Origin of the sequence: Pseudomonas turukhanskensis (assembly GCF_027922365.1) — a bacterium.
GTDB lineage: Bacteria > Pseudomonadota > Gammaproteobacteria > Pseudomonadales > Pseudomonadaceae > Aquipseudomonas > Aquipseudomonas turukhanskensis.
The window spans coordinates 170921-228591 of record NZ_BSFN01000008.1 but is presented as its reverse complement, the minus strand read 5'-3'; the positions used below and the strand labels follow the sequence as shown (position 1 = coordinate 228591).

44 protein-coding genes and 2 tRNA genes (1 of these 46 cut by a window edge) are annotated in these 57671 nt (G+C 60.0%); 34 read left to right on the top strand and 12 right to left on the bottom strand.

Going from position 1 to position 57671, the window contains the following annotated elements; all coding sequences use genetic code 11:
- Nucleotides 1-141: 141 nt before the first annotated feature.
- The 7 genes from PKE98_RS15645 to PKE98_RS15615 all read right to left on the bottom strand — a co-directional run bounded on the left by PKE98_RS15645 (nt 142) and on the right by PKE98_RS15615 (nt 22165).
- Nucleotides 142-16908, bottom strand: coding sequence for an SPM autocatalytic domain-containing protein (locus PKE98_RS15645; RefSeq protein ID WP_271196235.1), 16767 nt, complete (start codon nt 16906-16908; stop codon nt 142-144).
- 345 nt (nt 16909-17253) lie between these two features.
- Nucleotides 17254-18024, bottom strand: a complete 771-nt coding sequence (gene hisF, locus PKE98_RS15640) for an imidazole glycerol phosphate synthase subunit HisF (RefSeq protein WP_271196234.1) — start codon at nt 18022-18024, stop codon at nt 17254-17256.
- Between the two features lie 10 nt (nt 18025-18034).
- Nucleotides 18035-18772: a 1-(5-phosphoribosyl)-5-[(5-phosphoribosylamino)methylideneamino]imidazole-4-carboxamide isomerase gene (gene hisA, locus PKE98_RS15635; protein WP_271196233.1), complete on the bottom strand. Its 738-nt coding sequence runs from the start codon at nt 18770-18772 to the stop codon at nt 18035-18037.
- A 39-nt stretch (nt 18773-18811) separates the two neighbouring features.
- Nucleotides 18812-19069 (bottom strand): DUF2164 domain-containing protein, encoded by a 258-nt coding sequence (locus tag PKE98_RS15630; protein WP_271196232.1) that lies wholly within the window; start codon nt 19067-19069, stop codon nt 18812-18814.
- On the bottom strand, nt 19069-19707 hold the full coding sequence (gene hisH, locus PKE98_RS15625) for an imidazole glycerol phosphate synthase subunit HisH (protein ID WP_271196231.1): 639 nt from the start codon (nt 19705-19707) through the stop codon (nt 19069-19071). The genes PKE98_RS15630 and hisH overlap by 1 nt, the downstream gene beginning before the upstream one ends.
- Nucleotides 19707-20300: an imidazoleglycerol-phosphate dehydratase HisB gene (gene hisB / locus PKE98_RS15620; RefSeq protein ID WP_108096430.1), complete on the bottom strand. Its 594-nt coding sequence runs from the start codon at nt 20298-20300 to the stop codon at nt 19707-19709. Before hisB ends, hisH begins: the two co-directional genes overlap by 1 nt.
- A 209-nt stretch (nt 20301-20509) precedes the next feature.
- A complete protein-coding gene (locus PKE98_RS15615; protein ID WP_271196230.1) occupies nt 20510-22165 on the bottom strand; it encodes an OFA family MFS transporter in 1656 nt (551 codons plus the stop codon).
- Between the two features lie 165 nt (nt 22166-22330).
- Here PKE98_RS15615 and PKE98_RS15610 point away from each other — a divergent pair, with 165 nt between their 5' ends.
- From PKE98_RS15610 to PKE98_RS15530, 17 genes are all read left to right on the top strand, one after another.
- Complete coding sequence (locus PKE98_RS15610) at nt 22331-22729, top strand: acetyl-CoA sensor PanZ family protein (protein WP_271196254.1); 399 nt, start codon at nt 22331-22333, stop codon at nt 22727-22729.
- 152 nt (nt 22730-22881) lie between these two features.
- Complete coding sequence (locus PKE98_RS15605; RefSeq protein WP_271196229.1) at nt 22882-25110, top strand: AsmA family protein; 2229 nt, start codon at nt 22882-22884, stop codon at nt 25108-25110.
- Complete coding sequence (mutY, locus tag PKE98_RS15600) at nt 25107-26174, top strand: A/G-specific adenine glycosylase (protein WP_271196228.1); 1068 nt, start codon at nt 25107-25109, stop codon at nt 26172-26174. Before PKE98_RS15605 ends, mutY begins: the two co-directional genes overlap by 4 nt.
- On the top strand, nt 26171-26458 hold the full coding sequence (locus PKE98_RS15595) for an oxidative damage protection protein (RefSeq protein ID WP_271196227.1): 288 nt from the start codon (nt 26171-26173) through the stop codon (nt 26456-26458). The genes mutY and PKE98_RS15595 overlap by 4 nt, the downstream gene beginning before the upstream one ends.
- Before the next feature lie 77 nt (nt 26459-26535).
- Nucleotides 26536-26611, top strand: a tRNA-Phe gene (locus tag PKE98_RS15590).
- Between the two features lie 174 nt (nt 26612-26785).
- Complete coding sequence (locus PKE98_RS15585) at nt 26786-28009, top strand: tyrosine-type recombinase/integrase (protein ID WP_271196226.1); 1224 nt, start codon at nt 26786-26788, stop codon at nt 28007-28009.
- Nucleotides 28010-28110: 101 nt separating this feature from the next.
- The gene (locus PKE98_RS15580; protein WP_271196225.1) at nt 28111-29028 is read left to right on the top strand and encodes a hypothetical protein; all 918 of its coding nucleotides are present in this window, start codon (nt 28111-28113) and stop codon (nt 29026-29028) included.
- Nucleotides 29029-29152: 124 nt separating this feature from the next.
- Nucleotides 29153-29386: a helix-turn-helix transcriptional regulator gene (locus PKE98_RS15575; protein ID WP_271196224.1), complete on the top strand. Its 234-nt coding sequence runs from the start codon at nt 29153-29155 to the stop codon at nt 29384-29386.
- Nucleotides 29383-29622 carry a hypothetical protein gene (locus PKE98_RS15570; protein WP_271196223.1) on the top strand — a complete coding sequence of 80 codons (240 nt, stop codon included), beginning with the start codon at nt 29383-29385 and terminating at the stop codon, nt 29620-29622. Before PKE98_RS15575 ends, PKE98_RS15570 begins: the two co-directional genes overlap by 4 nt.
- Nucleotides 29623-29900: 278 nt before the next feature.
- Complete coding sequence (locus tag PKE98_RS15565) at nt 29901-30146, top strand: hypothetical protein (protein ID WP_271196222.1); 246 nt, start codon at nt 29901-29903, stop codon at nt 30144-30146.
- On the top strand, nt 30143-30367 hold the full coding sequence (locus PKE98_RS15560; RefSeq protein ID WP_271196221.1) for a hypothetical protein: 225 nt from the start codon (nt 30143-30145) through the stop codon (nt 30365-30367). Before PKE98_RS15565 ends, PKE98_RS15560 begins: the two co-directional genes overlap by 4 nt.
- Nucleotides 30364-30618, top strand: coding sequence for a hypothetical protein (locus tag PKE98_RS15555; protein ID WP_271196220.1), 255 nt, complete (start codon nt 30364-30366; stop codon nt 30616-30618). Before PKE98_RS15560 ends, PKE98_RS15555 begins: the two co-directional genes overlap by 4 nt.
- A 2-nt stretch (nt 30619-30620) precedes the next feature.
- Complete coding sequence (locus tag PKE98_RS15550) at nt 30621-31031, top strand: CHC2 zinc finger domain-containing protein (RefSeq protein WP_271196219.1); 411 nt, start codon at nt 30621-30623, stop codon at nt 31029-31031.
- Nucleotides 31028-32266: an AAA family ATPase gene (locus PKE98_RS15545; protein WP_271196218.1), complete on the top strand. Its 1239-nt coding sequence runs from the start codon at nt 31028-31030 to the stop codon at nt 32264-32266. The genes PKE98_RS15550 and PKE98_RS15545 overlap by 4 nt, the downstream gene beginning before the upstream one ends.
- Nucleotides 32263-32556, top strand: a complete 294-nt coding sequence (locus tag PKE98_RS15540; protein WP_271196217.1) for a hypothetical protein — start codon at nt 32263-32265, stop codon at nt 32554-32556. The genes PKE98_RS15545 and PKE98_RS15540 overlap by 4 nt, the downstream gene beginning before the upstream one ends.
- Nucleotides 32557-32694: 138 nt before the next feature.
- Nucleotides 32695-33366: an HK97 family phage prohead protease gene (locus tag PKE98_RS15535; protein ID WP_271196216.1), complete on the top strand. Its 672-nt coding sequence runs from the start codon at nt 32695-32697 to the stop codon at nt 33364-33366.
- Nucleotides 33367-33375: 9 nt separating this feature from the next.
- Nucleotides 33376-34518 (top strand): phage major capsid protein, encoded by a 1143-nt coding sequence (locus PKE98_RS15530; RefSeq protein WP_271196215.1) that lies wholly within the window; start codon nt 33376-33378, stop codon nt 34516-34518.
- A 1457-nt stretch (nt 34519-35975) separates the two neighbouring features.
- Here PKE98_RS15530 and PKE98_RS15525 read toward each other — a convergent pair.
- Entirely contained in the window at nt 35976-36998 is a 1023-nt protein-coding gene (locus PKE98_RS15525; protein WP_271196214.1) for a PDDEXK nuclease domain-containing protein, read from the bottom strand.
- Nucleotides 36999-37616: 618 nt separating this feature from the next.
- Here PKE98_RS15525 and PKE98_RS15520 point away from each other — a divergent pair.
- The 7 genes from PKE98_RS15520 (at nt 37617) to PKE98_RS15490 (ending at nt 45657) form a co-directional block, all read left to right on the top strand.
- Nucleotides 37617-38750 (top strand): transporter substrate-binding protein, encoded by a 1134-nt coding sequence (locus PKE98_RS15520; protein WP_271196213.1) that lies wholly within the window; start codon nt 37617-37619, stop codon nt 38748-38750.
- Entirely contained in the window at nt 38747-39340 is a 594-nt protein-coding gene (locus PKE98_RS15515; RefSeq protein ID WP_271196212.1) for an ANTAR domain-containing response regulator, read from the top strand. Before PKE98_RS15520 ends, PKE98_RS15515 begins: the two co-directional genes overlap by 4 nt.
- Nucleotides 39337-40185: an ABC transporter permease gene (locus PKE98_RS15510; RefSeq protein ID WP_271196211.1), complete on the top strand. Its 849-nt coding sequence runs from the start codon at nt 39337-39339 to the stop codon at nt 40183-40185. Before PKE98_RS15515 ends, PKE98_RS15510 begins: the two co-directional genes overlap by 4 nt.
- Nucleotides 40186-41112 (top strand): ABC transporter permease, encoded by a 927-nt coding sequence (locus PKE98_RS15505; protein WP_271196210.1) that lies wholly within the window; start codon nt 40186-40188, stop codon nt 41110-41112.
- A 39-nt stretch (nt 41113-41151) separates the two neighbouring features.
- The gene (locus PKE98_RS15500) at nt 41152-42774 is read left to right on the top strand and encodes an ABC transporter substrate-binding protein (RefSeq protein WP_271196209.1); all 1623 of its coding nucleotides are present in this window, start codon (nt 41152-41154) and stop codon (nt 42772-42774) included.
- A gap of 208 nt (nt 42775-42982) precedes the next feature.
- Nucleotides 42983-43930, top strand: a complete 948-nt coding sequence (locus PKE98_RS15495) for an acetamidase/formamidase family protein (protein ID WP_271196208.1) — start codon at nt 42983-42985, stop codon at nt 43928-43930.
- Entirely contained in the window at nt 43927-45657 is a 1731-nt protein-coding gene (locus tag PKE98_RS15490) for an ABC transporter ATP-binding protein (protein WP_271196207.1), read from the top strand. The genes PKE98_RS15495 and PKE98_RS15490 overlap by 4 nt, the downstream gene beginning before the upstream one ends.
- 400 nt (nt 45658-46057) lie before the next feature.
- Here the strand turns inward: PKE98_RS15490 and PKE98_RS15485 are convergent, their stop codons facing one another.
- Nucleotides 46058-46927: a helix-turn-helix transcriptional regulator gene (locus PKE98_RS15485; RefSeq protein WP_271196206.1), complete on the bottom strand. Its 870-nt coding sequence runs from the start codon at nt 46925-46927 to the stop codon at nt 46058-46060.
- A gap of 340 nt (nt 46928-47267) precedes the next feature.
- Here PKE98_RS15485 and PKE98_RS15480 point away from each other — a divergent pair, with 340 nt between their 5' ends.
- From PKE98_RS15480 to trfA, 10 genes are all read left to right on the top strand, one after another.
- Nucleotides 47268-48041: an ABC transporter ATP-binding protein gene (locus PKE98_RS15480; protein WP_271196205.1), complete on the top strand. Its 774-nt coding sequence runs from the start codon at nt 47268-47270 to the stop codon at nt 48039-48041.
- A 16-nt stretch (nt 48042-48057) separates the two neighbouring features.
- A complete protein-coding gene (locus PKE98_RS15475) occupies nt 48058-48810 on the top strand; it encodes an ABC transporter substrate-binding protein (protein WP_271196204.1) in 753 nt (250 codons plus the stop codon).
- A gap of 176 nt (nt 48811-48986) precedes the next feature.
- On the top strand, nt 48987-49679 hold the full coding sequence (locus tag PKE98_RS15470) for an ABC transporter permease (protein ID WP_271196203.1): 693 nt from the start codon (nt 48987-48989) through the stop codon (nt 49677-49679).
- A complete protein-coding gene (locus tag PKE98_RS15465; protein WP_271196202.1) occupies nt 49679-50368 on the top strand; it encodes an ABC transporter permease in 690 nt (229 codons plus the stop codon). Before PKE98_RS15470 ends, PKE98_RS15465 begins: the two co-directional genes overlap by 1 nt.
- Before the next feature lie 56 nt (nt 50369-50424).
- Nucleotides 50425-51642 (top strand): methyltransferase, encoded by a 1218-nt coding sequence (locus tag PKE98_RS15460; RefSeq protein ID WP_271196201.1) that lies wholly within the window; start codon nt 50425-50427, stop codon nt 51640-51642.
- A 293-nt stretch (nt 51643-51935) separates the two neighbouring features.
- A tRNA-Thr gene (locus PKE98_RS15455) sits at nt 51936-52011 on the top strand.
- 167 nt (nt 52012-52178) lie between these two features.
- Nucleotides 52179-53354: a tyrosine-type recombinase/integrase gene (locus PKE98_RS15450; protein WP_507763568.1), complete on the top strand. Its 1176-nt coding sequence runs from the start codon at nt 52179-52181 to the stop codon at nt 53352-53354.
- On the top strand, nt 53347-54096 hold the full coding sequence (locus PKE98_RS15445; protein ID WP_271196199.1) for a hypothetical protein: 750 nt from the start codon (nt 53347-53349) through the stop codon (nt 54094-54096). Before PKE98_RS15450 ends, PKE98_RS15445 begins: the two co-directional genes overlap by 8 nt.
- Nucleotides 54097-54203: 107 nt before the next feature.
- A complete protein-coding gene (locus PKE98_RS15440; RefSeq protein WP_271196198.1) occupies nt 54204-54419 on the top strand; it encodes a helix-turn-helix transcriptional regulator in 216 nt (71 codons plus the stop codon).
- A gap of 6 nt (nt 54420-54425) precedes the next feature.
- The gene (trfA, locus tag PKE98_RS27165) at nt 54426-55331 is read left to right on the top strand and encodes a plasmid replication initiator TrfA (RefSeq protein ID WP_373877870.1); all 906 of its coding nucleotides are present in this window, start codon (nt 54426-54428) and stop codon (nt 55329-55331) included.
- A gap of 189 nt (nt 55332-55520) precedes the next feature.
- Here the strand turns inward: trfA and PKE98_RS15435 are convergent, their stop codons facing one another.
- The 3 genes from PKE98_RS15435 to PKE98_RS15430 form a co-directional block, all read right to left on the bottom strand.
- Nucleotides 55521-56603 (bottom strand): type II toxin-antitoxin system HipA family toxin, encoded by a 1083-nt coding sequence (locus PKE98_RS15435; RefSeq protein ID WP_373877869.1) that lies wholly within the window; start codon nt 56601-56603, stop codon nt 55521-55523.
- 142 nt (nt 56604-56745) lie between these two features.
- Complete coding sequence (locus tag PKE98_RS27160) at nt 56746-57057, bottom strand: helix-turn-helix domain-containing protein (protein WP_373877871.1); 312 nt, start codon at nt 57055-57057, stop codon at nt 56746-56748.
- Nucleotides 57058-57126: 69 nt separating this feature from the next.
- A protein-coding gene (locus PKE98_RS15430; RefSeq protein WP_271196196.1) for an HAD family hydrolase crosses the window boundary here: on the bottom strand, nt 57127-57671 show its 3' portion. 181 nt of this gene lie beyond the right edge of the window; 545 of the gene's 726 nt are visible here — the last part of the coding sequence; its start codon lies off the right edge, out of view; its stop codon occupies nt 57127-57129.

The window sequence follows — 57671 nt, the reverse complement described above, 5'->3', positions numbered from 1 at the left end:
GGCCGTTAGCAAAGCAGCATCTAGGTCGGGGCTTTCAAGCGGGTTTACAGGCATGCACAGGCCTTATCGGAAAAGGGCAACGGCAGACGTGCCAATCCCGGTGCCGCTCACGCGACGCCGGGATTGGCATTTGCCCGCTTCTTAAGAGAAGAAGCTGGTGTGCACGTTGCTGGCAACCAACAGTTGAACATCACCGTCGTTGTACACGTCGTAGCTGGCGCCGTCGACCTGCACACTTCCGGCAGCTGTCCACTGATCAGCGGAGCCGGCAATCTGCACGCTGTCGTTTGCATCACCGTTAACGATCAACTGCACCGGGTGCGACGCTCCGAGGTGGGTATCAACCAAGCCCACCTGGCCAAACTGGCTGATGCTCTCGGCGTCGACCTTCAGCGTGTTGGCATGACCATCGGCAACACCCAGATCGATGCGGCTCAAGCTGTGCTCACTGACCGTCTGCGGATTCACCGCCGTCAGGTCAATGGTCTGATCGCCGCTGCCAGCATTGCGGAACCAGGCATCGACGATGCTGTGTACGCCGCCGTCAGTGGTTTCATAGCTGCCGCTCAAACCGATCCAGTTGCCGTTATTCATATCGCTGGTGTTCGCTGCATCCAGGTTGATGCTGGCAATGCCGAGCGACGACAGGCTGAACAACTCGCCGCCCTGGCTTTGCCCGTCCTGGTTCGCATCGACCCAGACGCGCAAGGCGGCAAAGTCGGTGTCGCTGGCGTCAATCCGGCCATCACCGTTGCTATCGAGTGCGGCCAGGGCGGCGAAACCGTCCTTGGCCTTGCTGCCGTCGGCTTGGGTGGTTGCGGTACCAAACAGCTCGCTGCCGTTGTTGATCGTGCCGTCGCCGTTACGATCAAGCGCCAGCAAACCATCGCCCTTGCCGACCCAACCGGTGGTGTCGAGATCGCCATCACCGTCGATGTCAAAGCGGGTATTGGCAGCCCAGTGCAGGGTATTCACACCGTCGCCATTGAGGTCCAGCACCAGCGGCGAAGTGGCCAACACAGCCTGTTGCTCGGCGGTCATCGCGGCGATCTGCGAACCGGTAAAGGCGCCCATATGCACGGAGTCGAGTGTCGACAACTGGTCGGTAGTCAACGCGGCGATGTCCGCCACGTCGATGGCCACCAGTTGGGCGGTCGTCAACGCTGCGAAGTGGGCCGAGGAGATCGCCCCAATCTGCGCGGAGGTCATCGCCACAATGTCGGCAGTCTCGATGGCCGCTACCTGGGCCGAGGTCAGTGCCGCCACCTGGGTAGTAGTCAGCGCCTTGATCTGCGAAGTGGTCAGCGCCACGACCTGATCGGTGCTGAGCGCGGCAACCTGAACAGTTGTCAGCGAAGCCAGATCGGTGTTTTGCATCGCCTGAATCTGCGCGGTGCTCAAGGCCTGCAGGTCAACGACTTCCAGCGCGGCCACCTGCTCGGTGGTCAGACCGTAGATCTGTGCGGCGGTAAGAGCCCGCACCTGAGCAGTGGTCAACGCTTGAATCTGATCGGTGCTGAGCGAGGCCAGATCGGAGATTTGCACCGCCTGAATCTGGGTGGTGCTCATGGCCGCCAGGTCAACCAGTTCCATGGCGTGGAACTGCTCAGTCGTCAGCGCTACAACCTGCGCGGTGGTCAGCGCATGCACTTGCTCAGTGGTCAGCGCCTGGATCTGTGCGGTAGTAAGCGCCGCCAGGTCACCACCTTGGATGGCCTGGATTTGCTGGGTGCTCAGGCTAGCCAGATCGCCCACTTCAAGAGCCACGAACTGCTCGCTGGTCATGGCGACAATCTGTGCAGTCGTCAGCGCCTGCACCTGAGGCACAGTAAGTGCCACCACCTGGTCGGTGGTCAGCGCGGCGACATTGGCCCCTTTCAACGCTTCGATCTGCGAAGCCGTCAGCGCCTGCAGTTGCACGGTGCTGAGCGAGGACACCTGTTCGGTGGTCAACTTGCCCACTTGCTCGGTAGTCAGCGCCTCGACTTGCGTGGTGGTCAGCGCCGCCATCTGCAACGTGGTCAACAGTGCCAGATCGGTGGCATCCATGGCCTGAATCTGCGCGGTAGTCAGCGCCTTCAGGTCAGCGGTTTCCATGGCCTGCACTTGCGAGCTGGTCAAGGCCTTGATCTGCGCACCGGTCAGCACCTGGAACTGGTCGCTGGTCAGCGCCTGGATCTGCGCCGTGGTCATGGCGGCGAGGTCGCGGGTTTCCACGGCCTGCAATTGCGCTGTGGTCAAGGCCACCACTTGCGCGGTGGTCAGTGCCGCCGCCTGGGCTGTGGTCAGACCGGCAATGCTGGCTGCCGACAGCGCGGCCAGATCAGCGGTTTCCAGTTTTACCAATTGGGCAGTGCTCAGTGCCGCCAATTGCGCGGAGCTGATCGCAGCCGCCTGCTCGGTGGTCAAAGCAACAACCTGGGCGGTGGTAAGAGCGGCAATGTCGTCTGTTTCCAGCGCAACGATCTGCGCCGTGCTGAGTTCCACCAGATCGGCGGTTTCCAGCGCAGCCACCTGGGTGCTGGTGAGGGCCACGATTTGCGCGGTGCTCAGTGCCTTAACCTGATCGGTGGTCAACGCAACAACCTGCGCCGTGGTCAGCGCCGCGATGTCGTTGGTGCTCAACGCCGCCAGTTGCTGGGTAAGCAGGGCGGCCACTTGCGCGGTCGTCAGCGCCGCTGCCTGCTCGGCGGTGAGGCCTACCAGCGTGGCCGTGGTCAGCGCCACCAGATCGGCTGTCTCAAGCTTGGCAATCTGCGCGGTTGTCAGTGCACCCAGTTGAACCGAGGTCAGCGCTGCCACTTGCTCGGTGGTCAACGCCACGACTTGCGCCGTGGTCAGCTGTGCCAAGTCACGGGTTTGAATGGCGGCGATCTGCGCTGTGGTAAAGGCAGCGAGGTCGGCGGTTTCAATCCACGGGAACTGCTCGGTGCTCAGCGCAACAATCTGCGCGGTGGTCAACGCAGCCACCTGTTCGGTGGTCAGGCTGGCAATCTGAGCCGAATTCAACAATGCCAGGTCACGGGTTTCCAGCGCACGAATCTGTGCGGTGGTCATGGCTGCCAGGTCGGCAGTCTCCAGTGCCTGCACCTGGGCTGTGGTGAGCGCGACAACCTGAGCGGTAGTCAGTGCATTCACTTGCGCCGTGGTCAAGGCCACCACTTGCGCGGTGGTCAACCCGGCCAGATCGCCCGATTCGATCGCACGAATCTGGCTGGTGCTGAGCAATGCCAGGTCAGCGGTTTCCATCTGCGCCAGTTGCGCCTTGGTCATCGCCTGGATCTGCTCGGCGGTCAGCACTTTCACTTGATCGCTGGTCAGGGCAATAACCTGGGCACCGGTCAGCGCGGCCACATCGGCGGCCTCCATGCTTGCCACCTGATCGGTGGTCAGCGCTTGCAGGTCGACAATTTCCAGCGCCGCCACCTGGGCGGTGGTCAGCGCTGCAATCTGGTCGAAGCTGAGTGCGCGCACTTGTGCGGTGGTCAAGGCCACGACCTGATCGGTGGTCAGCGCAGCAACCTGGGCCAATTGCAGCCCGGACAGCTGGGCAGTCGTGAGCACTGCCACATCAGCAGTTTCCATCGCACGGATCTGTGCGGTGGTCAGCGAGCCGATGCGGTTCTGGTCAATGGCTGCTACTTGCGCCGTGCTCAGTTGTGGAATGGCAGTGGTGGACAGAGCCGCCAGCGCCGAGCCTTCCAGCGCCGCAATCTGCGAAGTGGTCAGTGCTTGCACTTGCGCCACGGTCAAGGCGCCGGCCTGAGCCGTGGACAGCAGCTGGATCTGGTTAACGGTCAGTGCAGCAATATCCGCCGTTTCCATCAGCGCGATCTGCGCCGTGCTCAACGCGCCGATCTGCGACACATCCAGCGCTTTGACCTGGAGGGTGGTCAAGGCGATCAGTTGCGCCGAGCTCAGTGCCTGGATATTGGCAACGCCCAGGCGAGCGATCTGCACCGCCGACAGGTTAACGAACTGAGCGGTGCTCAGCGCGGCTGTCTGCGCGGTGGTCAATGCCGCCACCTGATCCTCGCTCAGCGCGGCGATGTCGGCGTTGGTCAACACCTCGATCTGTGCGGTGGTGAGCTTGGCGATCTGCGCTTCGGAGAAGCCGTTGGTGAGCTGCGTCGGGGTGAGCGCAACAATCTGCGCCGTGGTCAGGGCCTGCACCTGGGCACTGGTCAGTGCGGTCAGTTGCGTGTCGGTCAGCGCAGCAATATCAAGGGTGCTCAACGCTTTGATCTGCGCGGTGCTCAATGCCGTGATCTGCGCGGTGTTCAGCACAGCGATCTGGGTGCTGGTCAGCGCCGCGATCTGCTCATTGCTCAACGCACGCAGGTCTTCGGTTTCGATCGCCTCAACTTGCGTACCGGTCAGTGCGGCCAGGTCCTGGGTTTCCATGGCGCGGAACTGTGCCGTGGTCAGGGCGCGAATCTGCGCGTCGGTCAGAGCAGACACTTGCGCGGTGCTCAAACCTTGCAGCTGCGCCACGCTCAGGGAGGCAATCTGCTCGGTGCTGAGGCCCGCAATGCGCGCTGCACTCAGGGCGGCCAGGTCGGCCACTTCCAGCGAACGCAGCTGGGCGGTGGTCAGTGCTGCCAGTTGTGCGCCCGTCAGGGCCGCAGCCTGGGCCGTGGTCAGGGCCACCAGTTGAGCGTTGCTCAGGCTGGTGAAATCGCCCACTTCCAGCGCGGCAATTTGTGCGGTGGTCAGGATAGCGACCTGCGCGGTGGTCAAGGCAACCACTTGCTCGGTCGTCAGCGCTTGCACCTGAGTGGTGGTCAGGGCGGCCAGATCATCGGTTTCCAGAATGTGGATTTGACGGGTAGTCAATGCCGCAATCTGCGCGGTGGTCATGGAGGCAACATCAGCCGTGGCGAGGAATTCCAGGTCTACCGAGCTAAGGGCATCCGGGCTCAACGCAGCCAACTGCTCACCACTCAACGCCGCGTTTTGCGCCGTGCTGAGGGCATTGGCTTGCGCATCGCTGAGTTCGGCCAGTTGCTCTGGCGTCAAGGAAGCGAAGTCGGCCACTTCCATGGCGACGATCTGCGCCGTGGTCAAGGCCGCGACTTGTGCCAGCGTCAGGTTGGCCACTTGCGCAGTGGTCAAGCCGACGACTGCGGCGGTAGACAGCGAAGCGAAGTCCGCCGTCTGCATGGCCGCTATCTGGTCGGGGGTCAATGCTGCCACCTGGGCGGCTGTCAGCGAGGCTGCCTGAGCCGTGGTCAAGGCCACCAGTTGCACGTCGGACAACGCGGCAACATCGGCCGCTTCCATCGCGGCGACCTGGGCAGTGGTCAGCGCGGCTACCTGACCGACCGACAACTGTTCAACCTGGGACGTGGTCAGTGCCACTACTTGCGCGGTGGTCAGAGCCGCGACCTGGGCCGTGGTCAATGCCGCTACCTGGCCTGCGGTCAGGGCGGCGATGTCGGCGGTTTCCAGCGCGCGAATCTGCGTGGAGCTCAGTTTCGCCAGATCAACCGCTTCCAACGAAGCCACCTGGGCAGTGCTCAGCGCCACGATCTGGGCGGTGGTCAGCGCAGCTGCTTGCAGCGTGGTCAGTGCGGCCACTTGCTCGGTGCTCAGGGCCGCAATATCGGCGGTCTCCAGTGCACGTACCTGGGCGCTGGTCAACGCGCTGATCTGATCGGCCGTCAAGGCACGCACCTGGTCGGTGCTCAGGGCAACGATCTGAGTACTGCTCAACGCCGCCAGGTCGACGGTTTCCAACGCTTGTACCTGCGCGGTGGTCAGCGCGGCGACTTGCTCGGTGGTCAGTGCGCCCGCTTGCAAGGTCGTCAATGCCGCCACTTGCGAGGCTGTCAGAGCGGCCACATCGGCGGTCGGCAGCACACGAATCTGTGCTGTGGTCATACCGGCCAGATCGGCCGTTTCCAGCGCGGCGACCTGAGCGGTGGTCAGTGCAACCACCTGGGCGGTGCTCAAGCCAGCGACCTGGGCGCCCGTCAGCGCCACCACCTGAGCAGTGCTCAAGGCGTTGATGCTGGCGGTCGACAAGGCATGCACCTGCGCCGTGCTCAGCGCGCCGATCTGCTCGACGCTAAGGGCACGCACCTGGGCAGTGCTGAGTACTTGCAATTGGGCATTGGTGAGGGCCGAGAGGTCGGCGGTTTCCAGGGCCGCAATCTGCGAAGTGGTCAGCGCCTGCACTTGCGCGGTGCTTAGCTTGCCTACCTGCGCAGTCGTCAAGGCTGCCACTTGCTCGGCCGTAAGCGCGGCGAGGTCGGCGGTTTCCAGAGCGATCAATTGGCTGCTGGTCAGCACGGCAATATCGGCGGCTTCCAGCGCCGACACCTGCGCGGTGGTCAGGGCGATTATCTGCGCCGAGGTCAACGCCTGCACCTGAGCAGTGGTCAATGCGGCCAGTTGGTCGCTGGTCAGCAGGGCGAAGTCAGCCGTTTCCAGCGCACGGATCTGCGTGGTGCTCAGCGCGGCTACCTGTGCCTGGGTCAAGGCTTGCACCTGAGCACCGGTGAGCGCGGCCACCTGGGCATCGCTCAAGGCGCGGATGTCAGCGATCTCCAGCACTTCGATCTGCGCGGTGGTCAGGTTCGCCAGTTGCGCGGTGGTCAGCGCCGCTACCTGAGCGGAACTCATCGCGACAACTTGATCAACCGACAATGCGGCCAGATCTGCCGTTTCCATGGCGGCGATCTGGGCAGTGGTCAGCGCGGCCACTTGTGCGTTGCTGAGCGCACCGATCTGCGCAGTGGTCAGGCTCGGAATGATCAGCGTACCGATTGCCGCCAAGTCCGCGGTTTCCAGTGCGGCGATCTGATCAAGGGTCAGGTTGGTCAGTTGAGCAGCAGTCAGTGCCGAGGCTTGCGCGGTCGTCAGCGCTATTACCTGGGCAGCTGTCAGCGCAGCGAGGTCAGCGGTTTCCAGCGCCTGGATCTGGTTGCTGGTCAGCGACGCGATCTGCGAGGTTGTCAGGGCTTCGACCTGCGCCGTGGTCAGGGCCACCAACTGAGCGGTGGTCAGCGCCTGGATCTGGTCAGACTTCATCTTGCTCAGTTGAGTCGCACTGAGTGCAGCCAGGTCGGCCGTCTCGATGGCTTTGACTTGCGCAGCCGTCAACGAACGCAGTTGCACACTGCTCAATGCCGCCAGTTGGGCCGAGCTTAGCGCCACAATCTGCGCGGTGCCCAGGGCCACCAGGTCGGCCGTTTCCATTGCTGCAACCTGCGTTGGCGCCAGGGCTGCGATCTGCGCGGTAGTCAGCGCGGCCACTTGGTCAGAACGCAGGCCAACCAGTTGGTCAGCGGTCAACGCGGTCAGGTCGGCGGCATCCAGCGCACGGATTTGTGCCGTGCTCAGGGCTGCCAGGTCGATGGTACGCATCGCTGCCAACTGGTCGCTGGTCAGCGCGGCAATCTGCGCGGTGGTCAGCGCCGCCGCCTGAGCAGTTGTCAGCGCTGCGATTTGTACAGCTTGCAGCGCGGCGATATCCGCCGTTTCCATCTTGCTGATCTGGCTCGCTGTCAGTGCCGCCACATCGGCGGTTTCAAGAGCGGCCACTTGCTCGGTGGTCAGCGCGCGCAGCTGTGCACTGTTGAGGGCTTGAATCTGCGCAGTGGTCAGCGCTTCGATCTGCTCGGTGGTGAGCGCCGCCACGTCTGCGGTTTCCAGCGCCACGATCTGTGCGGTGGTCAGTGCCTGCAGGTCATCCAGCGCCAGCGCGCGAACCTGCGCGGTGGTCAGTGCGACGAGCTGCGCCGTGGTCAGTGCCTGAACCTGAGCGGTGGTCAAGGCCACCAACTGTTCAGCGCTGAAGGCCGTCAGGTCAGCGGTTTCGATCACACGAACCTGAGCGGTATGCAGCGCCGACACCTGGGCCGGGCTGAGCGCCTGCAGCTGACTGGAGGTCAGAGCAATGATCTGCTCGGTGGTCAGGGCGCGCAGGTCGTTGGTTTCCAGCGCAGCAATCTGCCCGGTGGTGAGGCTGGCCACTTGTGCGGTGGTCAGCGCCTGCACCTGAGCGGTGCTCAAGCCAATGATCTGCCCTTCGGTCAGCGCCGTCAGGTCGGCGGTTTCCAGCGCGCGAATTTGCGCGCTGCTCAATGCCGCCAGGTCTGCCAATTCCAGCGCAGCCACCTGGGCGCTGGTCAACGCCACAATCTGCCCGGTGCTAAGCGCGGCCACCTGGCCGGCAGTCAGACTGGCAATCTGTTCTGGGCTCAGTGCCGCCAAGTCAGCAGTTTCCAGCGCTTTGACCTGGTTGATGGTCAGCGCCGGGATTTGCTCCAGCGTCAGTGCCTGCATCTGTGCAGTGGTCAGCGCGACGATCTGCGCTGTGGTCAGGTTGACCAGGTCAGCCGTTTGCAGAGACGCAATCTGGCTAGTCGGCAAACTGGCGATTTGCGCGGTGGTCAGCGCCGTCGGCTGCGAGCCACTGAGCGCGAGCACTTGCTCCTGGCTGAGAGCGGCCAAATCGGCAGTTTCCAGCGCCGCAATCTGGGTGCTGGTCAGCTTGATGATCTGTGCGGTGGTCAGCGCCTGAATCTGGGCGGTGGTCAACGCAACGATCTGCGCGGTGGTCAGGGCCCGCAGGTCGGCACTTTCCAGTGCAGAAATCTGCGTTTGGGTAAGGCTGGCGACCTGCGCGGTGCTCAAGGCCACCACCTGGGCGGTAGTCAGGGCTTGTACCTGGGCGGTGGTCAAGGCTTGCAGATCGGCCGTTTCAATGGCGCGGATCTGCGCAGTGGCCAGGGACTTGACCTGCGTATCGGTGAGCGCGGCAATCTGATGGCTACCCAATGCGGCCACCTGCAAGGTGCTCAGTGCCGCCAGTTGTGTGGTGCTCAAGCCGACAATCTGAGCGCCGGTCAGGGCGGCCAGGTCTTCGGTCTGCAAGGCTTGCAACTGGGCGCTTGTCAGGCCCGCCAGGTCGGCCACTTCAATGGCTTCAATCTGGGCGGTGGTCAGCGCAACAACCTGTGCGGTGCTCAGCGCACCAATCTGGTTCTGGGTCAGCGCTGCGACTTGCTCGGTGCTCATTGCCGCCAGGTCGGCCGTTTCCAGTGCGCGTACTTGCGCGGTGGTCAGCGCACCCACCTGATCGACGGTCAGGGCTTGTACCTGGCCACTGGTGAGGGCAACGATTTGCGCGGTGCTCAGGGCTTCCACTTGCGCGGTCAACAGGGCCGCGATGCGGTCACTGGCCAGCGAGGCCAGATCAGCGGTTTCCATCGCTTTGATCTGCGCAGTCTGCAACGCCTGCACTTGATCGATGGTCAGCGCCGCCGCTTGCGCGGTGGTCAGCGCAACGATCTGCGCAGTGGTCAAGGCAGCCACATCACCGGCTTCCAGCCCGACCACCTGAGCGGTGGTCAGTGCGGCAATTTGTGCAGCCTTCAACGCAGCCACTTGCAAGGTGCTGAGCAATGCCAGCTGGTCGGTGGTCAAGGCCACCAGGTCCTCGGTTTCCAGGGCGGCAATCTGATTGGTCAACAGCGCCCTGATCTGGTCTTCGGTGAGCGCACGCGCTTGCGCGGTGGTCAGCGCCGCCACCTGGGCGGTGGTCAATGCAGCAATCTGCGCAGAGTTCAGGCCAACGAACTGAGCCGTGCTCAGCGCCGCCACGTCCTCGGTTTCCAAGGCTTTGATCTGGGCAGTGCTCAGGGCTTCCAGCTGCCCTTGGGTCAGCGACTGAATCTGTTCGGTGGTCAGGGCCGCCACGCGGGTATTGCTCAAGACCGCGATATCGGCGGCCTCCAGCGCTTGAACCTGTGCGGTGCTGAGAGCGGCGACCTGCACCACGGTCAGCGCAGCCACTTGGGTGCTCGACAGGCCGACGATCTGCGCGGCGCTCAAGCCCTCAAGCCCAGCGGTGCTCAGTGCGGCCACCTGGGCCACGGTCAAGGCAGCAACCTGATCAACCGACAACGCGGCGATCTGATCCGACGACAGTGCAGCAACGCTGGCGGTGGCCAGCTTGGCCACGTCAACACTTTCCATGGCCGCCAGTTGGCTCGGGCTCAAAGCGGCAATCTGGGCAGCGGTCAAGCCACGAACTTGCGCCTGAGTCAGGGCGACGATCTGCTCCGTGCTCAGCACCGCCATGTCGTCAGTGCTCAAGGCAGAGAGCTGGTCAGAGGTCAGCGCCGCGATTTGCGCGGTGTTGAACGCACTTACCTGGGTAGTGGTAAGGCCAGCGATGGTAGCCGAAGACAATGCGGTGAGGTCCGCCACTTCAAAGGCCGCAATCTGCGCGGTATCCAGCACAGCGATCTGGGCGGAAGTCAGCGCCGGAACCTGGTTTTCAGTCAACGCCGCAATCTGTGCGGTGGTCAGCGCCTGCACCTGCTCAGTACTCAGCCCAGCAATGGCCGCACTCGACAGTGCTGCCAAGTCTTGAACTTCCAGCGCCTGAATTTGCGTGGTGGTCAGGGCAGCCAGTTGCGCGGATTTGAGCGCGCCAACCTGGTCTTCGGTCAGGGCAGCAATCTGCTGCGTGGTCAGCGCCAGAATATCTGCGGTTTCCAGTACGGCCACCTGGGCCGAACTCAGGCTTGCAACCTGTTCAGTGCTCAGGGCTTTCACCTGGTCGCTGGTGAGCGCCACGATCTGCGCAGTACCGAGCAGCGTCAGCTCTTCGGCATTCACCGCCTGAATCTGCTCGGTGGTCAAGCTGGCCACTTGCGCGGTGGTCAGCGCCGCCAGCTGGGTGCCCGTCAGGGCCTGTACCTGATCAGTGGTCAGGGCAGCAGTCTGCTCCGTGCTCAAGCCACGGATAGCGGTGGTGGAAAGCTGTTGCAGGTCGTCGGTTTCGATCGCCTGGATCTGATCAGTGCCCAGTGCAGCCAATTGCGCTGAACTGAGTGCAGCCACCTGAACGTCGGTCAGGGCCACGATCTGCGCGGTAGTCATGGCGCCCACATCGCTGGCGTCCAATGCGGCCACTTGCGCGGTGCTCAGCGCGGCCACCTGGTCGGTAGTCAGGGCATTTACCTGAGCGCTGTCCAGCGCCTTGATGCTGGCAGTGGTGAGAACGCCAATGTCCTCGAGCTCCAGCGCGGCCACCTGATCGGAAGTCAGCGCGGCAATTTGCGTGGTGCTCAAACTGGCAACCTGAGACGAGGTCAGCGCCAGAATCTGATCGGTCGTCAGCGCGCGCAGGTCAGCACTTTCCAATGCACGCAGTTGTGCAGTGGTCAGCACCTCAATCTGTTCGGCCGACAGGGCAGCCACCTGGTCGCTGGTCAACGCCACTACTTGCGCGGTGGTGAGCGCACGCACCTGGTCACTGCCCAGTGCCATCAGTTGTTCCTGGCCCAACACGGCCACGTCTACAGTATCCAGCGCGGCGATCTGCTGCGTGGACAGCGCGCCGATCTGGCTGCTGGTCAGCGCGGCAACCTGATCGGAGCTGAGCGCCTTGATGGCCGCCGTCGACAATTTCACCAGATCAACAGCCTCGATGGCTGCTACCTGCTCGGTACCCAGCAAGCCGATTTGCGCCGTGCTCAGCGCCACCAGTTGAGCGCTGCTCAGGGCAACAATCTGTTCCGGGCTCAGCGCTTGCAATTGGCTGCTGAGCAAGGCGGCGATATTAGCGGAGGACAACGCCGCCAGATCGGCCGGTTCCAGCACGGCCAATTGGTTGACCGTCAGCGCGCGAACCTGCGCCGAGGTCAATGCAGCGACTTGCGCCGTGCTCAGGGCGACCAGTTGGTCTTCGTTGAGGGCCACGATTTGCGCGGTGCTCAGCGCTTTGATACTGGCGGTGCTCAAGGCCACGACATCATCGGTTTCCAGCGCAGAAATCTGCGTGGTAGTCAGGCTGGCCAGTTGCGCGGTGCTCAGGGCACCTACTTGCGAGGCAGTCAGGGCGGCAATCTGCTCGTTGCTCAATACGCGCAGGTCTGCCGTGTCCATCGCACTCAGCTGCGCCGAGCTCAAGGCGGCCAATTGAGCGGTGGTCAATTCGGCCACCTGAGCCGAGGTCAACGCCTTGATCGCCAGGGTCGACAGCTTGACCAGGTCTTCGGTTTGCAGTGCAGCGACCTGTTCAGGGGTCAGGCCGGCCACCTGGGCGGTGCTCAGGGCGGTCATTTGCAGGGTAGTCAGCGCAGCAATCTGGTCGGCATCCATCGATGCCAGGTCTGCGGTTTGCAACGCCTTGATTTGCGCCACGGTCAACGCGGCTACCTGATCGGTGGTCAGTGCCGCAACCTGGGTATTGGTCAAGGCGACGATAGCGGCGGTCGACAGCGCTACCAGGTCCTGGGTTTCCAGGGCGGCGATCTGGCTGGTCAGCAGTTTGGAAACCTGGTCGGTCGTCAGCGCTGCAACCTGGGCCGAGCTTAAGCTGGCAATCTGCTCGGTCGAGAGCTGGCGCAGGTCGGCAGTTTCAATGGCGCGAATCTGCTCGCTGCTCAGCGCGGCCAATTGCTCGGTTTTCAAGGCAACAAAATGGGCGCTGGTGAGGGCAGCAATGTCTGCCGCTTCCAGAGCGCGCACCTGGGCGGTGTTCAGGGCCGCCAATTGGGCGGTGCCCAGTGCTTTGACGTCATCAGTACCCAGGGCAACAATTTGAGCGGTGGTCAGCGCGGCCACTTGCGCACTGTCCAACGCCGCGATTTGCTTGCTGCTCATGGCCCCGATTTGCGCCACGGTCAGCATCCGCACCTGGCCGGTAGACAGCTCTGCCACCTGGCTGGTGCTCAGGGCCGCTACGTCAGCGGTTTCAAGTGCAGCAATAAGCGAGGTGCCCAACGCCGCCAGTTGGTCGGCACTCAACACCTGCATTTGAGCGGTGGTCAGCGCTTTGACTTGTGCGCTGTTAAGGGCTTCGACCTGGGCGGTGGTGAGCGCGCTAACCTGGTCTGTACGCAAGGCGGCGATCTGACCGACGCTCAGTTTTCCTACCGCATCCACATCCAGTGCCGCCAGATCAGCGGCCTCAAGCGAACGAATCTGCGCGGTGCTGAGGGCCGCCACTTGAGCAGAGCTCAGCGCAGCAGCCTGCTCGGTGGACAGCGCAACCAGTTGCGCCGTGGTCAAGACCTTAACATCTGCGACCTCGATGGCAGCTACCTGACCAGTAGTCAGCGCGGCGACTTGGGCGGTCGTCAGTTTGCTCACCTGAGCGGTGGTCAACCCGCTGATCACACTGGCGGACAAGGACGGCACGTCTTCGGTTTCGAACGCGCGAATTTGCGCAGAAGACATAGCCGCCACTTGTGCAGAGCTCAGCGCCGCGATATGTGAAGTGCTCCAGGCAGCAATCTGCGCGGTGGTCAGCGTTTTGACCTGGGCAGGCGTCAACGAGCCGATGGTGCGGGCAACTTCCTGCTCTTCGCTCAAGTCCGACGAAAGTGCGGCGATCTGCGCGGTAGTCATCGCCACCAATTGCGGGATGGTCAGCGCGGCGACCTGGGAGGCGGTCAAAGCGCCAACTTGCTGAGAAGTCAGTGCCAGTAAGTCAACGGTTTCGATGGCACGGATCTGGTTAGTGCTCAGCGCCTGCACTTGAGGAACGGTGAGCGCGCCGATCTGCTTGCTGCTCATGGCAGCGATAGCGGCAGTCGACAATGCCGCCAGATCTCGCGTTTCAATCGATACAACCTGGGCGGTAGTCAAAGCGCCAACCTGAGCGCTGCTCAGGGCTGCGGCTTGAGCCACGGTCAGGGCCTCGACTTGCGCCGTGGTCAACCCGGCCATTTGCGCAGTGGTCAGCCCTTTGACGGCGGCAGTGGTCAGTACCGCCAGGTCTTCGGTTTCCAAGCCCTGCAATTGGTTGACGGCCAGCGCACCGAGCTGCGCAGAGCTGAGCGCGGCGGCCTGGGCCTGGGTCAGCGCGGTAACTTGCACAGTGGACAATGCTTTGAGGTCAGCCGCGTCGATTGCGGCAACCTGGGCAGTGGTCAGGGCAGCGATCTGATCGCTGGACAAGGCCCCAACCTGGGCGAAACTCAGGGCTTTGATGCTGGCGCTGGACAACACCGCGACATCAGCGTCCAGAGCCCGGATCTGGGCCGTGCTCAATCCGGCAATCTGAGCTGCCGAAATGGCAGCAACCTGTGTCGAACTCAGCAGCGAGATATCCAGCGCCTTGACGTCAGCGACCTCGAAGCTGGCGATTTGGGCAGTGGTAAGGGCATGCATTTGGCTGTTGGTCAGCGCGCCAACCTGCGCAGAGGTCAGGCCCGCGATGGCCGCACTCGACAAGGCGGCTACGTCCGCGTCTGTCAGCGCGGTCAGTTGCTCGGTGCTCAACGCCGCGATCTGTGGGGCTTTCAGTGCCGCCGCCTGGGCAGTGGTCAGCACGGCCACCTGATCAGTACTCAAGGCACGCACTTGGGCCGTAGTGAGGCCGGCGATGGTGGCCGAAGCAATGGTCGGCAAATCGACCACTTCAATGGCCTGGATCTGCGCAGTTGTCAGAGCAGCGATCTGCGCTGGAGTCAGTGCGCCAATCTGCGACGGGCTCAGCGCAGCAATGCTGGCAGTGCTGAGGGCGGCTACGTCGACCGCATCCATAGCCCGGATCTGGGCCGATGTCAGCGCGGTGATCTGGTCGGCCGTCAAGTTCTGCACTTGAGCAGCGGTCAGGCCCTTGATAGCGGCAACATTAATGGCCGCAAAATCCTGGGTTTCGAGCACTGCGATATTGGCCGGCAGCAACGCACCAACCTGCGCCGACGTCAGCGCAGCAGCCTGCGCGGTAGTCAACGCTTCCAACTGGTCGGTATTGAGCGCACGCACCTGAACGGTGCTCATCCCCGCGATGGCGGCGGTGGACAACGCCGCGAGTTCCGCCGGGTCAATGGCGGCGATCTGGGCCGCAGTGAGGCCCTGGAATTGCAGTGCCGTCAGCGCACCGATCTGACTGGCACTCATGGCAGCGATTTGCGCCGCAGTAAGCACTTTGACGTCGGCGACCGATAGCAGAGAGACCTGCGAGGGGGTCAGCACCTGAATCTGATCGGTGGTCAGCGCCTGCGCCTGAGCAGTGGTCAGGGCGATGATATTGGCCGGCAACACAGCCGAGATGTCGCTACCCAGCGCCTGGATCTGCGAGGTAGTGAGTGCAGCCAGCTGGGTAACCTTCAATACTGCCACCTGGGCGGTGGTCAGCGCGGCTACCTGGTCTGTAGTCAGCTTGGTCATCTGCGTCGCAGACAGCGAGCCGACAGCCCCAACGCTCAAGGACGGCACATCGGCCACTTCGATAGCCTGAAGCTGGGCGGTACCCAGGGCAGCCACCTGAGTAGCCGTCAGCGCACCCACCTGGTCGCTGGTCAGGGCAACCACTTGCGCAGTGCCGAGGCTTTTAAGGTCAGTGGTTTCCAAACGCTGAATCTGCGCCGTGGTAAACGCCTGGACCTGCGCGGTGCTCAGCGCCTGGATCTGCGCAGGAGTGAAGCCGGGGATGCTGGCAGTGGACAGCGCAGCGAGGTCGGCAACGTCCAATGCCTGAACTTGGGCAATGGTCAGGCCGGCCAGTTGGGTAGCGCTCAATTTGCTGAACTGCAGCGTGGTCAAGGCATCGATTTGCGCGGTGCTGAGGCTGGACAACTGGTTGGCAGTCAAAAACGCGACGGCGGCAGTGGACAGCGAAGCGATATCAGCCGCCTCAATGGCAGCCAGCTTGGCAGTGGGCAGCGCGGCAACCTGGGCGCCGGTCAGGGCGCCAACCTGCGAACCGTCCAGCGCGACAATTTGCGCGGTGGTCAATGCAGCAACGTCCACCGCGTCCATTGCAGCAATCTGCGCGGTAGTCAGGGCGGCAACCTGGGCAGTGCTCAGCGAAGAAACCTGGGCGGTGGTCAGGGCTTTGATCGCGGCGCTGCTGAGGCCAACTAGATCGCCAGCGTCTATAGCGGTGATCTGGGCAGTAGTGAGGCTTGGGATCTGGGTAACGGTCAGCGCTTGAACCTGCGCGCCTGTCAGCGCCGTCACCTGGGCGGCGGTCAATGCGGCCACCTGGTTCGTGCCCAGCGCCTGAATAACCGCCGTGCTCAGCGAGGAAATGTCTGCAGCATCAATAGCGGCGATACGGTCGGCAGGCAGCGCCTTGACTTGCGCAGTGGTCAGCGCACCGATCTGCCCGGCGTCCAGAGCCTGAACCTGCGCGGTGGTCATTGCCGCGATGTCGACAGTATCCAAGGCGCGCAGTTGCAGGGTACTCAGACCCGCGACCTGATCAGTGGTAAGCGCGGCCACCTGGGACGCCGTCAACGCCTTCACCGCAGCAGTGCCGATAAGTGCCAGGTCTGAGGCATCGATTGCCGAAACCTGATTAGCCGTCAGGCTCGGGATCTGCGCGGTGGTTAGCGCCTGAACCTGGGTGCCCGTCAGCGCGGTAACTTGCGCAGCAGTCAAAGCCGCAACCTGAGTACCAGTAAGCGCCTGGATCGCCGTGGTGCTGAGCGATGCAACGTCCGCCGCATCAATAGCCGCAATGCGATCAGCGGCCATGGCCTTGACCTGATTAGCAGAAAGCACGCCGATCTGAGCGGCGCTGAGTGCCTGGACCTGGGCAGTGCCAAGGGCACCGACGTCCGCGACCTCCATGCTTTGCACTTGGGTCGTGGTCAGCGCCTGAATCTGATCAGTGGTAAGGGCTGCAACCTGGGAGGTGGTCAGACCGACAATTTGCCCGGTGGACAGGGCTGCCGTCTGGGTGGCATCGAATGCGGCGATCTGGGCCGAGCCCATGGCGGCGAGGTCTACCACCTCGATGGCGCGCACCTGGCCAACATCGAAAGCCTGAATGCTGTCGGTAGACAGCACCTTGATCTGAGTGACAGTAAACGCAGCCAACTGTGCGGTACTTAACCCGGCGATATCGTCCGTGGTAAGCGTCGAAATGACGGTAGTAGACAAGGCAGCAACTTGAGTAGTGGTCAAACCGGTAAAGATGCTGCTCATCGTATTTGTACCTACACAGGTGAATCGCCACAGCCTTTGCCGTCATGGCAGGCCGCTGCGAAGAAGAGAATTCCGTTTGCAAAGTGACGGCAAATATCTTGAAACCTTGAGGGCTCAAGAGATTGTTTTTAGTACTTGCCGCCGAGCGGTCAAATCTTTGACAACGCTTTTATGCCACGCAGCTTAGCATGCTGGCAGAAAGCCATTTTAGCTATAACCATTCGGCTGGCAAATCGGACAAACAAAGGAGGGATTAAAAGGAGTAAAGGCGCGTAATTAGTGGTTTGCAATACCGCTGGGCGTCTCGACGGCAGGGTGCATTGCGCCCCCCCACCGCCCACTTGATCAACGCACCACAATGCCCCGGCTTGCCATATAAGCCTTTGCCTCTGGCACGGTGAATTCGCCAAAGTGGAAAATACTGGCCGCCAATACTGCCGAGGCCTTGCCTTCGAGAATACCGTCCGCCAGGTGCTGCAGATTGCCCACACCGCCAGAGGCGATGACCGGTATGCCCACGGTTTCGCTGATGGCGCGGGTAACGCCCAGGTCAAAACCGTTTTTCATGCCGTCCTGGTCCATGCTGGTCAGCAGGATTTCCCCGGCACCGAGGTCTTCCATTTTTTTCGCCCACAACACGGCGTCGAGCCCTGTGGGTTTACGCCCGCCGTGGGTGAAGATTTCCCAGCGCGGGGTTTCGCCCGGCAGCGAGACCTTCTTGGCATCGATAGCCACCACGATGCACTGCGCGCCAAACCGCGAGGCGGCTTCGCCAACGAACTCGGGGTTGAACACGGCAGCAGTGTTGATCGACACCTTGTCGGCACCGGCGTTGAGCAGGTTGCGGATGTCCTGCACGGTGCGCACACCGCCGCCGACGGTCAGCGGAATAAATACCTGACTGGCCATGCGCTCCACCGTATGCAGGGTGGTGTCGCGGCCATCGACGCTGGCGGTGATGTCGAGAAACGTAATTTCATCGGCACCCTGCTCGTCATAGCGGCGAGCGATTTCCACCGGGTCACCGGCATCACGGATGTTCTCGAATTTGACACCCTTGACCACGCGGCCATTGTCGACGTCCAGGCAAGGGATGATGCGTTTGGCCAGCGCCATGGGTCAGTCCTCAGCCGTTGTAGGCGTCGCAGTAAGCCTGAGCTTCAGCAACGTCCAGAGTACCTTCGTAAATCGCCCGGCCGGTGATGGCGCCGATAATGCCGGGCGCTTTAGCGTCCAGCAGCGCCTTGATATCGCCCAGGTTGTGAATGCCGCCAGAAGCGATCACCGGAATCCTGGTGGCCGCCGCCAGCGCAGCGGTGAAGGGCACGTTGCAGCCTTGCATCATGCCGTCTTTGGCGATGTCGGTATAAACGATGGCAGACACACCGTCGGCCTCAAACCGCTTGGCCAGGTCGATTACCTGCACGGTGCTGACTTCGGCCCAGCCGTCGGTCGCGACGAAACCGTCTTTTGCGTCCAGGCCCACGATCACTTTGCCCGGGAAGGCCTTGCAGGCCTCAGCTACGAACTCAGGCTGCTTGACGGCCTTGGTGCCGATGATCACGTAGCTCACGCCAGCTTTGACGTAGTGCTCGATGGTCTCCAGCGAACGGATGCCGCCGCCGATCTGGATCGGCAGGTGCGGGTAGCGCTTGGCGATGGCGGTCACCACCTCGCCATTGACCGGCTGGCCTTCGAAGGCGCCGTTGAGGTCGACCAGATGCAGACGGCGGCAGCCGCCCTCAACCCATTTCGCGGCCATGCTCACCGGGTCATCGGAGAACACCGTGGAATCTTCCATGCGGCCCTGGCGCAAGCGCACGCAGGCACCGTCTTTAAGGTCGATAGCGGGGATAATCAGCATCGGTTGAACCTGCTCAAGTCTTGGAATTCGGGAAAAGGGTCAGCTCTTTTCGAGTGCCCACAAGTCGCTTTCGATGCTCATGAACCTGTCAGCCAGGTGCGCCTGCACATCGGCAATTGCCTTGTTGTAAAACAGCGGAGCCACTTCGCGGGTAAAGACCTCGAGCACTTCCTGGGCCTCAAACGAGCCCAGCTCCAGCTCGAAGCGGTCTTCCAGAAAGCGCTTGAGCACGGCCACTGCGGCAGTTTCCTGCGCGGGCTCGAGGCTCAGGCTCGGTGCCTTTGGCTTACGGCTCATTACCAGCGCCCATCCCAGGCGGCGAAGTTCTGCAGCAGCTGCAGGCCGTGGGTGTGGCTTTTTTCCGGGTGGAACTGCACGGCAAAGCGCGAGCCGTCGGCCAGGGCAGCGGCGAAGTCGACACCGTAGTGCCCCCGGCCGGCGATCTGCCGGGCATTGGCCGCTTCTATATAGAAGCTGTGCACAAAGTAGAAACGCGCCAGATCCGGAATGCTGTGCCACAGCGGGTGGTCGAGGGTTTGCGCCACTTCGTTCCAGCCCATGTGCGGCACTTTCAGGGCTTCGCCCTCTTCCACCAGGTCTTTGCCAAAGAAACGCACTTGGCCTGGGAATTGGCCGATGCAATCGACGCCGCCGTTTTCTTCGCTGCGGTCGAGCAAGGCTTGCATGCCGACGCAGATGCCGAGGAAGGGACGATCCTGGCTGACTTCACGCACCAGGCTATCAAAGCCCAGGCGACGAATTTCAGCCATGCAATCGCGAATTGCACCGACGCCCGGGAACACCACGCGGTCGGCTTCGCGAATCACATTAGCGTCGCTGGTGATCTGCACCCGGCCGGCACCTACGTGCTCAAGGGCCTTGGCCACCGAGTGCAGGTTGCCCATGCCGTAGTCAATGACTGCAACCGTTTGCATTACAGGCAACCCTTGGTCGACGGCATCTGCCCGGCCATACGCTCATCCAGCGTTACCGCCATGCGCAGAGCACGGCCGAACGCCTTGAACACGGTTTCGATCTGGTGGTGGGTGTTGTAGCCACGCAGGTTGTCGATATGCAGGCTCACCAAGGCATGGTTTACAAAGCCCTGGAAAAACTCCTGAAACAGGTCGACATCGAAGCCGCCCACGGTGGCGCGGGTATAGGGCACATGCATTTGCAGGCCCGGGCGCCCGGAGAAGTCGATGACCACGCGCGACAGCGCTTCGTCCAACGGCACATAGGAATGGCCGTAACGCACGATGCCTTTCTTGTCGCCAATTGCTTTGGCAAAGGCCTGGCCGAGGGTGATACCGACGTCTTCCACCATGTGGTGGTCGTCGATATGCAGATCGCCTTCGGCTTCGATATCCAGGTCGATCAGCCCGTGGCGGGCAATCTGGTCGAGCATGTGCTCAAGAAAAGGCACACCAATGGCAAAGCGTGCTTTGCCGGTGCCATCCAGATTGATAGACGCTTTGATCTGGGTTTCCAGAGTGTTGCGTTCGACGGTCGCCGTACGTTCGGCCATCACCAGCTCCACGAAATCATTGTGCAAAAGGGCGTGCATTATAGGCCGGCTTCCGGGTCGTCGGCCATGCTGCGTTGCGTCCTCGCTTTTAATGCTCATGTACTCCAGTACGCTGCGGGGCGCCTGGCCTGGCTTTAGCTCTGAAAGCCTCGACCGAGAAACAACAAAGCCGACGTTGCGTCGGCTTTGTTTTACAGCGTTTAGCTAGCTCAGCTGAAGAGAACCACCGTCTTCAAGAGGGTTACCCAAATGCCCCATGCCAAAGGAATACCAACCGCTAACCAAGCCACGACCACCAACGGCTTGCTCTTCGGATCAGCCGTCCACTCCAGATCGGCCGCGCTCAGCACGGTGTCATGCCCAATGGCACGCTCAGCCGCCAGCTCCGCCTCGGTCATAAAGTGCTTGGCATTCACTGGCTTCACCAGAGCGTTGCAGATAAAGCCAACCACCAGCATGCCGGCGAGGATGTACAGGGTGATGTCGTACGCATCGGCCTTGGCCACGCCCACGCTCAGTTGGTACTCGCGAATGTAGTTCACCAATACCGGGCCGAGGATGCCGGCGAATGCCCAGGCAGTGAGCAGACGACCGTGAATCGCGCCGACCATCTGCGTACCGAACAGGTCCGCCAAGTAAGCCGGCACCGTGGCGAAACCGCCGCCGTACATGGACAGAATCAGGCAGATGCTGAACACAAACAGCGCCACGCTACCCAGGTGGCCGGTCCACGGCACCATGGCATACAGCACGAAGCCCAGGGCGAAGAACACGAAGTAGGTGGTTTTGCGACCGATCAAGTCAGAGAACGACGACCAGAAGAAACGCCCACCGATGTTGAACAGGCTCAGCAAACCGGTGAAGCCGGCCGCGATGATCGCGATCTGCGCCAGTTGCTCAGGGCTCAGCTCGCCGAAGCTCTGGTGCGTGCCGATCAGACGCCCGGCAAACACTTCCTGCAGCAGCGGCGAAGCCATGCCGATAATGCCGATACCGGCCGACACGTTCAGGCACAACACCGCCCACACCAGCCAGAACTGCGGGGTTTTCCACGCCTTGCTGACGTGTACATGGCCCTTGGTGATCATTTCGTTGTTGACCTTCTTCACCGGCGGCGTCCAGCCCTCAGGCTTCCAGCCGGTTGGCGGCACGCGGTAAGCGAGCGCGCCACCCATCATAAAGATGAAGTAGATAACGGCCATCACCACGAAGGTCTGCCACACGCCAACACTCTCGGCGCTGGCGAAATGGCTCATCAGTTGAGCGGCCAGCGGCGCGCCCACCATGGCGCCACCACCAAAGCCCATAATAGCCATACCGGTGGCCATACCACGCTTGTCCGGGAACCACTTCACCAGCGTCGACACAGGTGAGATATAACCCAGGCCCAGGCCGATACCGCCGATAACCCCGGAGCCCAGCCACATCAGCCAGATCTGGTGGGTATACACACCGAGCGCCGAAATCAGCAGACCGCCGCACCAGAACACGGCCGAAACCACACCCGCCTTACGCGGGCCGGCATGTTCCAGCCAGCCACCGAAAATGGCAGCCGAGCAACCGAGAAATACGAAGAACAAGGTGTACAGCCAGCCCAGCATGGAGATGGGCCAATCGCAATCGGCGGCAAATACTTGCTGGAGGAAGCCAAGATCGGCACCACACGCGACCGGCGCGCTAATACCAATGGCTTTGGACAACGGCAGCCAGAACACGGAAAAACCGTAGGCCATACCGATACACAGGTGGATGGCGAGTGCGGCAGGCGGCACTAGCCAACGGTTGAAGCCGGGAGCGGCAATGATGCGCTCCTTGGACAGAAACGCAGATTTTGCGCCGCCGGCCACTGCAAGGGCGTCACTCATATAGAGGATCTCTCGTTAATTTTTAGTATTGGCAGACAAGGTGAAGCTGTAACGGCGAAAGCATATCGCCCGTGGACGTACGACGACTAGGTTTGCGCGTACCATTTGTTGCCCAACGCACATTTGATTCCGATCAACGTCACTTCAAGAGGCTTTAACTCAGGCATGCCAGTACTTGTAGAAGAAATATTTGAACCCTCAAGTCAGGATTCAAGCGACCTGCAAAAGATTTATCACGACGCGCCGGACTGGTTGATCGCCCCCTTCACCGACCGCGATGCCCTGATAAAAACGGCAATTGCCAAGCGCCAGTTGCTAGCAGGCCGTTTCAATGACCGGCTGCTCGCCGCAGCCATCATCGAAAAGGGTGAAAATCACTGGCGCCTGTCGCATCTGTGCGTACGCACCGTCACCCGCAAACGCGGCGTTGCCCGCCGCCTAGTGGCCGAAGCCCAGCGCCTGGCCAACGAGGCCGGCAAACGCTTGCACCTGGCAGCACCCGCGGGTCATCTGGAAAGCCAGGTACTGGCCGCCAAAATCGGATTGCCGCTCCTCCCCCTCTAACCCCGCCTAGCCGACAGGGCACAGCAGGCGGAACCACCGCCTGCTGTGCCCATCCAATCCTCCAGCCACCCTTACCGCTGGTCGGCGTTATACTCCGGCATCAGTTTTTCCAGCCTCTTTCCGCTTTCCATTTCATAAAAAAGGAATCGTCCATGAAATCGTTTGGCAAAATCCTGGGTCTGTTCTCCCTCGGAGTCTTGCTGATCCTCGTGGCGCTGGGCTTTGCCCTCACCCACCTGTTCGATCCCAACGACTATAAAGACGAAATCCGCCAACTCGCCCGCGACAAGGCCAACCTCGAGTTGAACTTGAACGGCGATATCGGCTGGAGCCTGTTCCCCTGGCTTGGCCTGGAACTGCACGACGCCACCCTGGCCAGCGCCACCACCCCCGACCAGCCATTTGCCGACCTGCGCATGATCGGCTTGTCGGTGCGCGTGTTGCCGCTGCTGCGCCGCGAAGTGCAAATGAGCGATATCAAGGTCGACGGCCTCAACCTGACCCTGACCCGCGACGAACAAGGCCGCGGCAACTGGCAAGACATCGGCCGCCCAGCCAAGCCCGCCGCCCCGGGCAGCAACGACCAAGCCGCGGCCACCACGCCGGCGGCCAACGAAAGCACGCCAGACAGCAAACCCTCGCAGCCGCTGAAACTGGACATCGACAGCCTCACCCTGGCCAACACCCGCATCGACTACAAAGACGCCAAGAGCGGCAAGCAATTCACCGCCGAAGGCATTGAGTTATCCACAGGCGCCATTCGCGAAGGCGCCAACATTCCGGTGAAACTCACCGCCTACCTCGGCACCAATCAACCGGTGCTGCGCGCCAAGACCGAAGTGGCCGGCGTGCTGCGCTTCGACCGCACCCTCAAGCGCTATCAGTTCGAAGACCTGAAACTCTCCGGTGAAGCCTCCGGCGAGCCGCTGAACGGCAAAACCCTGACCTTCGCCGCCCAAGGCCAACTTCTGCTCGACCAGGGCGCGCAGATTGCCGAATGGAACGGCCTGAAACTCTCCGCCAACCAACTGCGCGCCCTTGGCGAGCTGAACGTGCGCGAGCTGGATAAAGAACCGCAGCTCACCGGCGGCCTGTCCATTGCCGAATTCAACCTGCGCGAATTCCTCGAAGGCATCGGCCGTGCGTTGCCGCCGATGAGCGACGCCAATGCGCTGAGCAAAGTCGAACTGGTCACCCGCCTGCAAGGCAACGCCAACAGCCTGGCTCTCAACGAGCTGAAACTTAAAGTCGACGAAAGCGCCTTCACCGGCAGCCTGGCCGTCACCGACCTGGCAAAGCAGGCCCTGAGCGTTCAACTCAAGGGCGACAAGCTCAACCTCGATAACTACCTGCCGCCCAAAACCAAGGACGACCAGGCCCAACGCAGCAACCGTCAGAACGAAGTCAGCGGCGTGCTGGCCAGCGCCGGCAAAGACGGCAACAGCGACCTGCCCAACCCGCCAAGCCAACAAGCCTGGAGCGAAGAGCCAGTGCTGCCCATCGACCAACTGCGCAAAGTGACCGCTGACGTAAACATCGGCCTGGGCCTGCTCACCGTCGACAAGCTGCCCATCGAAAACGCCAGCATCAAAGCCAACGGCAAAGACGGCCTGCTGACGCTGGAAAATATCCGCGGCGACCTCTACAACGGCAACTTCAACGCCACCGCCAGCCTCGACGTACGCCCGGCCGTGCCGCTGCTCAAGGCGCAGAAACGCATCAGCCGCGTGCCAGTGGAAAAACTCCTCGCCACTCAGCAGGCCAAACCGCCCGTACGTGGCCTGCTCGACCTCAACGCCGACATCACCACCAGCGGCAACAGCCAGAAAGCCTGGGTAGAAGGCCTGAACGGCAGCGCCAGCTTCGCCCTGAGCGACGGCGCGCTGATCGACGCCAACCTCGAACAGCAACTGTGCAAAGGCATCGCCACCCTCAACCGCAAATCCCTGAGCGGCGAGCCGCGCGGCAAAGACACACCGTTCGAACAACTGGACGGCACCCTGAGCTTTCGCAACGGCGTGGCCAACAACCCGGACATGAAAGTGCGCATCCCCGGCCTGCGCGTGAACGGCAATGGCGATATCGACCTGCGCGTGCTGGGCATGGACTACCGCGTCGGCATCATCATCGACGGCGACAAGAGCGACATGCCCGACCCCGCGTGCCAGGTGAACAAACGCTACGTCGACATCGAATGGCCGCTGCGCTGCCGTGGCCCACTGGAACTGGGCGCCAAAGCCTGCCGCCTGGACAAGGACGGCATGGGCAAGGTGGCCGCCAAACTCGCCGGCGACAAACTCAATGAAAAACTCGAAGAGAAGCTTGGCGACAAAGTCAGCCCAGAACTCAAAGATGCACTCAAGGGCCTGTTCAAACGATGAACCCCGAGCAATTTTCCAGCGCGGTACTCGACTGGTACGACCGCCACGGCCGTAAAGACCTGCCTTGGCAGCACAACATCAGCCCGTACCGCGTATGGGTGTCGGAAATCATGCTGCAGCAGACCCAGGTCAGTACTGTGCTGGGCTACTTCGACCGCTTTATGACCGCGCTGCCGACCATAAAAGCCCTGGCCGAAGCACCGGAAGACGAAGTGCTGCACCTGTGGACGGGCCTGGGCTACTACACCCGCGCCCGCAACCTGCAGAAAACCGCACAGATCGTAATGGCGCAGCACGGCGGCGAATTCCCCCGCGACGTTGAGCAACTCACAGCACTGCCCGGCATTGGCCGCTCCACCGCCGGCGCCATCGCGAGCTTGTCCATGGGCGTGCGCGCGCCGATCCTCGACGGCAACGTCAAACGCGTGCTTGCCCGTTACGTCGCCCAGGAGGGCTACCCCGGCGAGCCGAAGGTTGCCAAACAGCTCTGGGACGTCGCCGAACGCTTTACCCCGCACCAGCGCGTAAACAACTACACCCAAGCGATGATGGACCTGGGCGCCACCCTGTGCACCCGCAGCAAACCCAGTTGCCTGCTCTGCCCGCTGCAAAGCGGCTGCCAGGCCCATATGCTCGGTCTGGAAATCCGCTACCCCATCGCCAAGCCGCGCAAAGCCCTGCCGCAAAAACACACCCTGATGCCCATTCTCGCCAACCGCGACGGCGACATCCTGCTCTACCGCCGCCCGTCCACCGGATTGTGGGGCGGCCTCTGGAGCCTGCCCGAACTCAGCGAGAGCGCAGCGCTGGACACCTTCGCCGCCCAACGCGGCTTAACGCTTGGCAGCCGCCGCGAACTGGCCGGCATCACCCACACCTTCAGCCACTTCCAACTGGCCATCGAACCCTGGCTGATCCAGGTCGAGGGCAACACCCACGGCGTGGCCGAGGCCGACTGGCTCTGGTATAACCTCGCCACCCCGCCCCGCCTGGGGCTGGCGGCACCCGTGAAAAAGCTACTGAAACGCGCCGCCGACGAATTGAAAGCTGGAGAACCGACATGACCCGCACCGTACACTGCCGCAAACACAAACAAGACCTGCCGGGTCTGCTGCGCCCGCCCTACCCAGGCGCCAAAGGCGAAGACATCTACAACAACGTCTCCCAGCAAGCCTGGGACGAATGGCAAAAACACCAGACCCTGCTCATCAACGAGCGGCGCCTGAACATGATGAATGCCGAAGACCGCAAATTCCTCCAGGCCGAGATGGACAAATTCCTCTCCGGCGAGGAATACGCCCAGGCCGAAGGCTACGTAGCGCCTAGTGATTCCGAGAAAAAATCGTAAGCGCCCGGATTAATTAAATATTTTTTAAAAAGCGTGTTGACAGAGGTGCTTCAAATCCGTCTAATAGCGCCCCGTTGGCCCAGGTAGCTCAGTCGGTAGAGCAGGGGATTGAAAATCCCCGTGTCGGCGGTTCGATTCCGTCCCTGGGCACCATTATTCGTTTTCAGGTAGTGCCAAAACCACCCGAAAGCCCCTAAGAAACCCGCCTAGTGCGGGTTTTTTATTGCCTACGATTCCCTACCCTTCCCTTGTAAGCCCGAAGCTTTGGGGGCATCTTTGGGGGCATGGCCGGTTCGGTCACCTTCCATGCCCCCAAAACGGTGCTACATGGCCCTCAAAGTCTCGCCCCTTACCGACTCCGCCCTAAAGGCGGCAAAGCCCAAGGAAAAGCCCTACAAGCTCGCTGACGGCCAAGGGCTTTATCTTGAGGTGATGCCCAACGGTTCGAAACTCTGGCGACTCAAGTACCGGCACTCGGGAAAGGAGAAGCGGCTTTCCTTTGGCGCATACCCGACCGTCCCCCTGCTTAAGGCTCGCCAGCGACGCGATGAGGCCCGGCAGAAACTGTCGGATGGTCTGGACCCAGGCGAGCAGAAGAAAGTCGTCAAACAGGCGATGAAGGCCGAGCAGCTCACATTTGAAACACTGGCCCGCGAGTGGTACGCCTACAACTCTCCACGCTGGGCGGAGAGCACCGCGTACAAAGCCAAGCTCTATTTGGAAAACGACCTGGTGCCCGGCATTGGCTCTCGGCCGGTCGCCAGCATCACCCGACCGGATCTGGTCGACCTGGTGCGCAAGGTCGAAGCTCGAGGCACCCTTAACGCCGCCGGGAAAATACGGCAGTGGTTGCACCAGATATTCCGCTACGGGCTGGCCAAGGGTGTGGTGGAAAACAACCCGGCCACTGATCTGGACGTGGTGGCGGCCCCAGCGAAAGCCGCTCGCCACCACCCACACGTTCCCCTTGCGGAGTTGCCGGAGCTGTTGGAAAAGCTCGAGGCCGGCCGGATAAGCAACCTGACCCGCTGGGCTATCCGCCTGCTGATATTCACGGCCGTTCGCCCGGGCGAGCTGCGCGCTGCCCCCTGGTCCGAGTTCGACCTGGACAAGGCCACCTGGACGATACCCAAAGAGCGAATGAAGGCCCGGCGGCCGCATGTGGTGCCCCTACCCCGCCAGGCGGTGGATATCCTGCAGAAACTCCGCGAAATCACCGGTAGCTATCCGCTGTTGTTCCCTGGGCAACAGAGCAGCGAACGCCCTATGAGCGAGAACACCATCAACAAGGCGCTGCGCCTGATCGGGTACGAAGGGCGACAGACTGGCCATGGCTTCCGCCACCTGTTGAGCACCGAGCTAAATGGCCGCGGATACAACCGGGACTGGATCGAGCGCCAGCTTGCCCATGGTGACTCCGACGAAATCCGAGACACCTACAACCACGCGAACTACCTGGAGCAGCGCCGGGAAATGATGCAGGCCTGGGCAGATTCAATCGACGCCCTGTGCGCTGGGGCTACCGTGGTGAGCATCAAACGAAAGGCATAGAGAATTTTGGCTGGCCTAGCTCGACGGAGCGAAAAGCGGACTTCCCACCCGCCTGACTTGCAGACCTATTCAGTAGCGGGAGCATTTGGGAGGGTGACGTTATGAATGGCGGGATAATAGATGGCATAGACAAAACGCAATTATTGGGGCATCGCAGCACGCAAGATGAATTAGTAGAAAAGCACATCACTGACGTAATTCATCAACATAACACCCTTGGTGAAAGCCTGGTTGAGTTGGAAAACTTCGGCGTCTGGATGATGACACTTCAAGAAGCCGCTGAGCTAATCGCCTGCGATCAATGGGCTGCCGGGAATGTAAACATCCCAGCACTTGATGAATATAGTGGCCACCTACTGTCATACGAGACAATCTCCGAGCTTGTTAATATCACGGAGATATTCCTACCAAAACTGATTAATGCCGTAGAAATAGGTCGCCTTAAAGCCGCGAGAACCCTGCGAGATTTTGATGAGCTCATTGTTCCGGATTTGACATTCGTTGATTACAGCGCGTTATGTGAGTGGCTGACTGGAAGAGGATATACCCCTGGGGAGGCGTTTGAGGAATGGTATGACCGGGCTATTAATATCTCGGACAGACTGGTCGAAGAGGTAATCTGGCTGCGAAGGGCCGCTAGGGATGAACTAAAAGCAATGCCTGTAACGATTGGCTACTCGAGCATTCAGGTGATTGACAACGAAGCAGGCGTCGAGGTGTTAACTAGCCAACTAAAGTCAGCTCTTTTAGAAAATCAGCACTTACGAGAAAGATTGGCTAAAGCTGAGTTAGCTCGACAAGAAACAGCACACAACACATCCAAAAGGTCACATTTGCTGGCCACTGCTGCACTGATAAAACTAATAGAGTCGCCAATTGATCGCCCAAGACCTCAAGGAATGAAACAGTCCGCCATCAAGTCAGCTATTTTGGAGCGCTTTTCTTTTCGTGGCTTGAAGGAGCGCAATCTTGACGAAATATTTTCTGCCGCAAACAAGGCTATAGCAGAAGAGGAATAACCTCGCGCAGCGAGTTATACAATTACCGCAATTGCGGAACGAAAAATCGCAATTGCGGTTACACCTACCGTAATCCGTCCCAGCATGGAGCCATGTTCCCAACGCCACCCAAGGAGGCGACAACATGGCCGCACAAGCCCAAGCCGTACCGCTCGAACAGCCCCGCCGTTTCATCAAACTCCGCGAAGTCAAAACGCTTACCACCCTCTCCACTTCCGAACTGTATCGCCGCATCGCTGACGGTGCTTTCCCGCGCCAAGTTCCCTTGGGCCCTAAATCCGTAGTTTGGATTGAGTCCGAGGTTTTGGCCTGGTGTGACGCCCGCATCGCTGAAAGCCGCGCTGGGGTGGCAGCATGAGCACCTATCAGGGTCACCGCGTAGAAGACCACCAGGACTTCATTTTCAACCAGTTGCTGCCCAGCATCGTCGGCTATGCCCGCGACAGTGGTACGCCCTCCGAGGTAGTCGCATTCGCCTCATTCCTCAGCTTGGCGACGATCCTTCATAGCAAAGGAGTGCCCCGCGCAACCATCATCGCGGCCATGGATGCGGCGCGCGTGCCTACGCACTTGGCTCCGGAGGTAGTGCAATGATGCTTGCTCCCCTGCCGTCTCCGCGCTATCTTTCGGCCGTCGCTGCAAATTCAGCGACCGGGCGTGGAAACCCGTTTAAGCAAAAGGCGCACAGCGCCCAAGATTCAATCTCCGGCGTTTTTTTATGCCTGAGATTCCGCTTTATGGCGGCTGTGCGTGGGCAGACTTCGGTCTGGCCGGGTACCTTTTGCCCCGGTATTTCCACCCCACGCATAGCTGCCACCCAATCCCGTGGAAAGGACAGTGGCAGCTCCTCGAAAGCAGAAGGAGCTACACCTATGACCACCCTCACTCCGTCCAAGATCCGCGCCGCTGCCCACCGGGCTATGGCTCTCGCCGCACTCCGCAGTAACTCCTCCCTCTCTGTTCGCCTCAATCGCTACAACCACCACCGTGCTATCCAGCGCGCTCTCGAAGCCCAGGCCGACGCTTGCGACTGGCTGGAGTCTCTGGACGGTGACGCATGGGCCGATGCCTGTGAAGAAATCGCCGCTGCCCAAAAAGCTAAGGCGGTGGCGCAATGAGCCTTCACTCCAACGAAGCTGCCGATCACGGCAACCGCCTGGCCATATCGGGCCTGGCACTCGAAGCCCTCGCCGATCTGCTTGGGCACGACGGCAGCGAACATCACCTCTCCGGGGCTCAGGTGTACGGCCTGGCCTGCGCGGTTTACGCCATTGGCACATCGGTACGTGACCAAGGCGCCGCCCTTTGCGATATCGCAGAGAAAGGAGCGGCGCAATGAGCACGAACCACGAGCGAGTTGCCCTTATCGCCAACGAAGCCGTTGATGCCCTGCAGGTCAGTCGTGAACACACACGCTGGCTGTCCGCCCTGGGCAAGGCAATACACACCGACCTGACCGCAGGGCAGGGATTCATAGCCAAAGACTTGGCGAGCCTGGTTCAGTATCTGGCGGACGATCACTCCAACGTCCTCGATTCCCAGGCACGCGACTTTGAAGCCGGCCTGCTCCAGCACGACCTGAGGGCTTAACCATGAAAAATCAAAACGGCGCAATTGCGCCGGCGGGATCGGCTTGCCTGGATTTGGTGCTGGACCGCCTCACCAAAGTGAAAAGTGCTGGTGCTGGAAAGTGGATTGCCTGCTGCCCGGCACACAACGACAAGAGCCCCAGCCTCAACGTAAGCGAAGCCGCCGACGGGAAAGTACTGCTGCACTGCTGGGCAGGTTGCAACGCTCGGGATATCACCGCCGCAATCGGCCTGGAGCTGGCCGATCTGTTCCCAGGCAAACGCGAGCCACGGCGAGGCCCAAGCAAGGCGGCCGTCAACCATGAGCGCATGGTCTATGCCGTGGGCAGCTCGCTCCTACAGCAAGGCCAATTGCTTAACGCAGAAGATCAGGCCCGGTTTGAGTTGGCCAAGCAACGACTGGGGGTCAAATGACTACTGATCGATTTGCAGACCAATGGGCAGAGGCGCCTAAACCGGCCAGCCCCCCGACTTGGCGGGCCAATCTTGTATCCGCCGCCTCCATTACTCCAAAGGCCGCCCGATGGTTATGGCCCCAGTGGCTACCCCGGGGGATGCTCACCATCCTGGCCGGCGCCGGTGGCGATGGGAAAACCACGCTTACCCTGGGCTTGATTTCCACCATGACCAGCGGAGGACGGTGGCCGGACGGCTCTCACTGCAACGAAAAGCAAAACGCTGTGATTTTCTCAAGCGAGGACTCGGCAGAGCACACCATCATTCCCCGCTTGATCGCTGCCGGTGCTGACCTGAACCGAGTATTCATCATGCAGGGCCGGATCAACGACCTGGACGAACTGGAGCCGTTCGACCCATCCCGCGACTGCGACCTGCTGGCGCGGGAATTGGAGCGCATCGGCGGCGCCGGCTTGATCATGATTGATCCCATCGTGGCCGCCGTGAGCGGCGACATGCACCGCGCTAACGACGTTCGCCGGTCGCTACAGCCTCTGGTCAACCTAGCCGAGGAGCACGGCTCCGCGGTAGTGGGAATTTCTCACTTCAGCAAAGGTAGCCAGGCCAGCAGTCCAGCCGAGCGTGTTTTGGGCAGCCAGGCATTTACCGCGCTTGCGCGAATGGTGCTGGTCAGTGCCAAAAGGGAAGGTGAAGAAGACAGGGTACTGGCTCGGGCGAAGTCGAACATAAGCGCCGACGTTGGCGGATGCACCTACACGATTCGCCCGGTAACTATCGACGGCGGTATCGATACGGTGGTCGCGACATGGGGCGATGTCATCGAAGGCAGCGCTCGCGAAATCTTGGCAGACGCCGAACAGCTCACCTCAGATGAAGTACCAGACCAAGACGACCCGGCCGAAACGCTACGGAGAGTTTTGAGTGCTGGCCGAGTGAGCGGAAAGGATGCCAAGCGGGTGATGACCGACAATGGTTTTTCGGCCAAACAGGTTCGCTCAGCTCGCGAAAAACTCGGCGTGGAAACTGTCCGGGAAGGCTTCGGAAAGGAGATCGTTTCGTTCTGGTCGCTCCCTGCATTCGTGCCCTTTTCTCCATTCGTGCCCTCGAAAAACCATTCGTGCCCACTCCCGGGAGAGGGCACGAATGATGAAAAAGGGCACGAATGGGAAAACGAGCCGAGTGCAAACGAGTCCGTAGAAGCCGAATTGAGCGATGACGAGGTGGCCATATGAGCACCGCCATCGACTACCTAAAACAGTTCGGTTTGGCAGCCCGAAAAAAGGGAAACCGTGTGGTGGTTTCCCCTCGGGAACGGGTCACGGGCGACCTTCAAAAGTACATCCGTGCACATCGCATCGAGCTGCTCGCAGAGCTGGCCGCAAACGATGGATATGAGCGCCGCTGCTACTGGGTCGTCACCGTTCCTGGAACGCGCCCGTTCACGATGATTGCCAACCCTATGACCCGATCCGAGGCGACGGACAGCGCAAAGGCCATTTGGCCCGATGCCCTGATCGAGTAACCACTTGCGCTCAAAGCGCTCACTCGTATACTGGGTGCGCATACAGCTCGTTATGTGCTGTGCCCCGTCCCAGTTGCGCGTGATGCGTTCCCTGAGCGGCAAATGATCCCTATTTGCTCCCTTTGCGAGAACCATTCCATGCGTACGTTTCAGACAGCCCCTATTCAGTTCAAATTTGCCGCTTCCGACCAGGCCGGCACATTCTCGGGTATTGCTTCGCCGTATGGCGGTGAGCCCGACGCCCACGGCGATCTAATCGCCCCAGGCGCCTACACAAAATCACTCGATCGCCACGCCAAAGCCGGCACCCGGCCGGCTTTGCTTTGGCAGCACGACCAGTCCAACCCGGTCGGCGTGTGGCTTGAGTTTGAGGACACCACGGACGGGTTGCTCGCCCACGGCCGGCTCACAACTGACGTGCCCCAGGCCAAGGCCGCCTATTCGCTAATGATGGATGGGGCGCTGGCGCTCAGTATTGGCTACACCATCCCCGCCGGCGGCGCAGAGATCGTCAACGGCGCCCGCCTGCTCAAAGAAATTGACCTGATCGAAGTCTCCCTGGTGGCTCTCCCCGCGAACCCAGCGGCGCGAATCACCAGCGTTAAATCCTTCGATCCCTGCAACCCGAACCCAAGAGAATTTGAACGCGCCGCGCGTGATGCGTTGGGGCTTTCTGCCCGCGAAGCCAAAAGGCTTATGGCGGGTGGCTGGAACGGTCTTGTTCGAGATGAGCAACCCGACGACAGCGCAGACCTGGCGCGAATCGCCGCCAAACTCCAACGCATCACTGCGACCCTTCAAGGGCGCTGAGGTATCACCATGTCAATCGAACTACTCACCAAGGCAGTTGAAGAACAAACCGCCGCCGTTGTCGAAATGAAAACCAAAAACGAGGCAGAAATCGCCGAGCAAAAATCGGAAATTCGCCGGCTCAATGATTTTGTTTCCGACCTGGCGCAGAAGTACGTACGCGGCAATCACTCCGATAGCTTTGAGACCTTCCGTACGCCTGGGGATTTGAGCCTGAAATTCTCTCAGTCCGATCAATTCGCCGCAGTGCAAAACGGCGCACCTACGACCGGCCGGGTGGCCCTGGATGGTGTGTCGATCAAAGCGCTCACCAATGCGGGCGCTGGCGTAACAGGCTCGACCGACTACAACGTGCAAGCACAGCGCGCAGACGGCCTGTACAACGACCCTCGCCGCTCGCTGACCTTGCTCGATATTCTGCCGCGCCTGCCTGTGTCCGTCGGCTCATTTGAGTACATGCGGCTAATCGACTACGTAAACGCTGCAGCCTTCCAAACAGAGGAAGGTCAGCAGAAGGCTGAGGCCACGCTTGAGATGGAGCCAGAGACGGCAACCATTGCGACCATCGCGCACTTCACGCGTGCATCGGTTCAAGTGCTCGACGATGCTCCGGCGCTCGCTCAGAAGATTGGCGACCTGCTGCAGTACGGCTTGCTGGCCAAGCTGGAGGCCGAGTTGGTGTCGGGCACTGAAGGCAAAGGGCGCATCAAAGGACTAGTGGATTTTGCGATTCCTTTCGCAGTGACCGGCACCCCGGCTCCCGTCGACGCTATCGGACAGGCTGTTGTTGGCATGAACAGCAATGGCTGGGAGGCCGGTCTGATCGTGATGAACCCGGTCGACTGGTTCACCATTTCCAGTGAGCGAGGCACTGATGGGCAGTATGTCCTGGGCAGCCCTCGCGATCCCTCGCCGCCCGCGCTTTGGGGCGTACCGGTAGTCACCACCCCAAGTCTTGCGGTTGGATCGGTTCTGGTGGTCGACCCCAACCAGGTGGCCATCCTCGACCGCGAGCAACCGAGCCTCATGGCTAGCCGCGAGTCCGGCAACAACTTCACCACCAACATGGTGACGCTGCTGGCAGAAACCCGCGCCGGCCTCGCAGTGTTCTCTGCTGGTGCTGTGCTGGTGGTGGACCTGACCCCGGCCTAATAGCGAATGCTGGTGCAATACGGGCGTTAGTCGTGAGTGGCCTGGCAAGAAATAACCGCGACAGCCTGCGCAGCCTATTCCTTAGGGGCTGGTGGCAGGCATCCTCCTCTCATGGTCCAAATCTGGATCATCGCTACCCCGCCTAAACATGGCTCCGATTTGCGCCATCTAGTCCGTCTAGAACGCCTCGCCCGCTTACCCCTGTTATGCGGCGATTCACGGTGAGACGTACCCGAGACAGAAACATTTGTCCTACCCAGCGAGCGCCAGCAATGGCGAGGCTTCTAGCCGTTCTGCCGCTTAGTGGAACAGGAGCTATTAAAGGGGTCAAACCGCCGACTTGGCGGATTGGAGATCGGCGAAAGATTGGCTGAGTCTTGAGCCGATCTGCCTGCATGGCGCTGCTGTCAGTGGCTCGCCCATCGCCTCAGTTCTCCGCCTCGATCCGCACGAAAAGCAAAACCGGCGATTAGCCGGTTTGGGGTGCAGCACTGCGCCAGCACGCTCATTTAAGGTGGGATAAAGCCACCCTTATGACGCATCAGATAAGCAAGCACCGACCTAGGGTGTGCAGATTCCGCATCCCCTTAAGGGGCTCAGGCTTCCGCTAAGGTTCGAGGAAGGGGCATTAACGAAACCCAGTAGGGCTGGGCATCTGAGGGGGCATCACCTCGCTTAGATGCACGCGCAGGGGGGAGAGGGTGGGTTAAAAGTCCCTGGCATCCGAGACCCGAACGACGGGGGGAGCCTTTTTTCTGTTTCTCCAAAATCGCGATTCTCAGAAAACGCACGTTCCGCACCCAAGGGGGGGGGTGTCCAATCTTCATTGGAAACGACCTCCCGAACGACGGGGGGAGCCAAATTTTCGCGCCGTCAAAATTCTATTTTTGAAATCACGAAAACACCCAACTCCCGCTGGTGCTACGCACCTAGCGATTATTGCGAATGCCTCAGGTAGGATCGGCCGCAAGCCACCGCGACAGAGAGATCACAACCAATGTCGAACCTAGATATTTATTTGCCCTTAGTAGATGGCTCAGCTTGCTGGCCAGTAGCGAAAGGCGACCTCTGCAAGGATGCCATTCAGACTGTCTTTAGCGACGATTGGGGTGCTCCACCGAGGGCGCTAGTTATCAAAGTTTTGAGTGGAAGCGGGAAGGAGATCACCGTGTACATTCCCTACGACAACAATGGCAAAGCCAGCGTGCAGATAGACGGCGAGCAGGTGTGAGAGAATGCCCACCCAGAAGGGTGGATTTTGTTTTGGGGGCATATTTGGGGGCATGCGAAAAGCCGCAAGCTGACAAATCCCCGTAAGGAGAGGCGCACAGGCAAAGGTTCGATTCCGTCCCTGGCACCATCTTCAAGTTTCCAAGCGCTGTAACCGGTCATTGGAAACGACAAAAAACCCGCCTAGTGCGGGTTTTTTATTGGCCGGAATTTATCTCCTTCCCCTTCTATTGCGTTTCCTGCTGCGCCGCATTCAACGCATAAAACTCATGCAACTTCGCTTGCAGCAATTGCTTATCCGGCAAACGCGTCTGGTATTCGGCGATCAGGGCTGGCGATAACGATCTGTTCAACGCGTACTCAACCACTTCGTCCTCTTTACTCGCACAGAGCAAAACACCGATGGCGGGGTTTTCGTGGGGTTTGCGTACATCGCGGTCGAGGGCTTCCAGGTAGAAGTCGAGCTTGCCGAGGTATTCCGGTTCGAAGCGGCCTACTTTGAGTTCAATGGCTACCAGGCAATTGAGGCCCCGGTGAAAGAACAGCAAGTCCAGGGCGAAGTCGCGGCTGCCGACTTGCAGCGGGTATTTGGAGCCAACGAAGCAGAAATCTCGACCCAGCTCGCTGAGAAAATCCTTGAGACGCGCGAGCAAGCCCTCGTGTACATCGGTCTCGGCATGCTCGCTCGGCAGGCCCAGAAATTCGACCATATAGGCATCTCGGAAGACATCTAGCGCGGCGGCGTGAGTTTGTCTCAACGCTAGTGAGACTTTTGCCGGTTGGGTGACGCTGCGCTCGAAAAGAGCGGCTTTGAACTGGCGCTCCAGCTCGCGCTTTGACCACTGCTCCTGAACCGCCATACGTAGGTAGAACTCGCGTTCTTCCGGGCGCTTGCTTTGGCCAAGAATGATGAGATTTTGGGTCCACGACAATTGTCGCGCCAGTGGCGCGACTTTCTCCTCATTGCGATAAACCTCATAAAACTGGCGCATGCGAAACAGGTTGCTGCGCGTAAAGCCCCGTAGCCCCGGCTGAGTCAGCGCCAAATGCTCCGCCAACTGCGCAACCACTGAATCCCCCCACTCCGCCCTTTCCAGCTTTCGGCTGATATACGCACCCACTTGCCAGTACAGCTCAATCAGTTGGGTATTGACCGCCTGTGCAGCCCGCTGGCGAGCGCTGTGGATAAGCGCCAGCACTTCATCGAAACGGTCTTCCCCTGAATGTTGTGGAGCGGTTGGTTTACTCATGCCTGTAGCCCTCGACCCTGAATGTGGACGAAAGGCTAACCGCTAAGAATTGGTCGTCTTGCCGCTCGGCTCGGTAGAGCGGCTACGACTTTTTTCGCTTGGAAAGACGAAAGGCGGAAAGCCGCGACCTATGGACACTCGAGAATGGCTTGCAGCGCCGCTGTATGACAGATCGCCCGCTTACCCAGAAGGGACTTACTCGCGATGGCGATGTATGACCGAGTCGCCCTTTGGGACTGAGGCAGGATGTAAAAAGCGAGTGATCACCTAACCGACCAAGTAACCGATCAAGTAACCGATCAAGTAAAAACATTGCAGCTACAGCCTTTCTCATCAAACAACTTGAGTACTGCCGTTACAGCCCGCGCCCAAAAAACGAGCCCGAGCACCTCACCCACGCCTCATCCCAGTGCACCCCGCCCTACCCCTTCCGCGCCGCGCCGCTCAGCAGCGGGTTTCCCCACCACCTGGCACACTTCTTCCATACCAATCCTCAACTCTCACAAGCCGGGCCACGCCCATTAAGTCTTGTGCACAACACACACGCGCCTAGCGCCAGGTAATGAAGCCTGATCCACCAGTTCGCTGGTCGATCAGGTTTTTTTTTGGAATGAATAAATGCGCCGCACGGTTGATATCGGCTTTCTGTTTTCCACTGATGGCACTTACCGCCATATGGGCCGCAATGGGTTGCTCGGGGCGCAGCATGCGTTGGCTGAGGTGAATGCCAGCGGGGCGTTCGATTTTGTGCTGCGGGCTACCCATGTAAATCCGCAGGGGGTGCTCCAGGGCTATGGCGAGGGGGCGGCGCGGCTGATTGAGCAGGGCGTGCGGCATATCTTCGGCACCACCACTTCGGCGAGCCGCAAGGAGATCATTCCGGACCTGGAGCAGCACGCCAGCACGCTCTGGTATGCCTGCCCCTACGAGGGCTACGAGAGCAGCGAGAACGTGCTGTATTTCGGCGGCTGCCCGAACCAGACGCTTATCCCGCTACTGCGTTTTGCCTTGGCCACGTTCGGCAAGCGCGCGCTGTTGGTGGGGTCGAATTATGTGTGGGGCTGGGAGAGTAATCGCATCGCCCGCGAGGTAATCACGCTGGCCGGCGGCGAGGTGTTGAAGGAAAAGTATATGCACCTTGGCGCCACCCAGGTGGCCGAGTTGGTGCAGGCGGTGGTCAGTGAGCCGCCGGCGTTTGTGTTGAATAACCTGGTGGGCGATTCGTCGTATGCGTTTTTGCATCAGCTGGATGCGGCATGCCAGGTCGGCGGGCTGCAGTTGCCGGTGTTGAGTAGCAACCTTGCCGAGGCGGAACTGACCGAGCTGGGCTCCTTGCAGAATCTGCGCATGCTGGCGTGCGGGCCGTTTTTCGAGGCGGCGGACCCGGCCTTCTGCCAGCGGCAAACCGAGCGCCATGGGCGGCATGTGTATTCCCATCTGTATGCCGGCTCGTACAGCGCGGTGCATTTGTTTGCCCGCGCGTTGCAGCAGTGTGGCGACGACGATTCGGCCACCATCTGCGCGTACCTGCACCAGCATCCGCAGCAGAGCGTGCTGGGCGAATTGCGGGTGTCGCCGCGCAACAACCACAGCAGCCTGGCGTGCCATATCGCCGAACTGCAGAACGGCCGCTTTGTGATTGTGCACAGCGAGCCGCAGGCGGTGCCCGCCGACCCGTATATGACCGCCACCGATCTCACCGAATTTCGCCAGTTAAGTGCGCCAACGCCGCGCTTGAGGATCGTCAAATGAGCCCGTTCAACCGCCCCGATTTTGAAAACGGCACCTTGCTGTTGGTGGACTGCGAAGAGCGCACGCTCAACAGCCTGGAAAAGAGCCTGCACCGTTTGGGCATCAAGGCCCAACCGTTAATGGAGGATGCGCCGCAGAACCTGCAGAACTGCTTTGCGGCCATCGTCGAGCTGGAGCATTTCGCCAGCCCCAAGACGCTGCTCAAACTGGCCCAGGCCAATGTGCCGGTGGTGGCGCTCACGCCCCACGAAACCTTGTCGCAAATCCAGCGCGCTATCGAGCTGGGTGCCACTGCCCTGCTCAACCGCCCCATCACTCAGGGCTCGGTGTACACCACGTTGATGATGGCCATCGGGCTGCGTGAGCGGCTGGACCGCGATGCGCAAACCATCGAGAACTTGCAGCAACGCCTGGCCAATCGTCCGCAATTGGCCATGGCACTGGCGCGTTTGATGGTGGAGCACGGGCTGGATGAAAGCGCGGCTTATGAACGGCTGCGTGAGTTGTCGATGCGCCTTAACCGCAGCATCGACGAGCTGTGCGCCGAGCTGGCGGCAGACCAGGGGCAACAACGCGGCGGTCTGCTATGAGCACAGCGGTGGCCCTGTTGCGCCGGCCGACGGTGGCCGTGTCCTTGCTGTATATCGTGCTAGTGGTGGTGCTGGCAGCGCTCGCCCCGTGGCTGAGCCCGTTTGATCCGTCCGAGCAATTTATTGAAGGCTTGTCGATGGAGGGTGCTCCCCTGGCGCCTGGCGATATCTATTGGCTGGGCACCGATCTGCTTGGGCGCGACCTGCTCTCGCGGTTGATTTACGGCGCACGCACCTCGTTGTTTATCGGGTTGGTGGCCAATGGCATGGCGGTGTTGATTGGCACCCTGGTGGGGCTGACGGCGGGCTTTTTGCGTGGCTGGCTGGGCAGTGCGCTGATGCGTTTTACCGACCTGATGATGGCGTTCCCGGCGCTGCTGCTGGCCATTGCCCTGTCGGCGATTTTCCAGCCGAGTGTGTGGATCGTCGCCCTGGTAATTGCCATGGTCAACTGGGTGCAGGTGGCGCGGGTTATCTATTCGGAAACCATCGCCCTGAGTGCCCGTGACTTCGTCGCGGTAGAACGCACCCTCGGTGCCAGTTCGCTGCGCATTCTGTTTTCACACCTGCTGCCACATTTGCTGCCGACCATTCTGGTCTGGGCCACGCTGGGCATCTCCACCACTGTGCTACTGGAGGCCACCCTGTCGTACCTGGGCGTTGGCGTGCAGCCGCCCACGCCGAGCTGGGGCAATATCATTTTCGAAAGCCAGACCTATTTCACCTCGGCGCCGTGGCTGGTGTTTATTCCGGGCGCGGCAATCATTCTGCTGTCGCTGGCTTTCAATCTGGTGGGCGACGCGTTGCGCGACGAGCTCGACCCCACGCTGCAAGGGAGAAGCTGAATGCTGACCTTTATTGGCCGGCGTATCGGCTATTCGTTGCTGATTCTGCTGGGCGTCAGCCTGATCACTTACCTGCTGCTGTTTATGCTGCCGGCCGACCCGGCGCGGCAAATCGCCGGGCGCAGTGCCACGCCGGAAGTGGTGGCCGGTATTCGGGCGCAGCTGGGGTTGGACCTGCCCTTCTATCAGCAATACGCCCATTACCTGGGCAACCTGTTGCAGGGCGACCTGGGCCGCTCCTATATCCAGCGCAGCGAGGTGACCGAACTGCTCGGTTCGCGCTTGCAGCCGTCGCTGGAACTGATGGCGGCCGGCATCGGCTTTGAGTTGCTGATCGGTATCAGTCTGGGCGTGATCGCCGCGCTGCGCCGTGGCGGCATTGCCGATCGGTTGCTGACGGCGCTGTCGTTTATCGGCGTGTCGGCCCCGCAATTTATCGCCGCCATGCTGTTTTTGTACTTCTTCGCCGTGCAGCTGGAGTGGTTTCCCATGGGCGGCTATGGCGGGCTCAAGCACCTGATGCTGCCGGCGCTCACCCTGGGTTTGCTCGGCAGCGGCTGGTACTCGCGCATGGTGCGCTCCTCGATGATCGAGGTGCTGCATCAGGACTTTATCCGCACCGCCCGCGCCAAGGGCCTGAGCCGCGCCCGCGTGGTGCTGCGCCATGTGCTGCCCAATGCCATCGTGCCGATCATCCCGATGATCGGCATCGACATCGGCGTATTTATGGGCGGGCTGGTGGTGGTCGAGTCGGTGTTTGGCTGGCCCGGTATTGGCCAACTGGCGTGGCAGGCCATTCAACAAGTGGACATCCCCGTGATCGTCGGTGTGACCACCATCTGCGCCGTGGCCATCGTGCTCGGCAACCTGATTGCCGACCTGGTCATTCCGCTGATCGACCCGCGCATCGATATCAAAAAACACTGAATTCCAACACACAACAATCCCCAGCAAAGAGGCAGGAGCATGAAGCGCACAGCACTATCCCTGGTTATCGCCGCCACGCTGTTTACAGGCCCACTGTTGGCCGATGAGCTGGTGGACGCCAACGCCAAAAACGGCGGCAGCGTCGTCGTCACCTACCAGAACGACGTCGCCACCCTGGACCCGGCCATCGGCTACGACTGGCAAAACTGGTCGATGATCAAAAGCCTGTTCGACGGCCTGATGGATTACAAACCCGGCACCACAGAATTGGTGAAGGATCTGGCCGAGGACTACAGCATTTCCGCCGACGGCCTGGTGTACAGCTTCACCCTGAAAAAGGGTGTGAAGTTCCACAATGGCCGCGAGATGAAAGCAAGTGACGTGAAGTACTCGCTGGAGCGCACCGTCAACCCGAAAACCCAGAGTCCGGGTTCGGGTTTCTTCAGCTCCATTGCCGGCTATGAAGACGTTACCGGCGGCAAAAGCGAAACCCTCAGCGGCGTGGAAGCAACCGACGATTACCACGTAAAAATCACCCTGAGCGCGCCCAACGCCACCTTCTTGCACATCATGGCGATCAACTTCGCCTCGGTCGTGCCGAAGGAAGAAGTGGAGAAATGGGGCGCCGATTTCGGCAAGCATCCGGTTGGCACTGGAGCCTACAGCCTGGGTGAATGGAAGCTCGGCCAGCAGATAGTGTTCAAGAAAAACCCGGCCTATTTCCACACCGGTTTACCGCACCTGGACACCATCACCTTTGAAGTGGGCCAAGACCCGATGGTCGCCCTGCTGCGCCTGGAAAAAGGCGAAGTGGATATCGCCGGCGACGGCGTACCACCGGCCAAATTCCTGCAGTTCAAGAACGACCCGAAATTCAAGGACCGCATGGTGGTGGGCGAGCAATTGCACACCGGCTACCTGACCCTGAAAACCACTTTGCCGCCCTTCGATAACCTCAAGGTGCGTCAGGCCGTGAACATGGCCATCAGCAAAGACCGCATCGTGCGCATCATCAACGGCCGCGCCACCCCAGCCAACCAGCCGCTGCCGCCAGCAATGCCCGGCTACGACAAGGCGTTCAAGGGCTACGCCTACGACGTGGAAGGCGCGAAGAAGCTGTTGGCCGAAGCCGGCTTCGCCAAAGGCTTTGATACCGAACTGTTCGTGATGAACACCGAGCCGCAGCCGCGCATTGCTCAGTCGATTCAACAAGACCTGGCCAAGGTCGGCATTCGTGCGCAGATCAAATCGCTGGCCCAGGCCAACGTGATCGCCGCCGGCAGTGCCAAAGACCAGGCGCCGATGGTGTGGTCCGGCGGCATGGGCTGGATTGCCGACTTCCCCGATCCGTCCAACTTCTACGGCCCGATTCTGGGCTGCAGCGGCGCAGTGGATGGTGGCTGGAACTGGTCGCTGTACTGCAACAAGAAACTGGACGCCGACGCGGCCAAAGCCGACGCCATGGCCAAGCCTGAGCAGTCGGCTGAACGTATTGCGCTGTGGAGCAAGATTTTCACCGACGTGATGGCCGATGCGCCGTGGGTGCCGATCTTCAATGAGCAGCGCTTTACCGTGCGTTCCGAGCGGATGGCGGGCGGAAATGACTTGTACGTCGACCCCGTGCATGTGCCGGTTAACTACGATCACATTTGGGTTAAATAACCGGCCTGCTGCGCGTCGGTCTGGCGGCTTTGAACAAGCGTTTCGATGCCCATGGGCGTAGGGCGAATATCCGCAAAGCGGATATCCGCCGATTCGCAAATGGTGCAGCGGCGGATATCGCCTCTGGCGATATTCGCCCTACGCGTCAAACCCAGCGGCCTTGCCAGACCTAGCCCGTTGAAAAGCCACAGCTTGAAGGACGTTTCTTATGTGTCAGAACTGCCTGGTTAAAACCATTCACAGCGTGCACAACCATTTTGGTTGGGACCGCAGTATCGAGCCCGTGATGCGCGTGGCGCCGGGGCAGATGCTGGAGTTTCAGTGCCTGGATTCCTCCAATGGCTACTTCACGCCGCAGTCGGTGGTTGGCGATGTGGCGACAATGTCGTTTGACCAGATCAACCCGGTAACCGGGCCGATCTATGTGGAGGGCGCCGAGCCCGGCGATATCCTCAAGATCACCATCGACAGCTTCAAGCCCAGCGGCTTTGGCTGGACCGCGAACATCCCTGGTTTCGGCCTGCTGGCCGACCAGTTCAAAGACCCGGCCCTGGCGCTGTGGCACTACGACAAAGCCAGCCTGGCACCGGCCGCTTTCGGCCAGTTCGCCAAGGTGCCACTCAAACCGTTCGCCGGCACCATCGGCCTGGCGCCGGCCGAAGCCGGCCTGCACTCGGTGGTGCCGCCACGCCGGGTGGGCGGCAACCTGGATATCCGCGATCTGGCCGCCGGCACCACGCTGTATCTGCCGGTTGAAGTGGCGGGCGCCCTTCTGTCGATTGGCGACACCCACGCCGCGCAAGGCGACGGCGAAGTCGGCGGCACCGCCATCGAAAGCGCCATGGATGTGGTGGTGCAGGTGGACCTGATAAAAGACACACCGCTGGCCATGCCGCGTTTCAGCACGCCCGGCCCGGTAACCCGCCACTTGGACAGCGCCGGCTACGAGGCCTTTACCGGCATCGGCCCGGACCTGATGGAAGCCGCCCGCCAGGCCGTGAGCAACACCATCGACTGGCTGTGCCGCGAACATAAAATGCCGGCCGAACAGGCCTACATGCTCTGCTCGGTGTGCGGTGATTTGCGTATCAGCGAAATCGTCGACCTGCCCAACTGGGTGGTGTCGTTCTACTTCCCGAAAGTGGTGTTTGCGTGAGCCAGAACGACAGTCAGGCGATTCTCTCGGTGCAGCGGTTGTCCATCGAGTTCGGCGCCAAGCGGGTGGTCGATGACCTGAGCTTTGCGCTGTACCCCAGGCAGACGCTGTGCATCGCGGGCGAGTCCGGCAGCGGCAAGTCGCTGACCTCGCTGGCGATCATGGGCCTGCTGCCCAAGCAAGCACACACGCCGAGCGGCGCAATTGTGTTCGAGAACCGCGACCTGCTCAGCCTGGCCGAGCGCGAACGGCAGCAGCTGCGCGGCAAAGATATCGGCATGATTTTTCAGGAGCCGATGACCTCGCTGAACCCGCTGATGACCGTTGGCCAGCAACTTGCGGAAACGCTTCGTCGGCACGAACCGCTGTCACGCCAGGCCATCGCCAAGCGCTGCCGGGAAATGCTTGAGGCGGTACGCATGCCGCAAGTGGAAAAACGCCTGACCCAGTACCCCCACGAACTTTCCGGCGGCATGCGCCAGCGGGTGATGATCGCCATGGCCATGTTGTGCCGGCCCAAGGTGCTGATCGCCGATGAGCCGACCACCGCGCTGGATGTAACCATTCAGGCGCAGATCCTGGAGCTGATGCGCGAGCTGCAACAGCAATACGGCACCAGCCTGCTGCTGATCACCCACGACATGGGTGTGGTGGCGGAGATGGCCGATCAGGTGGTGGTGATGAACCAGGGCCGCGTGGAAGAACAGGCGCCGGTACGGCAACTGTTCGCTACACCGCAGGCCGCTTATACCCAGAAGCTTCTGGCAGCCGTGCCGGTGCTGGGCAGTGCGGGTATTCCCGAAGACCTGAGCCAACAACCCGCGCTGCTGGAAGTGCGCAACCTGAGCGTGCGTTTTGCGCTGCGCAGCGGCTGGTTCGAAGCGGGCAAGAATGTGCACGCGGTGGAAAACCTTAACTTCGACCTGCGTGCGGGCGAAACACTCGGCCTCGTCGGCGAGAGCGGTTGCGGCAAGTCCACCACCGGCAAGGCGCTGATGAATATGCTGGCCTACGAGGGCAGCGTGAAGCTGCTCGGCCAAGAATTGAATGGCCTGCACGGCGATGCGTTACAGCGCGTGCGGCGCGATGTGCAGATGGTGTTCCAAGACCCCTACGCGGCCCTTAATCCGCGCAAAACCATTTTTGAACTGGTGGGTGAGCCGCTGCTGATTCATGACCGTTTGCCCAACGCACCACGGCGTGAGCGCGTGGCGCAATTGCTTCACCAGGTCGGCCTGCCGGCGGACGCCATGGCGCGTTACCCCCATCAGTTTTCCGGCGGGCAGCGTCAGCGTATTTGCATCGCTCGGGCCTTGGCGCTGAACCCCAAGCTGATCATTGCCGATGAGTCGGTTTCGGCGCTGGATGTTTCCGTGCAGGCGCAGGTGTTGGAACTGTTGGAGCAACTGCGCGAAGAGCAGGGTTTGAGCTACCTGTTTATTTCTCACGATATGGCAGTGGTGGAGCGCATTTGTCACCGCGTGGCGGTGATGTATGGCGGGCAGATTGTCGAGATCGGTCGCCGTGACCAGGTGCTGCACAACCCGCAACATGCCTACACCAAACGCCTGCTCAGCGCCGTGCCGCTGCCGGATGTGGAGCGCAAACGCGACTTCAAGAGCCTGCTGCAAGAATTCCGCACCCCGAGCCCGATCAAGGAACTGGGGTTTGTCGCGCCGGTGCAGCAGTTTGTGCAGGTGAGTGAAGAGCACGCAGTTGCCACGTAGAGTGTGCTCCGCGCACTTGGCGATTCTTGGGCGAACGCAACGGTGCGCGGAGCACACCCAACCCAGCCAGGCTTTTGTAGGGTGTGCTATGCGCACCTAGCCATTCCTGGGCGGACGCTCAGCGCAGCCCAACGAGCCAAGCGCCGCCCCTTTGTTGGGCTTCGCTGCGCTCAACCCAACCAACCGTTGTCGCTAGCTCATCTGTACGAAAACCTTACGCACGAAAAGTAGACAGATCGACGCCCTACTCCGCCGCCCTTAGGGTTTGCCCACACCCAATCGGTCGGAGGCTTTCCCATGTGGCTTATCAACGCAGCACTCAACAACGCTCACATCTTGCTGGCCATCGGCGCATTCCTCTGGCTAATGGCGCACCTGGCCTACGGCTCAGCCGAGTGAATCAATACAGCCAGGGCTGCAGGGCCTCGATATTGGCCACGACAATCTGCTGCGCGCTGGCTTTGCTCTGCACCTTGGTGGTGTCGATCTGGTAGCGCTGCAACACGTACTGCACCAGCGCGCCCCGGCTGGCCACCCGCAACTGGCCGTCCTGCATGCCGTAGTCGATTTCGATGATTGCCCTCTGCTCAACGCTCAGACGTGAGTCGGGCACGATGATCACATCCACCTGCGCCGCCCAGCCGGCGTCACCGTCGATGCCGTGCTCGGACTCATCCAGCACATCCGGCTCGCCACGCAGGCGGCTAAGCACAAAGTCGCGGTAGTCACGATTCTTTTCGCAATAAGCACGGACATGCCAGCGCATGCCGGTGTAGATCAGCGTGTGCGGCGCAATCAGCCGCGTCTCGGCCACCGGGTTGGCCAACGACACATACTCACACTCCAACCGCAGCCCTTCACGGCACGCGCGCAACAGCGGGCGCAATACTTCGGGGCGCACGGAGCGATCCGGCACCTTGAGAATCTCGGTATGGGCATACGCCAGCGCCAGCCCCTCGATATGCGGCGAGCGCTCGTGGTTCTGGTTGAGCAAATGCAAGTAGGCGCTGGCGCTGTCATCGATAAACAGCGGCGCAAAGGTTTTGCTCGGCACGTAGCCCTTGAGGTGCTTGTCGTAGTCGAGGTTCTTCGGCGCGTATTCGCTGAGGTAGCTGTTGATATCTTTCGAGGCCTGTTGCCGGCTGATGCCAAAACTTTGCATCAGGTGGCCGGTGGTAAGGCGGCCTTCCCACCAGGCGACGGTTTCAATCAGGCGATAACGCAGCGCCAGGTCCCAGCGGACGTGTTCGATGGATTGTTTGCGCTTCATGGCTGGGTACCTGCTGCAATTGTTTACGCATGTGCGTAACTATCGTGGATATGTCTTGAAGATATACATATCGCAGATGTAGGTGTAGCTGAAATGGCTACGACCGTAGGCAATTTGGCTACGCCTAGGCTCTAAACAACGAGCAATCCTCACGCGCATCCGGAGGTGTTCACCCTTTTGCATCCTCGCGCCAGCCACTTGCACTGATGCGACAACACTCCTGCGTGCGACTAAATAGCCTCTTTGCCAGTCTTGGCTGCTGTTCCGGCGCTATGCTAGGTTGCAGCCTCGCCAGGAAAGTCGCCGCATTCAGCGCACCCGAAGAACAAGAGGACACCCCATGGCCGAGGCTACGCCCGCGCTTGAGATTCGCAATTTGCATAAACGCTACGGCGACCTTGAGGTGCTCAAGGGCATTTCGCTCACGGCCCGCGACGGCGATGTGATTTCGATCCTCGGTTCTTCCGGTTCTGGCAAATCGACCTTTCTGCGTTGCATCAACCTGCTGGAAAACCCGCACCAGGGCCAGATTCTGGTGGCCGGCGAAGAGCTCAAGCTCAAAGCCGCCAAAAACGGCGAGCTGGTGGCCGCCGACAACAAGCAGATCAATCGCCTGCGCAGCGAAATCGGCTTTGTGTTCCAGAACTTCAATTTATGGCCGCATATGTCGGTGCTCGACAACATCATCGAGGCGCCACGCCGCGTGCTGGGGCTGAGCAAGGCCGAGGCCACCGAGCGTGCTGAAGCGCTGCTGGCCAAAGTGGGCATCGGTGACAAGCGGCACGTTTACCCGGCGCAATTGTCGGGTGGTCAGCAACAACGCGCCGCCATCGCGCGCACGCTGGCCATGCAACCTAAAGTCATTCTGTTCGACGAGCCCACCTCGGCACTCGACCCGGAAATGGTCCAGGAAGTGCTTAATGTGATTCGTGCGCTCGCCGAGGAAGGCCGCACCATGCTGCTGGTCACCCACGAAATGAATTTCGCCCGTCAGGTGTCCAGTGAAGTGGTGTTTTTGCACCAGGGCCTGGTGGAAGAACAAGGATCGCCCGAGCAGGTGTTTACCAACCCGAACTCGGCGCGCTGCAAGCAATTCATGTCCAGCAATCGCTAACACGGAGCAACAACCCATGCAGAACTACAAAAAGATCCTGCTGGCCGCGGCCGCTACCCTGGCGTTCGGCACTGGTGCCGTCGCCGCTGACAAACTGAAGATCGGCACCGAAGGCGCCTATCCACCGTTCAACCTGATCGACGCCAGCGGCCAGGTCGGCGGCTTTGACGTGGAAATCGCCCAGGCGCTGTGCGCCAAGATGAAGGCCGAGTGCGACGTGGTGACCTCGGACTGGGACGGCATCATTCCGGCCCTGAACGCCAAGAAGTTCGACTTCCTGGCCGCCTCCATGTCGATTACCGAAGAGCGTAAGGGCGCTGTTGATTTCACCGACCCCTACTACACCAACAAGCTGCAGTTCATCGCCGCCAAAGACAAACCGTTCAAAACCGACAAGGCCGCACTCAAAGGCAAGGTGATTGGTGCTCAGCGCGCGACCATCGCCGGTACCTGGCTGGAAGACAACATGGCTGATGTCGTCGATATCAAGCTGTATGACACCCAGGAAAACGCCTACCTCGACCTCGCCTCCGGTCGTGTGGATGGCGTGCTGGCCGACAAGTTCGTGAACTGGGAATGGCTGAAGAGCGAAACCGGCAAAGGCTTCGAATTCAAAGGCGACCCGGTGTTCGACAACGACAAGATCGCCATTGCCGTGCGCAAGAACGATCCGCTGCGTGAGAAGTTGAATGCTGCATTAAAAGAGATCGTCGCTGACGGCACGTATAAGAAAATCAACGACAAATATTTCCCTTTTAGCATCTATTGATCTGCTCAAGCCGCCCTTCTGGGCGGCTTGTTCGAGATACGCAACTCAAGATCTTCTGGGCTAGAGCCAGGCAAGGCGAAACCGCGGCGAACAGCGCAGCGTACTGTAGTACGTGAGCATGTGAGTCGCGGTTTCAACGCCGCATGGCCGACGACCAGATGATCGCAGGCGAACATATGATCTTTGATCTTCACGGATTCGGTCCGGCGCTTCTTGCCGGCACCTTGATGACCATCAAGCTGGCGCTCAGCGCGCTGTGCCTGGGGCTGGTGCTCGGCCTACTCGGCGCCTTGGCCAAGACTTCTGCGCACAAGCCGCTGCAATGGCTTGGCGGCACCTATTCAACCCTGGTGCGCGGCATTCCCGAGCTACTGTGGGTGTTGCTGATCTATTTCGGCACCGTAAACATGATGCGCAGCCTCGGCGAAGCCATCGGCGTGGAAGGCCTGGAACTCAGCGCCTTTGCTGCCGGCACCATCGCCCTGGGCCTGTGCTTTGGCTCGTACGCCACCGAGGTATTTCGGGGCGCGATCCTCGCCATTCCTCGCGGCCACCGCGAAGCGGGTCAGGCGCTGGGCTTGTCCAAGGGCCGCACGTTCTGGCGGATTATCCTGCCGCAGATGTGGCGTATCGCCCTGCCGGGCCTGGGCAACCTGTTTATGATTTTGATGAAAGACACCGCGCTGGTGTCGGTGATCGGCCTGGAAGAGCTGATGCGCCGCTCGCAAATCGCGGTCACCTCCAGCAAGGAACCCTTCACCTTTTTCCTGGTGGCGGCTTTTATCTACCTGGGCCTGACGGTGGTTGCCATGACCGCCATGTATTTTATTGAAAGACGCGCCAGCCGCGGCTTCGTAAGGAGCGCGTGATGAACTGGGACGTCATTATCAAGTACCTGCCGCGTCTGTTTGATGGCGCAATTCTCACCCTGGAACTGGTGGCCTTCGCCGTGATTGCCGGGCTGATTCTGGCCCTTCCAATGGGCATCGCCCGCGCTTCGCGCCATTGGTACGTGCGCGCCTTGCCCTATGGCTACATCTTCTTTTTTCGTGGCACGCCACTGCTGGTTCAGCTGTTTCTGGTGTACTACGGCGCGGCGCAGTTCGATGCCGTGCGCCAAGGGCCGCTGTGGCCTTACCTGCGCGATCCGTATTGGTGTGCAGTGCTGACCATGACCCTGCACACCGCTGCCTACATTGCCGAGATTCTGCGCGGTGCCATTCAGGCTGTGCCTAACGGCGAGGTGGAAGCGGCCCGGGCGCTAGGCATGTCGCGGGCGCAAGCCATGGTGCACATCATTCTGCCGCGCGCAGCGCGCATCGGCCTGCCGGCTTATAGCAACGAAGTGATCCTGATGCTCAAGGCCAGCGCTCTGGCGAGCACCATCACCCTGCTGGAACTCACCGGTATGGCGCGCACGATCATTGCCCGCACCTACTTGCCGGTGGAGATCTTCTTCGCGGCCGGTTTGTTTTATCTGGCGATTGCCTTTGTGTTGGTCAAAGGCTTCAAGCTGCTGGAACGCTGGTTGCGCGTCGACGCGACCCAAGGCCGCTAGAATAGGCAACTGCCCATGCGCCGCGTGGGCAGTTATCACTCCTAGAAGCCTGCTCGATGACCGACGCTACTTTTCTCGCTGACTCAGATTTGCTGCCACGCTTTCAGGCGCTGGACGGCTTTGTGCTGCGTCATCAGAACCTGTGGCGGCCCCGGCCCTTCACTCAACTGCACTTGCCATGGGAAGAACAACACCCTGAGTTGGCGGCGTGGTTACGCGAGCGCTCGTTGGCCGATGCCGAGTCGGCGCACAACCACCCTGAGTTATTGCAGGCGCCGGCGCCCTTTGCCGAGCTGGCCGCACTGTCTGCCGAGTTGGCGGCGGTCGGTGCATTGCCAACCCACGAGCGTGCTGCCCTGCCCGCCAACTTCGCGGTGGATATCCCAGGCCGCAAGTGGGAGCAGATTCAGGCGTTCGCCGCTTGCTTGAGTTTCAGCAAACCGGCACAGCACTGGCTGGACTGGTGCTCGGGCAAAGGCCATCTGGGGCAACTGCTAGCGCAGGATGGGCAGCCACTCACCTGCCTGGAATACGATCCCGCGCTGGTTGATGCCGGTGCGCAACTGAGCGTCCGGCGCGGGCTTGCCAGCCGCCATATCGAACAGGACGTGCTCGCGCCCGATGCCGCCAGGCACATTCACACCGAGCACACACCGGTAGCGCTACACGCCTGCGGCGATTTGCACGTACGCCTACTGCAATTGGCCAGCGCGGCGGGTTGTGGACAACTGGCCGTTGCGCCCTGCTGCTACAACCGCATCGCCGGCCCGCACTACCAACCGTTATCCACAGCCGCGCAAACTTCAGCGTTACGGTTGTCGGTAGATGACCTGGGTTTGCCATTGAGCGAAACCGTCACCGCTGGCGCACGCATCCGCCGCCAGCGCGACAGTTCCATGGCCCGCCGCCTGGCCTTTGATCTGCTGCAACGGGAGCTGCGCGGTACAGACGATTACCTGCCAACGCCGTCATTACCCGTCGCCTGGCTGCACAAAGATTTCGCCGACTATTGCCGCGACCTCGCACAACTCAAAAACCTGCCAATCCTGGGCCATCGCGACTGGGCTGCGCTGGAGCAGCGAGGCTGGCAGCGATTGGCGCACGTGCGCAATCTGGAACTGCTGCGCGGCCTATTTCGACGCCCCTTGGAACTGTGGTTGCTGCTTGATCGCGCGTTATTTCTGCAACAACAGGGCTACCACCTACGCCTCGGCCAGTTCTGCGTAGGACATGTCAGCCCACGCAACCTGATGCTTCTGGCGGAGCGCCAATAGTTGCCCACACAATCTGTGGATAACTTTGTTGATAGTTTCTGGGCAACCTCGGCAAACGCACACGCAGCAAGGCTTTGAGGTATCTGTTTGTTTTTTAATCACACTGAAATATTCAATAAAACCAGGTAGTTACTGACTTCTGTCAAGTACCGCACAGAAATCACTCGCCCTCTGCTATAGCGCCTCACGATTGTGCATAAGCCTATTCCGGCGGGTAGAACGCAGGCTAAAAAACGACCGCAGATCAGGCCTTTACTCGCGGCTTCTAATGGATATAATGGCGGCCCTGAAATGCCGGTATAGCTCAGCTGGTAGAGCAACTGACTTGTAATCAGTAGGTCCCGGGTTCGATTCCTGGTGCCGGCACCAATAAAGCGTTTCATGCAGTGCCAAGCAATGTCATGAACACCCCAGAAAGCCCGCCTAGTGCGGGCTTTTTGCTTCATGCGGTATCACGCAGTCTCATCCAAGCGCTTGCTATTTGAGTAACCAGATAAGTACCTTTGATTGGTTCAATGATCTTGGGTACTCAATCGATGGCGCTAACCGTCCTGCAAGTGAAGAACGCCGCCCCTCGCGATAAGGATTACGGCCTTGCCGATGGCAACGGCCTGTTCCTATGGGTGCGCGCAGAAGGCGGTAAGTCTTGGCGCTTCCGCTTTCGCCTAGATGGAAAACAGTCCCACATTTCGTTGGGCACCCTCGACAGAGCGACACTCGGGCAAGCACGACAATTAGCTGCCGAGGCTCGCCAGCTTGTATCTCAAGGCAAACATCCAGGTCAGGAGCGCCAAGCTAAGCGTGTGCAGCAGGCAATAGCGCGAGCAAATACCTTCAAAGAGCTCGCACTAGAGTGGCATCACCACAAGACTCCTCGATGGTCCACTGGATATGCCAGTGACGTATTAGAAGCGTTTGACCGGGATATTTTTCCGCAAGTTGGAAGCCTTCCCCTCGCAGATATTAAGCCTCCTCAATGGCTTTCAACGTTTCGGCGGATAGAGTCCCGTGGGGCACTAGAAAGCCTGCGCAAGGCTCGCCAGCGCTGCCAAGAGGTGTATAGGTATGCGATCGCTACCGGTCGAGCTGAATACAATCCTATCGCTGACATTGGTGGGGCTCTGCGCCCACCGGCCTCACAGCACTATCCGTTCTTGCCCGTCACAGCTCTTCCAGCCCTACTGAACGCTATCGTCTCTTGCAAAGCTCAGGACACCGTAAAGCTCGCTGCGCGCCTGTTGATTCTGACCGGCGTCCGTACTGCAGAATTACGGTGCGCACCTTGGGCAGAGATTGATCTCGACACAGCACTTTGGACGATTCCGGCTCATCGCATGAAAATGCGCCGGCCGCATGAGGTGCCGTTATCTGCCCAAGCAATGAAGGCTCTGCACGAGCTGAAGGCAATAACCGGTGGATACACCCTGGTCTTTCCAGGTAGGAATGATCCTGCAAAGCCCATGAGCGAGGCTGCAATAAACCAATTGCTCAAAAGATCTGGCTATGACGGCCAGGCCACCGGTCACGGTTTTCGGCACACTCTGTCCACCACTCTGCATGAGCAAGGCTTCCCTAGCGAGTGGATTGAAACCCAGTTAGCGCACGTAGACAAAAACAGCATACGAGGCACCTATAACCATGCTCAGTACCTCGAGGGACGGCGAGAGATGCTTCAGTGGTATGCGGACTATATGGAGCGTTTGAATGCCTAGCTCCCAAGTCACTCGCTCCAAGCGACGACTAATAGTGATGCGTAGCTCGCCAATTCGGCTGAGCGACTTCATTGAACACTACCGACAGGAGCTAGGGTGTAGCCGGGAAGAAGCGGCCTTTGCATCGGCCGATATTCTGCGCCGGCTAGAGCCAAACCATCCGCAACTCAATATCGAAGTCTGCTGGGTTGCAGAGATCCTTGACCATACAGCTCAACGCGAGACGTGCGGTATACAGACGGCAAGACTTATCAGATTCTTCGAGCTTCAAGCACTCAGTAAAAGCAAGCGGGAGGCGTTTGTGTCGCTGGAAGACGCGTCGGGTGCAGAGCTACATGCTTCGGATGCCGCCGTGTACTTCTCTCCACAAGCTTTGACGCGACTAATCGAGACCAACTCGAGCCATGAATTTGTCCCCAAATTCATCTGGGCAGAGGAGCTCCCTAAGACCCAACATTCGGAAATTAAGGCAGGAGCACGGGACCACCTTCGTACGAGAGAGCTACTCACGGTGCAGCGACTCACCGGGGCACTCGTGAAGATGATCATAGGATCTGCCAAACAAGATGAAGCACGCCGCGTAATTCTCAGCTCGAAGCTTTGCGGAGTGGCGGACGATAAAGTGAAACCCTTCTCGACCGCTGAAAGCCTCACCTTTATCGCTGACCGCATGGGCCTCAGCGGCTTTCCCGACACCGATACGGTGGCCAAATATCTTCCCAATAAACAGGATGACTCTTAGGCTGACGCTCCCAAAGTAACCGCATCTATTCTCCCGAATTCGGTTTTTGATGCCATCAAGTGCCATTCAATCCAGAGCCATTCCAACCGGACTCATGGAGACATTGAATGGCCCTCGCATTTTCCCCGATCGCTACACCTACACTTCTGCGGCTGCCCGGCGTTTGCGCCCAAGTCGGGCTGAGCAAATCCCAGATCTATCGACTCATTCGCGCCGGTGATTTCCCGCCACCAGTGAGACTAGGCGCCAATTCGGTCGCCTGGCCTGCTGACCAAATTGGTATGTGGGTACACGAAAAAATCAGCGCAGTTCGTCTGGTTTAACCATCCATGCCGAACCCTAAAGCGAGGATGGAAGAATTAAATCAAAAGCGGGCAACTCGACCCACCACCATTGCTATTACGCAGCAAGCGGAAGTGACGCTGAAGCTTCCCACGTGGCCCGGAGGGGTTCGTGGAGTGCCGAACGCAGTACTGCGATCAGCGCTCTTCGGCGTCTCGCGCGACCAAATTCGACCGTATTTAGACCACGTAGCAATCCCCTCTTTAAAAGGGTATGCAATTGAGTACTCAGGTCCTCGACTTGACCAATGCGACCTAGATGTGTGGGAAACCGTTCTACATCTAGCTCAAAGCGAAGCCCATGGCCGAAAGGTTGAAGTAGATGTATCCGAGATTCTTCAACTGCTAGGCCTAACCGATACAGGTCCGAATCGAAAAAATCTAAAGAGTCGTCTAAATCGGTTAGGCAGCACGTCACTGAGCATTCAAGCAGAGCGTTTTCGCTACGAAGGCAGCCTCATTGACGAAGTGCATTGCGATCTACTGCCTCAGAAATATGAAGTCCGCCTGAACTCAGAACTACCTAGGCTCTTTGCCTGCGATTTGTACACTCGAGTGCAATGGAATGTTCGAAAAGAGCTTCAGGGGAAGCCTCTAGCACAGTGGCTGCATGGATTTTACGCCACTCACGCAAAGCCTTTGCCCCTGAAGGTCGAAACAATTCAAAGGCTGTGCGGTAGCGAGACGGCTGAGCTCTCGAAATTCACCCAGTTACTTCGAAGAGCACTAAACCGTTTAGTGACGGCCTCCGAGGTACACGACCAACAATTCTCTTACGAGCTCAAAGGAGAACGGCTTTTCGTAATGCGAAAACCAAGCGCGTCACAACACCGCCACTTGAAGCGAAAAAAGGACACCGTTCCCGCGGGTAGCCGTACCGTTACGACGAGGTGAAACTGCCGTCCCGTCGGGTAGTGGGTACCGTCCTGACGGGTAGGCAACCCAATGTGATACTCGGCGCAAAGCCACTTGCGATAAGCGCTGAAAACCAGGAACGACAAATCCTAATCGTCTTTAATCAATTTTAAATCTTTCCATTTGCAGGCCAGCTAACCGAACCCAATCAAAAGTGATAGCCATCAATTAAAACGCAAGAATCACCGACTCCATCAGTTCAATTTCCGAACGGGGTAACTGCATGCGCTGAGCAATAGACCGCCACTCCCCAACCACTTCCAGCACCTCCTCAATGACTTGAAGTGCCTGGCGATCATCTAGGCCGTAACAAAAGGCGGTGTCAGTCAGCGCTTGAAGGCTGGGTCGATTGTCCTGATCATCAATGTTTAGGACATGAGCTGCTAGGTGAGGAGCAGGGTTAACGTCGAAAGCAGGGGCAAGACGCCAGCCTTGCTGACTCATAAGGAACCCGTGGTTACGCAGATGATCATCACGGTTGCCGATAGCAATATTGAAGGTGACACGTCTGAACAACTGCGCCAAATCACCATAGAGGTGCTCCGGCGAACCATTAGTTTGAAGAAACTGGGCCAGATCGAGATAACTCACACCTTCACTTTGCTCAGCCCGGAGCGTTGACATGGCCGACGCGTAAAAGACTCTGCCCCGTGGAGAGCGGTCAAATCGACGAACACAGAAAGTATGGTGACTGCCACCTAAACGAACGGCTTTTGCTCTCGGCATAACCACACCAGCTCGAACAGCAAGGAATTGAGTGACCCCCTCCCAGGCGCCAACATCAATCTCATCATCCTCGGCCGGGAACTTTGCAATCCAGTCAGTCTGATCCGCTGCGAGGAAGTTAGCTTTGGGTCGGGTACCGCCCAGGGAGGCCCCACAAGCAGCAACCAGGCTCACCCATTGCTCGAGGGAGACCAAATCATCGACCCGCTTGCTCGAAAGTTGGCGAGCAGCCTCTGCCAGCTCAGGGAGAGACTCCAAGGGAGGGATGGCTATCGGATTGGCGCTAATAAACCCATTTTCACCTGCTAGCCGGAAGCGCAACGCTCCTTGGCGACTAGAGTCCTGGACGCCTACGAGGAAATCCCACGCGTAGAGGTTATTGGGTTTCCGCCCAACATTCTTCGCCTCCAAAACCTCGCGGCGCCTCATGAGTGTTTGCCCCCAACGATCTGGGGATGAATCCAATAACACACCAAAAATGCCCGCCTCAGCTTTCGGGAAAAACGGGGTCTGATCTAAGGTCAAAGACGGGTCCATCAATAGGCTTAGCGGACTACTCAGCCAAGCGCTGTCGTAGGCAATCCGAATCCCGCCCCGATCATTCGATAGCGTTCCGACTCGAGTTAAGGACTGCGTCAAGTCGCTATCAAGCCAAACCTCTAGATCGCTAGCCATTTTTGCGGACTCTTCTCCGCGGCAACTCCAAGTCCTGCAAGCGGCGTCCTACCTCATCGTCGCGCGCGAGAAGATTTATATCCTCGCTCAGGTGCAGAGCTGCCAGGATTCTTAGGTAGGTCCCAAACGCTACCGATGGCGAACCTAGCTCAGCTTTGTGCAAAGTCATCCGCGAGCAGGATGCACGAGCAGCCATGGTTTCGGCGCTCATATTTCTCCGGAGCCTAGCCAATCGAATACGCTCACCAAACGCAATGAGCACTTTTTGCTCTTTCGGGAAAATCGGTATTTTTTCTTTAGCCATGTCTAATAAATTAGACAATAAACGGTGTTTTTGAAAACTTTATTAAGCGCCTAACTCTCCTAGCCCTCCTCAGGCAGAATAATACCTGGCATTCACCACCACCGTTTTTGCGAAGTCGACTAAATTCGTAATTCCTTCGTCGCCCCGTCGATTAAGGTGAAATCCAGTTATCCCAACATGCGCAGGCCCATCACGATCGCACTGCAGAGAGTCTCCAATCATGACCACACGCTCATTGGCTGTTTGCTCCCCAAGGTCAATGCAGAGCATCGAACAAGTCGCGTTGTAAATATTTGGATCAGGCTTCGCTGCACCGATGGAATAGCTAAAACCATATGCGTTCAGGCCAGGTAGCAGCCCTCGCACAGAAGGTCCGTATGGCGCAGCCAGATTGGAGCAGACAGCCGTTTTAACACCTGCATCCTGCAGCAACGCAATCGCTTCTAGCGCATCAGGAAACAATTTGAGACCAGCTAATTCCTCTTCGAGAACCAGCTCTAACTCTCGAAGCGAAAGAGCATCAATTGTGATGTCAAAATGGTCTGCTGCTTGGCGCAATGTGAAATCGCGAGTAAGGAGTTGTAGGGCGTCATCAGGTCGTGGGCGCCGCCCCT

Excerpts from the sequence above, each read along its gene's own strand:
- PKE98_RS15595 (WP_271196227.1), top strand. The coding sequence starts at position 26,171 with ATGACCCGCACCGTACACTGCCGCAAACACAAACAAGACCTGCCGGGT.
- PKE98_RS15500 (WP_271196209.1), top strand. The coding sequence starts at position 41,152 with ATGAAGCGCACAGCACTATCCCTGGTTATCGCCGCCACGCTGTTTACA.
- PKE98_RS15540 (WP_271196217.1), top strand. The coding sequence starts at position 32,263 with ATGAGCACCGCCATCGACTACCTAAAACAGTTCGGTTTGGCAGCCCGA.
- PKE98_RS15570 (WP_271196223.1), top strand. The coding sequence starts at position 29,383 with ATGAGCACCTATCAGGGTCACCGCGTAGAAGACCACCAGGACTTCATT.
- hisH (WP_271196231.1), bottom strand. The coding sequence starts at position 19,707 with ATGCAAACGGTTGCAGTCATTGACTACGGCATGGGCAACCTGCACTCG.
- PKE98_RS15545 (WP_271196218.1), top strand. The coding sequence starts at position 31,028 with ATGACTACTGATCGATTTGCAGACCAATGGGCAGAGGCGCCTAAACCG.
- PKE98_RS15585 (WP_271196226.1), top strand. The coding sequence starts at position 26,786 with ATGGCCCTCAAAGTCTCGCCCCTTACCGACTCCGCCCTAAAGGCGGCA.
- PKE98_RS15445 (WP_271196199.1), top strand. The coding sequence starts at position 53,347 with ATGCCTAGCTCCCAAGTCACTCGCTCCAAGCGACGACTAATAGTGATG.
- PKE98_RS15615 (WP_271196230.1), bottom strand. The coding sequence starts at position 22,165 with ATGAGTGACGCCCTTGCAGTGGCCGGCGGCGCAAAATCTGCGTTTCTG.
- PKE98_RS15610 (WP_271196254.1), top strand. The coding sequence starts at position 22,331 with ATGCCAGTACTTGTAGAAGAAATATTTGAACCCTCAAGTCAGGATTCA.
- PKE98_RS15575 (WP_271196224.1), top strand. The coding sequence starts at position 29,153 with ATGGCCGCACAAGCCCAAGCCGTACCGCTCGAACAGCCCCGCCGTTTC.
- PKE98_RS15495 (WP_271196208.1), top strand. The coding sequence starts at position 42,983 with ATGTGTCAGAACTGCCTGGTTAAAACCATTCACAGCGTGCACAACCAT.
- PKE98_RS15460 (WP_271196201.1), top strand. The coding sequence starts at position 50,425 with ATGACCGACGCTACTTTTCTCGCTGACTCAGATTTGCTGCCACGCTTT.
- PKE98_RS15450 (WP_507763568.1), top strand. The coding sequence starts at position 52,179 with ATGGCGCTAACCGTCCTGCAAGTGAAGAACGCCGCCCCTCGCGATAAG.
- PKE98_RS15535 (WP_271196216.1), top strand. The coding sequence starts at position 32,695 with ATGCGTACGTTTCAGACAGCCCCTATTCAGTTCAAATTTGCCGCTTCC.
- PKE98_RS15520 (WP_271196213.1), top strand. The coding sequence starts at position 37,617 with ATGCGCCGCACGGTTGATATCGGCTTTCTGTTTTCCACTGATGGCACT.
- PKE98_RS15630 (WP_271196232.1), bottom strand. The coding sequence starts at position 19,069 with ATGAGCCGTAAGCCAAAGGCACCGAGCCTGAGCCTCGAGCCCGCGCAG.
- PKE98_RS15555 (WP_271196220.1), top strand. The coding sequence starts at position 30,364 with ATGAGCACGAACCACGAGCGAGTTGCCCTTATCGCCAACGAAGCCGTT.
- PKE98_RS15560 (WP_271196221.1), top strand. The coding sequence starts at position 30,143 with ATGAGCCTTCACTCCAACGAAGCTGCCGATCACGGCAACCGCCTGGCC.
- PKE98_RS15480 (WP_271196205.1), top strand. The coding sequence starts at position 47,268 with ATGGCCGAGGCTACGCCCGCGCTTGAGATTCGCAATTTGCATAAACGC.
- PKE98_RS15475 (WP_271196204.1), top strand. The coding sequence starts at position 48,058 with ATGCAGAACTACAAAAAGATCCTGCTGGCCGCGGCCGCTACCCTGGCG.
- PKE98_RS15565 (WP_271196222.1), top strand. The coding sequence starts at position 29,901 with ATGACCACCCTCACTCCGTCCAAGATCCGCGCCGCTGCCCACCGGGCT.
- PKE98_RS15605 (WP_271196229.1), top strand. The coding sequence starts at position 22,882 with ATGAAATCGTTTGGCAAAATCCTGGGTCTGTTCTCCCTCGGAGTCTTG.
- PKE98_RS27160 (WP_373877871.1), bottom strand. The coding sequence starts at position 57,057 with ATGGCTAAAGAAAAAATACCGATTTTCCCGAAAGAGCAAAAAGTGCTC.
- PKE98_RS15580 (WP_271196225.1), top strand. The coding sequence starts at position 28,111 with ATGAATGGCGGGATAATAGATGGCATAGACAAAACGCAATTATTGGGG.
- PKE98_RS15525 (WP_271196214.1), bottom strand. The coding sequence starts at position 36,998 with ATGAGTAAACCAACCGCTCCACAACATTCAGGGGAAGACCGTTTCGAT.
- PKE98_RS15510 (WP_271196211.1), top strand. The coding sequence starts at position 39,337 with ATGAGCACAGCGGTGGCCCTGTTGCGCCGGCCGACGGTGGCCGTGTCC.
- PKE98_RS15515 (WP_271196212.1), top strand. The coding sequence starts at position 38,747 with ATGAGCCCGTTCAACCGCCCCGATTTTGAAAACGGCACCTTGCTGTTG.
- PKE98_RS15530 (WP_271196215.1), top strand. The coding sequence starts at position 33,376 with ATGTCAATCGAACTACTCACCAAGGCAGTTGAAGAACAAACCGCCGCC.
- PKE98_RS15550 (WP_271196219.1), top strand. The coding sequence starts at position 30,621 with ATGAAAAATCAAAACGGCGCAATTGCGCCGGCGGGATCGGCTTGCCTG.
- PKE98_RS15505 (WP_271196210.1), top strand. The coding sequence starts at position 40,186 with ATGCTGACCTTTATTGGCCGGCGTATCGGCTATTCGTTGCTGATTCTG.
- PKE98_RS15645 (WP_271196235.1), bottom strand. The coding sequence starts at position 16,908 with ATGAGCAGCATCTTTACCGGTTTGACCACTACTCAAGTTGCTGCCTTG.
- PKE98_RS15465 (WP_271196202.1), top strand. The coding sequence starts at position 49,679 with ATGAACTGGGACGTCATTATCAAGTACCTGCCGCGTCTGTTTGATGGC.
- trfA (WP_373877870.1), top strand. The coding sequence starts at position 54,426 with ATGCCGAACCCTAAAGCGAGGATGGAAGAATTAAATCAAAAGCGGGCA.
- hisA (WP_271196233.1), bottom strand. The coding sequence starts at position 18,772 with ATGCTGATTATCCCCGCTATCGACCTTAAAGACGGTGCCTGCGTGCGC.
- hisB (WP_108096430.1), bottom strand. The coding sequence starts at position 20,300 with ATGGCCGAACGTACGGCGACCGTCGAACGCAACACTCTGGAAACCCAG.
- hisF (WP_271196234.1), bottom strand. The coding sequence starts at position 18,024 with ATGGCGCTGGCCAAACGCATCATCCCTTGCCTGGACGTCGACAATGGC.
- PKE98_RS15470 (WP_271196203.1), top strand. The coding sequence starts at position 48,987 with ATGATCTTTGATCTTCACGGATTCGGTCCGGCGCTTCTTGCCGGCACC.
- mutY (WP_271196228.1), top strand. The coding sequence starts at position 25,107 with ATGAACCCCGAGCAATTTTCCAGCGCGGTACTCGACTGGTACGACCGC.
- PKE98_RS15440 (WP_271196198.1), top strand. The coding sequence starts at position 54,204 with ATGGCCCTCGCATTTTCCCCGATCGCTACACCTACACTTCTGCGGCTG.
- PKE98_RS15485 (WP_271196206.1), bottom strand. The coding sequence starts at position 46,927 with ATGAAGCGCAAACAATCCATCGAACACGTCCGCTGGGACCTGGCGCTG.